This is a genomic window from Streptomyces populi (genome assembly GCF_002911015.1).
In the GTDB taxonomy this organism is placed as follows: Bacteria; Actinomycetota; Actinomycetes; order Streptomycetales; family Streptomycetaceae; genus Streptomyces; species Streptomyces populi.
On record NZ_KZ626878.1, the window covers coordinates 1 to 57671 of the forward strand.

The following is a 57671-nucleotide window of genomic DNA, read 5'->3' on the forward strand; positions in this document are numbered from 1 at the left end:
TCGCCCCCGGGGGCTCCGCCCCGGACCCCGCTCCTCAGACGCCGGAGGGGCCGAAACCTTCCCGCTGGAACCTTCCCGGAGTGTGCCCGCACCCGGGATCCGGCGTGAGGGGCCGTGCCGGTACATCGATGCCCGTCGCCACCGACGCCCACGCCTCACCCGACGGCGACGGGCTGATGCACCGGCACGGCCCCGCCCCACGACGCACCGGCACCGAACCCGCGACCGCCGTCCGCTCCTGCTCAGGACTCCAGTTCGCGCAGTTGGTCCAGGAACCACTGGGCCGGGGGCAGGGCGGTCGCCGCGGCGGCCAGGCGCTTGGTGCGTTCGGCCCGTTCGCCGGGCTGCATGCCGAGGGCCTCGTGCAGCGCCCGCGCCGTGCCGGTGACGTCGTACGGGTTCACCGTGATCGCGTCCTCGCCCAGTTCCTCGTAGGCGCCGGCCTCCCGCGACAGGACCAGCGCGCAGCCCTCGTCGGAGACGACCGGGACCTCCTTGGCGACGAGGTTCATGCCGTCCCGGATGGGGTTGACGAGGGCGACGTCGGCCAGCCGGTAGGCGGCGAGCGAGCGTGCGAAGTCGTCCTTCACGTGCAGCACCACCGGGGTCCAGCCCGGCGTCCCGTAGCGGGAGTTGATCTCGTCGGCGAGCCGCTGCACCTCGGCCGTGTAGTCCCGGTACACCGCGAGGTCCTGCCGCGACGGATAGGCGAAGGCCACGTGGACCACCCGCTCGCGCCACTCGGGGTGGTCGTCGAGCAGCTGCCGGTACGCCAGCAGTCCCCGCACGATGTTCTTGGACAGCTCGGTCCGGTCGACGCGCACGATCGTCCTGCGGTCCGCGCCGATCTCCTCGCGCAGCGCGGCCATCCGTTCCCCGACGTCCGCCCGGTGCGAGCGCTCGCGCAGGAACTCGGCGTCCGCGCCCAGGCCGTGCACCCCGATCCGGGTCTCGCGCACGGTCGTCCCGGAGCCGTCCAGGTGCCCCGCCGCCCGGGGTTCTCCCGAGGCCCAGGACCCGGTCCAGCGCCCGGGGTCGGCGGTCTCCGCGCAGCGCAGGAACGCCGTGGCCCACCGCCAGGTCAGGAACGCCACCCGGTCCGCGCCGAGCATGCCCGCCAGCAGCTCCGCGCGGATGTCGTCGGGGAGCATCCGGAAGTAGTCCTCGGGCGCCCACGGGGTGTGGGAGAAGTGACCGATGCGCAGGTCGGGGCGCAGCTCGCGGAGCATGCCCGGCACCAGGCACAGGTGGTAGTCCTGGACCAGCACGGCCGCGCCCTCGGCCGCTTCCTCGGCGAGCGCCTCGGCGAAGGCCCGGTTGTACGTCCGGTACGACTCCCACCGGCGCCTGAACCCGGCGTCGAAGACCGGCTCCAGCGGGGTCTGGTAGAGCATGTGGTGGACGAACCACAGCACCGAGTTGGCGATGCCGTTGTACGCGTCGGCGTGCACCTCGGCGTCGACGGCCAGCATCCGCACACCGTCCTCGTGGACCCCGCGCCGCACGGCCTCCCGGTCACCGTCGCCGAGGGCCGAGCAGACCCAGAGGGCGCCCGCGTCCGGCCCGATCGCCGAGAGTCCCGAGACGAGGCCGCCGCCGCCGCGTCTGGCGTCCAGCGAGCCGTCCTCCCGTACCTGGTAGGTGACCGGGCCGCGGTTGGAGGCGACCAGAATCCTGTGGGCACCATGCGTTGAAGCCATGCCTCGAAACCTAGCCCCGTGTCGAAACAATCAAACGCGCCCTTCGGCCGTATGCGATCGACGGCCGTCGGCGCCCGGCTATGCGGCTTTGCGCCGCTGGTACTCGGAGATTTCGGTCATCGGGGGCCTTTCCTCGGTGTCCACGGAGTACGTGCGCGGCCGGAAACCGTCCCGGTCGCGCTCGAACTGGGTGAGGGAGGGGCGGATCAGGTGGCCGCGCGCCAGCCGGAGCTGTGCGGTGCGGTAGATCGCGGCGGCCATGCGGCCCAGCGCCTGGCCGTCCTGGTGGCGGTGCTTGCGCACCCCGACGTCGACCTGGGCGAGGGCGTCCAGGCCCACCAGGTGCAGGGCGTCGACGAGCATGCCCAGTTCGACGCCGTAGCCGACGGGGAAGGGGAGCTGTTCGAGCAGCGAGCGGCGGGCCGCGTACTCGCCGCCGAGCGGCTGGACGAAGCCCGCGAGCTGCGGCCAGTGCATGTTCAGCAGGGGGCGGGCCATCAGCTCGGTGACCCGGCCGCCCTGCCCGCCGGTGCCGGCCAGCGGGCGGTCGTACATGGCCTTGACCAGGTCGACGCCGGGCTCGGTGAGCAGGGGGCCCACGATCCCGGAGACGAAGTCGGACGAGAACTCCTTCAGGTCGGCGTCGACGAAACAGACGATGTCCCCGCTCGTCACGAGCAGCGACCGCCACAGCACCTCGCCCTTGCCGGGCACGGCCGGGATCCGCGGGAGGATGTCGTCGCGGTGCACGACCCGCGCGCCCGCGGCGGCGGCGACCGCGGAGGTGCGGTCGGTGGAGCCCGAGTCGACGACGACGATCTCGTCGACGAGGGGCACCTGCTGCATCAGGTCGTGCCGGATGACCGAGACGATCTCGCCGACCGTCTCCTCCTCGTTGAGCGCGGGCAGCACCACGCTGACCGTCGACCCGGTGGCGCGTTTGGCCGCCATGAGCCTGTGGAGCGGGCGGTCGGTCACGGACCAGGAGCGTGTGCTCAGCCAGCTCTCGACTTCTCTCAGCACCGTCTGCGGCTCCTCACTGTCTGATCACACGCTCTCATCGGCGTGCCCGCTGCGGCCAGCGGCAGATCGATTGGCTCGTCTCGCGGTTCGGACGACTATCTCAACTGTCCTGGGCTTCGGTTACAGTCTTGAACAACGCGCATGACCATCGCATGTCCTGGATCTTCGGCGCGTATCGCGTTCAACAGTTCAACAATCAAATACCGCTCATCCAGAGGGGCAGAGGGATACGGCCCGATGAAGCCCCGGCAACCCTCCAGCCGGTCTCGTACCGATCGATGTCGATCGCGTCGCGGGGCTCCCGGCTAGGGAAGGTGCCAAATCCGTCTCACGGCGAAGTGCGCCGTGAGGAAGATGAGGAGAAAGGGCCTCGCCTCCATGGCTGCGCAGACAGTTGCAAGCACCACGAACTCCGCCGACACGGTCGACCTCGGTCCGGCCGCGGCGCTTTCCTGCCGCGAGTGCGGACACCGCGTCCCGCTCGGCCCGGTCTTCGCCTGCGAGGAGTGTTTCGGCCCGCTGGAGATCGCCTACGACTTCTCGGCCTACGACACCGAGGAGCTCCGCAAGCTGATCGAAGCGGGACCCGCGAACATCTGGCGCTACGCGCCGCTGCTGCCCGTCCCCGCGGACGTGGCGGACAAGCCGAACATCAACCCCGGCTGGACCAAGCTCGTCCAGGCCGACAACCTGGCCCGTGAGCTGGGTGTCGACGCCGGGAAGCTCTTCGTCAAGGACGACTCCGGCAACCCGACGCACTCCTTCAAGGACCGCGTCGTCGCCCAGGCCCTCGAAGCGGCCCGCGCCTTCGGGTTCACCACCCTCTCCTGCTCCTCCACCGGCAACCTCGCCGGAGCGGTGGGCGCCGCGGCGGCCCGCGCCGGCTTCCGTTCCTGCGTGTTCATCCCGCACGACCTGGAGCAGGGCAAGGTCGTCATGGCCGCGGTCTACGGCGGCGAACTCGTCGGCATCGAGGGCAACTACGACGACGTGAACCGTTTCTGCTCCGAGCTGATCGGCGATCCGGCCGGAGAGGGCTGGGGCTTCGTCAACGTCAACCTGCGGCCCTACTACGCCGAGGGCTCCAAGACGCTGGCGTACGAGATCTGCGAGCAGCTCGGCTGGAAGCTCCCCGACCAGCTCGTCGTGCCGATCGCCTCCGGCTCCCAGCTCACGAAGATCGACAAGGGGCTCCAGGAGCTGATCAAGCTCGGGCTCGTCGAGGACAGGCCGTACAAGATCTTCGGTGCCCAGGCCGAGGGCTGCTCCCCGGTCTCCGTCGCCTACAAGGCAGGCCACGACGTCGTGCGGCCGCAGAAGCCGGACACCATCGCCAAGTCGCTCGCCATCGGCAACCCCGCGGACGGACCGTACGTGCTGGACATCGCGCGGCGCACCGGCGGCGCGGTGGAGGACGTGAACGACGAGCAGATCGTCGACGCGATCAAGCTGCTCGCGCGCACCGAGGGCATCTTCGCCGAGACGGCCGGCGGTGTGACCGTCGGCGTCACCCGCAAGCTGATCGAGAACGGTCTCCTGGACCCGACCCTGACGACGGTCGTGCTGAACACCGGCGACGGCCTCAAGACCCTGGACGCGGTGGCCTCCGACACCGGGCTGACCGCGACCATCCGTCCGAACCTCGACTCCTTCCGAGAGGCTGGCCTCGCATCATGAGCGTCAACGTCCGCATCCCCACCATCCTGCGCACCTACACCGGTGGCGCCGCCGAGGTGAAGGCCGAGGGCGCGACCCTCGCCGAGGTCATCGCCGACCTGGAGAAGAACCACACGGGCATCGCCGCGCGCGTCCTGGACGACCAGGGCAAGCTGCGCCGCTTCGTGAACGTGTACGTCAACGACGACGACGTGCGCTTCGAGCAGGGCCTGGAGACGGCGACCCCGGACGGCGCGGGCGTCTCGATCATTCCGGCCGTCGCCGGAGGCTGATCGTTACCCTCGGTAATGCCGAACACGCTGAGTTCATCGAATTGCCCCCTCCGTGAGAGAAACGGAGGGGGCAATTCTGTAGGGTTGAGCGCGCTAGAGTTGGGGAAACCACTCCGCTTTCGATGTTGGTTTCATGCCGGACGCATATGAGTGACCGTTCGGCGGCCGACAAGAAGTAGCCAAAGTGGATCGCCTTTTTGGGCATTTTATGGCATTTGCGGGGCCCGAATTGCCCCGGATCTTCGCGTATCCTCCGCATATCATTGATCAGCCATGCCCAGAATTCTCGTCCGATTGACCTGTTGCAGAGGGCAGTTGGACAGATACATTCAGCCGCGGTCGACGCGTTCCGGCGCACACCCCCAACCGTTGGGGGGTGAGGTCTGACCCGGATCCGCGAAGTGTGGATCTGTGCAAGGGCCAGTAATAGGGGAGTTAGGCATGGCTCAGGGCACCGTCAAGTGGTTCAACGCGGAGAAGGGGTACGGCTTCATCGCGGTCGACGGTGGTGCGGACGTCTTCGTGCACTACAGCGCGATTCAGATGGACGGCTACCGCACCCTTGAAGAGGGTCAGCGAGTGGAGTTCGAGATCTCGCAGGGCCAGAAGGGTCCGCAGGCGGACATGGTCAAACTCGCCGTCTGATCGGGCGCGAACGACCACCGACTCACTCACGCACGAGGGGCCCGCATCCCGCAGGGGATGCGGGCCCCTCGTGCGTCCATGGCCGGCTCTCCCGCGTAGTGCGTGCGCCCGCGTGCCCGCGAGCGCCCTCGGTCAGGGCGCCGCGAGGAGGCTGCTCGGCGGCCCTGTTTTGCCGAGAGGCGCTTGCACTCGCAGGGGTCGAGTGCTAATCATTGGCGTTAGCACTCTCCGAGTGAGAGTGACAGAACTTGGATCGGGCCGGCGAGGTCCGCGGGCCTGTGGGGCAAGGAACCACAGGGCTCGGGGGCCGTCCGTCGCGGGCGTGGGCGCGATCCGGAGCAATCCACCCCGTCCGGGAGGACCACTTCACATGGCCAAGATCATCGCGTTCGACGAGGAGGCACGGCGCGGTCTCGAGCGCGGGATGAACCAGCTCGCCGACGCCGTCAAGGTCACCCTCGGCCCCAAGGGCCGCAACGTCGTCCTCGAGAAGAAGTGGGGCGCGCCCACGATCACCAACGATGGTGTGTCCATCGCCAAGGAGATCGAGCTCGAGGACCCGTACGAGAAGATCGGCGCCGAGCTGGTCAAGGAAGTCGCCAAGAAGACGGACGACGTCGCCGGTGACGGTACGACCACCGCCACCGTCCTCGCCCAGGCGCTCGTGCGCGAGGGTCTGCGCAACGTCGCCGCCGGCGCCAACCCGATGGCCCTCAAGCGCGGTATCGAGAAGGCCGTCGAGGCCGTCTCCGGTGCCCTGCTGGAGCAGGCGAAGGATGTCGAGACCAAGGAGCAGATCGCTTCCACGGCCTCCATCTCCGCCGCCGACACCCAGATCGGCGAGCTCATCGCCGAGGCGATGGACAAGGTCGGCAAGGAAGGCGTCATCACCGTCGAGGAGTCCCAGACCTTCGGTCTGGAGCTGGAGCTCACCGAGGGTATGCGCTTCGACAAGGGCTACATCTCGGCGTACTTCGCCACCGACATGGAGCGTATGGAGGCCGTCCTCGACGACCCGTACATCCTGATCGCGAACTCCAAGATCGCGAACGTGAAGGACCTGCTCCCGCTCCTGGAGAAGGTCATGCAGTCGGGCAAGCCGCTGCTGATCATCGCCGAGGACGTCGAGGGCGAGGCCCTGTCGACCCTGGTCGTGAACAAGATCCGTGGCACCTTCAAGTCCGTCGCCGTCAAGGCCCCGGGCTTCGGTGACCGCCGCAAGGCCATGCTCGGCGACATCGCCATCCTCACGGGCGGCGAGGTCATCTCCGAGGAGGTCGGCCTCAAGCTGGAGAACGCGGGTCTGGACCTGCTGGGCCGCGCCCGCAAGGTCGTCATCACCAAGGACGAGACCACGATCGTCGACGGCTCCGGCTCCGCCGACCAGGTCGCCGGCCGTGTGAACCAGATCCGTGCCGAGATCGAGAACTCGGACTCGGACTACGACCGCGAGAAGCTCCAGGAGCGTCTGGCGAAGCTGGCCGGCGGCGTGGCCGTCATCAAGGCCGGTGCCGCCACCGAGGTCGAGCTCAAGGAGCGCAAGCACCGCATCGAGGACGCCGTCCGCAACGCGAAGGCGGCCGTCGAGGAGGGCATCGTCGCCGGTGGTGGCGTGGCCCTGCTCCAGGCTTCCTCGGTCTTCGAGAAGCTCGAGCTCTCGGGCGACGAGGCGACCGGTGCCAACGCCGTGCGCCTGGCCCTGGAGGCCCCGCTCAAGCAGATCGCCGTCAACGGTGGTCTCGAGGGTGGCGTCATCGTCGAGAAGGTGCGCAACCTTCCCGTCGGCCACGGCCTGAACGCCGCGACCGGTGAGTACGTCGACATGATCGCCGAAGGCATCATCGACCCGGCGAAGGTCACGCGTTCCGCCCTGCAGAACGCCGCCTCCATCGCCGCGCTGTTCCTGACCACCGAGGCCGTCATCGCCGACAAGCCGGAGAAGGCCGCCGCGCCGGCCGGCGGCGGCATGCCGGGCGGTGACATGGACTTCTGATCCCTTCGCGGATCGGCGGTTCGTCGCAGTACGGAACCGAGGGCGGCACCCCCTTCAGAAGGGGGTGCCGCCCTCGGGCGTTCACGGCCTCCCGCCGCGGCCGGCCGAGCCGCGGCGGGAGGGACGGTCAGGAGTTGGCGAACGCGTCGCGCAGCCGCATCTCGTTGAAGCCGTTGTCGTCGTAGTCGTCCGAGTACGTCAGCGCGAGCCGGCCGTTCGGGGCGACGGTCACGGCCGGACCGCCCTGGCCGCCACCGGTCACCACGTTCATCCGGGTGGCGGGGAACCTGCCGGCCGTCGTTCCGTCGGCGTTGAAGCCGCGGGCCCACACGTCGTCCTTGCCCGCGTGCAGGGCGCCGCCGACGAACACGTCGAAGGCCTCCTTCCACGCGACGACGAAGGTGCCGTCGTCGGCGACCGTGACATCGGCGTCAGCCTGGTCGGAGATCGGCCGCTTGTCGTCGACGTAGGGGCCGGTGTCCGTGCCGTCCTCGGTGGTCCGCCGGTCCGCCGCCGCGGGGCTGCCGGCCGCCGAGAAGAAACGCTGCTGGATCCGCTGCGGGCGGACCAGCGTGCCGCTGCCCGTGGTGTACTCGTCCGTCCACGCCACGACGAACCGGCCGTCGCCCGTGGACGCCACCGCGGGCTTGGTCTGCTGCCCGTCGGTGAGGGAGTTGCCCGTCCTGCGGGTCACGGAGAAGCCGCCCGAGGTGTTCAGCTTGGCGACGCCGATGTTGATGCCGCCGTTGCCGTCCGCGTCCTCCTCCCAGGCGATCACGGTGTTCCCGGCGTCGTCGATCGCCGCGTCGGGCCGGCGGTTCGATCCGGCGGCACCGGAGTTGATCGTGCTGACCTGGACGTCCTGGTAGCGCAGCGCGCCGGTCCCGGACCAGCTGCTCGCGTACACCTGGTTGAGGGTCGAGCCGTCGGCCGTGTTCTCCCAGGCGACGGTGTAGGAGCCGTCGCCGGCCACCGCGACCGTCGGCCGCAGCTGGTCCCCGTCACCGGAGGCGTGCGGGCGCGGCAGGGTGGTGACCGTGCCGCCCGGGGTCACCTTGCGCACCGCGATGTCCGCGTACTTGTTGCCGTCGTCGTCCTTGGCCCACACGACGATGGCGTTGCCCTGGTCGTCCACGCCGACGTCGGGCTTCTGGTGCGACCAGGTCGTGCCGGTGCCGGTGTTGCCGTTGCTCAGCAGCTTCTCGTCCCACAGCGGCACCCCGTCCTTGTACAGGCGCAGGTACACGTCGGTGCCCAGCTCGCTGTCCGAGGAGTCGTGCCGGTCGCCCTGCTCGTACGCCACCGCGGTGTAGACGGGGGAGGTGCCGCCGGAGGCGACGGCGCTGTAGTGCTGGTCGCCGCTCGCGTTCACGTTGACCCGGGAGTAGTGCTGGGACGTCGAGCCGTACTTCGCGGCGTCGAGGTCGACCGCGCCCGCGCGCACCTTGTCGAAGTTGGCGACGTAGGCCTGGTAGGTGCCCGCGTCGTCGATGCGCAGGATCGTCTCGTCGTTCGTCTTGAGCGAGCCCGCGGTCCAGTTGTGGGAGCCCGTGTACACGTGCTGGACCTGGGTGCCGTCGCTCTTCTTCCACTCCGTCAGCAGGTACTTGGAGTGGGTGGTGCCGTGGTTGCAGGAGGATCCCGCCGCGGCCTTGTAGCGGCAGCCGCCGGGGCGGTTGCCGTAGGCCGCGACGTCGAGGGCGGTCAGGTCGTTGATGCCGTTGTTGCCGCCGCCGTCACTGAGGTCGCGGGCGTTCGCGTCGACGCTGCACCCCTGGGACCGTTTCGCCGCCAGGGCGTCGTAGACGGCCGGGCGGGTGGTCCGCTGGTCGAGTTCGGCGGCCGAGATCCTGATCTTCCCGCTGATCGAGCAGTCGACCTGGTCGATGAACGAGGCGAGGATGTCGGCGTTGCCGTAGTAGGAGGCGTCCGAGGCGGTGTCGCGCGGGAAGAAGTACGCCTCGACCGGGGAGGACGGGTCGCCGGTGGTGTGGTCGTACGTCGTGTGCAGGCTGTCGGCGGAGTGCCTGACCTGGTCGTTGAAGTGCGCGCGGTACCGGGACGCGAGGGTCGCGTTGCCGGACACGACGACCGCGTTGTTGATCTCGCCGTCCTGGCCGCCGGCGAGGTTCTGCGAGCTCTGCCAGACGACGTTCTTGCGTCCGTCGGTGAGCGCGTCGAACACGATGTACTTGTCGTGGTCGATCGCGTTCGTGTCGCCCGAACCGTTGCCCATGCAGCCGCGGGAGCACCAGGTGAGGGTGGAGCCGCCGGTCAGCGCGAGGCTGTCCAGGTCGCTGCTGGGCCGGTTCGCCGACTCCGAGATGATGCGCAGCGTGACGCCGCGGTCCTGGGCGGCGGTGAGCTTCGCCCGCAGGTCCGAGCTGTTGAACCAGTACATGCCCATGTACAGGGTCGAGCCGGGAGCCGCGAGGTCGACCAGGTCGCCGACCGAGGTGTTGATCGAGGAGTCGTACGTCGTGGGCTTGGGGTAGTTGAAGACCGCTGTGTAGTTCCCCGAGACCACGGTCTCCGCCCGGGCCGCGGACGGGGCGAGCAGGGTCGCGCCGAGAGCCAGGGGCGCGGCGAGTGCCGCCAGCCGTCTTGTGTGTCGGCTCATCAATTTCCTTTTGTTCGAAAGCCGTTCGAAGCGGTCACACCCTATCGACAGGCAGGGGGCGCTCTTCGTCCGGCGCTCGGCGCGCGGGGCCTCCCGCCCCGGCCGGTCGGGGCCGCGCGGGCCGGGGCGGGAAGCGTTCCGCCGGCCGGACGCCTCCTGGGGTGTGGCCTGAATCACGGTGTCGGGTGCGGGAGTGGCGGAATGCCGCGCCCGGCGGAGCGGTTGACCCGGACGGGCAGTCGATGCATGTGCACATACCGCGCGGAATCTCCTGTCCCGCAGACCGCTCGCCGTCGTACCGACCACCTCTCCGAGGAGCCCCCACGTGACCGCTGACGCCGCGTCCCGCGCCGCCGAGATCCTGTCCCGTCCCGTTTCCCTCAACGGCCTGACCGTCCCGAACCGGATCGCCATGGCCCCGATGACCCGGATGTTCTCGCCGGGCGGCGTCCCGGGGGAGGACGTGGTCGGCTACTACTCCCGCCGCGCCGCCGCGGGCGTCGGTCTGATCGTCACCGAGGGCACCTACGTCGGCCACGACTCCGCCGGACAGAGCGACGCGGTGCCGCGTTTCCACGGCGAGGACCAGCTCGCCGGCTGGGCGAAGGTCGCCGACGCCGTACACGCGGCGGGCGGCACGATCGTCCCGCAGCTGTGGCACATAGGCATGGTCCGCAAGGCGGGCGAGCCGCCCTTCGCGGACGCCCCGCCCGTCGGCCCCTCCGGCCTCTACAAGGAGGGCGCGGAGGTCACCGGCAAGGCCATGACCCAGCAGGACCTCGACGACGTCGTCGAGGCCTTCGCCAAGGCCGCGGCGGACGCCGAGCGCATCGGCTTCGACGGCGTCGAACTGCACGGTGCCCACGGCTACCTGATCGACCAGTTCCTGTGGTCCGGCACCAACCGGCGCGAGGACGCCTACGGCGGCGACCCGGTGGCCCGTACGAAGTTCGCGGCGGAGATCGTGGCCGCGGTACGCGCCGCCGTCTCGCCCGAGTTCCCCGTCATCTTCCGCTACTCGCAGTGGAAGCAGCAGGCGTACGACGCCCGGATCGCCGAGACCCCGGAGGAGCTGGAGGCGATCCTCGGCCCGCTCGCCGCGGCCGGTGTGGACGCCTTCCACGCCTCCACCCGCCGTTACTGGCTGCCCGAGTTCGACGGCTCCGACCTCAACCTCGCCGGCTGGACCAAGAAGCTCACGGGCAAGACCGCCATCACCGTCGGTTCGGTCGGCCTGGACGGCGACTTCATCAAGGCGTTCGTCGGCGAGGGCTCCCCGGTCAAGGGCATCGACGACCTCCTCGACCGCCTGGAGCGCGACGAGTTCGACCTCGTGGCCGTCGGCCGCGCGCTGCTCCAGGACCCCGAGTGGGCGGCGAAGGTCCTGGCCGGCCGTTTCGACGAGCTGGCTCCCTACGACGCGGCGGCGCTGAAGACGCTGAGCTGACCGGACGGGCTTCCCGGTGACGGGGGGAACGGGGGAGGGACGGCGCCCGCCGTGACGCGGGCGCCGTCCCTTTGCGCGCTCCGCGCCGGCCGGCCGTCACGGAGCGCCCGCCCACGGACCGGCCGGTCCGGGCCGCCCGTCTAGAGGTTCCCCATCGGCTCGATGTCGACCTTGACCGGCGTGCCCCAGATGCGGAGCACCTCGTAGTCGGTGAACTCGTGGACCAGGCGGTAGGCCATGCCGGGGCGGGGGGCCCTGCGCTCGGCGGCGAGGTAGCGCTCGGCTTCCTGGCGGTCGCGGCGGGGGGTGCCGCACAGGAGCCACGTCTGGCCGTTCCAGACCTCCGGGAGCCAGCGCTGCTGCGGCTGGGGGCGGTCTCCGCGGACTCCGTAGCGGGACATCGTGCGGTCGGGCAGCTCGTCCGGAGCGGGCGTCCGGCCGTGCCCGTAGGCGTCGTTGACCTCGGTGCGGCGGGCGGTGCGGCGGCGGGTCTCGCAGAGCAGACAGCGGTCCGGGGCGCTCTCGTCCACCGGGCCGTTCGGGTGCTCGGCGCAGCGGGTGGTCGGCGCGGCCGTCGTCACCGTCTCGTCGAGCAGGTCCAGGGCCCGCTTCAGATCCGCCTTGACCTCGTGCAGCCTGGCGTCGGGGGTGTCGGCGTTCAGTGCGTCGCCGTGCTCCCCGAGCAGCCGCAGGGCGCGGCCGAGGGCGGTCAGCTGTGCGTGGTTCATGCCCCCAGCCTCGCACGCGCCGCCGACAGCGCGGCTATGCGGCGGTCTGTTCCGCCGGACGGGCCGGTGGCGCCCCGTCGGCGGCACGGTCGAGGCCCCCGTCGGGGCCCTGTGGGGGGAGGCCGCCGAGGCCGAGGAACCAGGTGGCCGCGAACCCGACGGCGTATCCGGTCAGCAGGCCGCCCGCGTAGATCGCCGCGGTGACGGCGAGGCTCCGGTTTCCGGACAGCAGCGGGAACAGGGCCAGTCCGGAGGGGCCGATGGCCGTCGAGCCGACCCGGTCGCCCAGCATCGAGAAGAAGCCGATGAAGGCGCCGCCCGCCGCTCCGCCCGCGCAGGCCGTGACGAAGGGACGGCCGAGGGGGAGCGAGACGCCGTAGATCAGGGGTTCGCCGACGCCGAGGAGACCGGCCGGGAGCGCCGATCTGATCGTCGTGCGCAGCGAGGTGTCGTGACGCAGCCGGACGTAGACCGCGAGGGCGGCCCCGACCTGGCCGGCGCCCGCCATGGCGAGCACGGGCAGCAGGACGGTGTAGCCCTGCTGCTCGATGAGCGTGGCGTGGACGGGGATGAGGGCCTGGTGCAGTCCGAGCATCACCAGGGGGAGGAACAGGGCGCCGAGGACGAGCCCGGCGAAGGCGCCCGTGGTGGAGAGCAGCCAGGTGGCGGAGGTCCCGATGGCGGCGGAGAGCCGGCCGGCCGTGTACATCAGCGCGTACAGCGTCACCAGGCCGGTCAGCAGCACGGTGAGGGTGGGGGTGACCAGGACGTCCAGGGTGGGCGGGACCCAGCTGCGGCACCACTTCTCCACGTACGTGCCGAGCAACGCCGCCGCCAGGGCGCCCAGGACGCCGCCCTGGCCGGGGGCGAGGGTGACGCCGAGGACGGTGACCTTCGCGACCCCCGCGTACACGACGACGGCGGCCACCGCGCCGCCGAGGACCGGGGTGCCGCCGAACACCTTGGCCGTGTTGTGTCCGACGAAGACGGCGATGAGCGCCATGAACCCGGCGGCGACGGCGGTCAGGGCGGGGGTGAGGCCCGTCAGCACGCCGAGGTTGACCAGCACGCCGTTGAGGCCGGCGATCACCCCGCAGCCGATCAGGGCGGGGATCAGGGGCACGAAGACGTCCGCGATCCGCCGCAGGAACAGCTTGAGGGGGGTGGCGTTGCGGCGGGCCCGGGCCGCCTTCAGCTCGGCCCCGCGCGCGCCGAGCAGGCCCGCGGTGTCCCCGGGGCCGGCGCCGGGCGGGACGGCCGGTGAGGTGGGGGCCCCGGGGCGGGCCCCGGGAGGGAACGAACGGTCCGCGGCGGCCGCGGGTTCGACGCCGTGCCGGGCGGGCGGTGCGGTGCTGCTCGCGGGAAGGGGGCCGGACGGTTCCGCGGTGGCGGCGGGGCCGAGGCCGGGACCGGCGGCCGCCAGCAGGGACTCGAACGCGGGTGTCACGCGGGCGACCGTGCCGGGGCCCAGCACGATCTGGTACGAGCCGCCGTCCGCGACCAGGCCGAGGACGGCGGGCAGGGCCCGCAGGCCCTCCTCGTCCACCAGGCCCCGGTCCCGCAGGCCCAGCCGGAGCCGGGTCATGCAGTGGGCGACGGTGAGGACGTTCGCGGGGCCGCCCACGAGGGGGAGGATCGCCGCTGCTGTGGTGGAGTCCGGTGTGCGCACCCCCCGAGCGTGCTGGTCAGCCGGCCGAAGCCGCCAGCGCGGCGCGCAGACGGCCCTCGGACTCCTCCAGAAGGCGGGCGGCGGTGGGGCCGTCCACGCCGCCGAGGATCGTCAGGATGGCGTTCTTCACCTCGCCGTCGGTGGCGGCGAGCGCGCGCTCGATCTCCTCGTCGGAGGCGCCGGTGGCGAGCGCGACGATCCGGCGGGAGCGCGCCCGCAGCTTCTCGTTCGAGGCCCGTACGTCGACCATCAGGTTCCCGTACGTCTTGCCGAGCCGGATCATCGTGATCGTCGAGAGCATGTTGAGGACGAGCTTCTGCGCGGTGCCGGACTTCAGCCGGGTCGAGCCCGTGAGCAGTTCGGGGCCGACCACGATCTCGATGCCGTGGTCCGCGGCGGAGGCGAGCGCGCTGTGCGCATTGCAGGACAGCCCGACCGTGAGCGCGCCCTGCTTGCGGGCGTGCTCGACCGCGCCGACGGCGTACGGGGTGCGGCCCGAGGCGGAGACGCCGACCACGGTGTCGTCGGCCGTCAGGGCGAGCGCGTCCAGGTCGGCCGCCGCGAGTTCCCGGGAGTCCTCGGCGCCCTCGACCGAGGTGACCATGGCGGTCGGGCCGCCCGCGATCACGCCGACGACCCGGGACGGATCGGTGTTGAACGTGGGCGGGCACTCCGAGGCGTCCAGGACGCCGAGGCGGCCCGCGGTGCCGGCGCCCGCGTAGACCAGGCGGCCCCCGCGGGCCATGCGCTCCGCGATGTCGTCGATCGCGGCGGCGATGAGCGGGAGCTGCGCGGCGACGGCCGCCGGCACCGTCGTGTCCTCCCCGTTCATGAGCCGCGCGATCTCCAGCGTGGGCAGACGGTCGATCTCCGAGAGTTCGGGGCGGAACGCCTCGGTGGTCAGCGTCTCCAGCTCCGCTCGGAGATCGCCGTGGTCGGGCATGGAGGTCATGGAGAGGCGGCTCTTTCCGATGAGGTCGGTCGTGCGGAGCGGCTACCGGCCGCCGCGCGGGGAGTGGCGGTGCGCCAGGGCCTCGTACGAGGCGGACAGCGCGGGTGCCGCCGTCTCGTAGGTGCGCTGGGCAACCCCCACGAACAGACAGTCCACCACCAGCAGTTGGCTGGTGCGCGACGACATGGCCGCCGGGCGCAGCTCGCTCTCGCGGGCGGTGGAGGTGGTGAGGACGTGGTCGGCGTACTGCGCGACCGGTCCGTTCGGACGGCCGGTGATCGCCACCGTCGTCGCGCCGTGCTCGAAGGCGACCCGCAGCGGTTCGATGACGTCGCCGGTCGAGCCGGAGTGCGTGATGGCTATCGCCACGTCCTTGCCGCGCAGTTGGACCGCGTTGGTCACCGCGAGGTGCGGGTCGCTGTGCGCGTGGACCATGAGCCCGATCCGCATGAGTTTCTGCAGGAGGTCCTGGGCGACGAGCCCGGAGGCGCCGACGCCGTAGATGTCGACGCGGCGGGCGGCGGCTATGGCGGCCACGGCGGCGCCGAGCTGGACCGTGTCGAGCGCGGCGGCGGTGTCGGCGAGGGTCTGCTGCTCGTCGTAGGCGAGTTTGGCCACGACGTCGGCGATGGGGTCGTCGACCGCTATGTCGGCGGTGACGGAGGGGGACCGGCCCGACTGCTGCTGGGCGGCGAGCCCGGCGAGCGCGAGACGCAGGTCCCGGTATCCGGGGTAGCCGAGGAGGCGGGCCGTGCGCACGACCGTGGCCTCGCTGGTGCCGGTGAGCTCGGCGAGTCCGGTGACCGTGAGGGCCGCGCAGCCGGCCGGGTCGCCGGCGACGGCCTCGGCGACCCGCTGCATGGAGCGCGTCATCGAGGGGACGAGGGTCCGCACCTTGGCCGCGAGGGCCGCGGGGGCGGGTGGCGCCTCCCTCGCGAAACTTTCCTTCACGTCATCGGTCACACCATGAAAGATATTTTCCTTTGGGGTGCACGGTCAAGGGTGCGCACAATGGGGACATGAACCCCACCGGCAGCCCCCTCGATCCCCTGGAGCAGGCGTTGCACGCGGCGCGCGCCCGTGTGCTCGCCGACCTGGTCGCGGGCCGGGTGGCCGAGGCGGACGTCGTCTCCCTGGTCGAGGACTCGGTGGTGCAGCGCCGTTGGTGGGTCGAGCAGTGGCCGGACGGCGTCGAGTTCGTCGCCGGGCTCGTCGCCCAGGACGTACAGGACGCGCTCCTGGAGCGGCACGGACGGTGGCCGCTGTGCCCGGTGTGCTCCGCCGGCGACCCGCACGCCCTGGAGGTCGAGCCCGAACTGGGCCCCGATCCGCACTGGGTGTGCCACCAGGCGGGCGTGAAGATCTCCCCGGTGGGCTCCCTCGGCTCGGCGACCGGAACGAACCCGCCCTCGTGACCGTCTACATCGACCCTCCCACCTGGCCGGGCCACGGCCGGGTGTGGTCCCACCTGATCAGCGACGTCTCCTACGACGAACTCCACGCGTTCGCCGGGGAACTGGGCGCGCCCCCGCGGGCCTTCGAGCGCGACCACTACGACATCCCCTCGCACCGCTACGCCGACGCGGTCGCCGCGGGCGCGGTGGAGGTCAGCAGCCGTGAGGTCGTACGACTGCTGCACGGAGCGGGACTGCGCCGCCGCAAGCGGACGCGGTGACCGGGCGGTCCCGGTGACCGGGCGGTCCCGCCCCGCGCGCCCGGATCCCGCGTGCCCGGGTCCCGCGCGGACTCAGGCCTCGCGGGAGTAGAGCCTCAAGGACTCGTCCATGCCGTGCAGTTCGCGGGCGGCCTTCTCCACGTCCTCGCCCGCCCGGGTGAAACCGGCGCGGGCGACGACCCGTTGCGAGGGGGCGTTCTCCCGCTCGATGGCGGCGAACAGGAGCTTGACGTCGTCGCGGGCGAGGGAGGACTCGGCCAGCGCGCACAGGGCCTCGGTGGCGTAGCCCCGGCCGCGGGCGTTCTCCGCGAGGTCGTAGCCGACCTCGGCGCGTCCCTCCTCGTCGGGCACGCCGTGGAAACCGATCGCGCCGACCGCGAGACCGTCCTCGCGCCGCACGAGCACGAACATCCCCCATTCCGGCCGGTGCACCCCCTTCTCGTAGGAGTTCACGACCGACCCGGCGGCCTCCCGGGTGCCGTGGAACGGGCCGCCCTCGATCCACTCGAAGCCGCCCGTGCCGCCGGCGCGCAGATCGGCGGCGGCGGCCGGGGTGACCCCCTGGAGGGTGAGCCGCTCGGTGCCGATCACCAGGTTGTTGCTCCAGCGCCACTCGGTGAGCGGCTCCCGGCCGGGCAGGGCGCCGCGCCCGGTGGCCCACAGGAGCGTGCTCCAGGGGGCGTCGGGCTCGGGCCGCACGTGCGGGAAGATCCGGGCGAGGGCCCAGGCGCACAGCTCGGCCGGCGGCTCGTAGGGCAGGCCGAGCCCCTCGGCGATGTCGTGCGTGTGCAGCAGGACCTCGGTGACCCCCATCGCGGCGAAGCCCTCGCGGTTCGCGCTGCGGAACGGGTACGGATGGAAGGCGCGCACCTCGCGGGGGGTCGTCCGGACCGTGGCGGAGAGCAGCCGGCCGGCCGCCTCGATCACGTCGATGACCCCGGCGACGCCGGTGCCCTCGTCCAGCTTGATCTCGAACGGCACGTACGCCGTGGTGGCCCGCGCCGCCAGACGGCCCGCGTACGCGATGAGATCGTCGGCGATGTGCTCGGCGGTCCGCCGGCAGCTCCATTCCAGCCGTCCCGCCCGGGCGCCGTCCCAGTCGCGTCCGGCCGCCGCCCGCAGCAGCGTCGCGCAGCTCGCGACGGCTTCCTCGACCTGGTCCCCACCCGTGTCAGTCATGCGGTCGACAATAGGGCGGAGCACGCCGCCGGGCCTACGGGATTACCCGGCGTCGCCCGTCAGCGCCGCCAGTTCCGCCTCCATGTTCCGGCGGGCCGGGCCGGCCCAGACGCGTTCCCCGTACGAGGTCCTGAACAGCCTCGGGAGACCCAGCAGTTGGCGCAGCACGGCCGCCCGGCCCGCGCGGAAGGCGTCGTCGGGGACGAAGGCGTACTCCTCGCGGACGGCGGCGGCGTAGGCGGCGTACGCGGCCGGGGGCGAGGCCAGGACCGCCAGGTCCGCGTCGCACAGGACGGCGCCGTCGGTGTCGTCGTCGGCGGGGTCGTGGGAGACGGTGAGCCGGACGAGCCGGGCGACCTCGGCCGTGCGGTCCGGGGCGACGCCCAGTTCGGCCAGCGCGCGTTCGGCGAGCTTGGCGGAGCGCTCCTCGTTCTCCGAGCGGTCCGGGAGGTACACGGCGTCGTGGAACCAGGCGGCCAGCCGCACGGCGGCCGGATCACCGGCGCGCTCCCCGTGGGCCTCCAGCACGTCGATGTGACCGAGGACCGCGAGGAGGTGGTCGGTGGTGTGGTACCGGCGCCGGGGTTCGGCCCAGCGGTCCAGGAGGTTCGCCCCGTAGGGCCCCGGCGCGGGGCCGGACCCGCCGTCGCCGTCACGCGCGGCCAGGACGGTGTCCGCCCAGCGCTTCGTCAGTTCCGCGCGGGCCGGGTGGCGGGTGCTCTCTGCTGCCATGGCGCCATTGTCCCCGCCGCGCGGCGGCCGTCGGCGTCGGCTCCGGACCACCGGCCGGAGGCGCGGCCGACCGGCTCCGGCGCACCGGCTCCGAATCCTTCGAACCGCCCGGCCAGGAGGCTCCGGCCCCTAGCGTGGAGGCATGATTCCTCACGACGCACACGATGAACGGGACCCGGAACTGCCCGGTCTGCTCCTGCGCACCGAGCGCGACGCGCTGATCCCGCTGCTGCGGGCCCGCCCGGAGGACGACTTCTCCCGTCCGACGGCCGGGTGTCCGGAGTGGACGGTGCGGGACGTGCTGGCGCACTGCTCGTCCGCGCTGATGCGGGTCGTGGAACGCCGCTACGAACCCGGGGTGTTCTCGCCCGAGGCCAACGACCGTGACATCGCCGAGCGCGCCGACTGGCCGACGGAACGGGTCATCGACGAACTGGAACGCGGGATGACCGAGGCGGGACCCGTGATCGCCCGTACCCGGGGCGCCGTCGACGCGGTCGCGCTCGGCGAGTGGATCCACGCCGGGGACGTGCGCGAGGCGTTCGGCGAACCGGGCGCCTACGCGGGGCCGGGACTGCCGCACGCCCTCCGTCTCTTGGCCCGCATCAGCCGCGAGCGCGACCTGGTGCCGCTGCACGCGGACCTCGACGACCTGGACGACCCGCTGCGCCTGGGCGGCGTCCCCGGGGACCGTCCCCCGGCCCGGTACATCGGCGGCGCCGCGACCCTCGTACGGCTGTGCTCGGGCCGGCCGGTCCCGGGGACGACGGTGTACGAGCTGGTGGGGGCGCGGGAGGAGGAGCTGAACCTGTTCGGGTGAACCAGCCGAACCGGTCGGCCGGTCCGCCCGTCGGGCGGACCGGCCGACCGGTTACTTGAGGTAGACCAGCCCGTCGGTCGTGACCGCGGGCCGCCCGGCGGTGCCGACGACCACGAGCTTCACCGTGTGCCTGGCGGCGGCGGTCCACGTCGTCGTCCAGACGGCGTCGCGGTACTTGGTCGTCGTCGACCTCAGATCCACGGTGACGGTCTTCTTGCCGTCCACGTAGACGTACACCTGGCCCGAGGTCGCGGCGCGCGAGACCACCAGGGCCGCCGAGCGGCCGGTGAAGGTCCAGCTCAGCGAGGCGTTCTTCGTGGAGCTGCCGTACGACCTGCCGCCCAGGTAGCTGCTCGACGACTTCGACGTCCAGGTGCCGGTCCTGGTGGCCGAACTCTCCTGGAGGATCACGGGGGTGCCGCTCACCGAGGCCGCGGCGGTGTTGCCGGCCCGGTCGTACGCGGTCATCCTCCAGGCCGTGGCGACACCGGACTTGGCGGTGAGGCTCGCGCTCGTGACCGTCGGGCCGTACGTCTTCGCGACCGGGGCGGTGAGACGCACCTCCTTCAGCCCGACCGTGTCGGTGGCCTTCCACTTCAGGGTGAGCGGGGCGGCCGTGGTGCTCACCGTGCCGGTGCGCAGGGCGAGGTTCGGCTTGGTGGAGAAGACGGGCGGCTTGGTGTCGGCGGGAGTGGTGGCCTTCGTGGTGGGCGAGGCGGTCGCGGTGGGGGTCGTGGCCTTCGTGGTGGGCGAGGTGGCCGTGGCGGGGGGCGTGACCCCCGCGGTGGGCGAGGGGGTCGCGGCGGGGGCGGTGGTCTCCGCGGTGGGGGAGGCGGTCGCGGCGGGGGTCGTCGCCTCCGTGGTGGGCGGGGCGGTCTCGGCGAGGACGGTGACGTCCGCGCTGACCGCGGTCCTGCCGGACTGGTGGACGCCCTGCACGGCGATCCGGTGGGTGCCCGGGGCCAGCTTCACCTCGGCGGAGGCGGCGGTGCCGGCGACGGTGGCCGCGACCTCGCCGTCGACCAGGACGTCGTACTCCCTGACCAGGGCGGCCGGGGTCGAGGCCGACCACTTCACGGTGACGGCGGTGTCGGCGGGGACGGTGGTGCCGGACGCGCCGGCGCCGGTGACCGAGTCCAGCGTGAGCCCCTCGACCGCTCCGCCCGCCCAGGCGCGGATCGTGGGCAGCAGGGCGTAGTAGGCGTCGCCCGGGCACACGGTGTTGTAGCCGTCGCGGTGGCCGTGGATGACGGGGAAGGCCATCCTGGCGCCCGCCGCCCACGTCTGGCGGAAGTAGTTCGGTCCGCTCGCGCCCGCGGTGAGGGTGGCGGTGCCCGTCGGGTCGACGCCGTACTGGCCGAGCTTCCAGGCGGCGAGCCGGGCGACCGAGGTCATCGCCTCCCTCGACGGCGCCACACTGCTGTAGTCACCGATGATCGCGATGCCCGTGGTCTCGGAGTTGAAGCCGTAGGCGTGCGCGCCCATCACCGGCCGGTCGACGCCGCCCTTGCGGCCCTCGTAGATCGTGCCGCACTTGTCGACGAGGAAGTTGTAGCCGATGTCCTTCCAGGTCAGCTGCTGCACGTCGTAGGTGTAGACGGCCCTGATGACGGCCGGGGCCTCGGCGCAGCCGTAGTCGCCGGAGGTGGCGGTGTGGTGCAGCACCACCGCCTTGATCCTCCCGCCCGGCAGGTAGCCGGGCTCCTCGGGGCTGATGGACTCGTCCGCTCCCCAGCCCGCGCGCGAGGTGATCGGCGGGCGGGGCGCGGTGGACTCCGGGGCCGGGGGCACCGTCGTCGACGCGCTCGCGGTCGGCGTGGCCGGGCCCGCGCCGGAGCCGGTCGGGGAGGGGCTCGCGCTCCCGGTGGACGGCTGCGTCTCCGTCTCCGTGGGCACGGCGGTGGCCGTCGGGTCGGACGAGGGCTCGGAGGTGAGGGGCGGGGAAGGGTCGGGTGAGGCAGTGTCCGCGGGGGCGTCCGTCGCGGGCGGGTCGTCCGTCGCGGGCGGGTCGTCCGTCACGGTCGGGTCGGCCGGGCCGGTCGGGTCGGACGGGTCCATCACGAACCCGGCGGGCTCCATCGGGGAGGCCGTACGGCCGCCGGGGTCGATCATGTCCAGCCGGAGGCCCTCGGGCAGCCGCTGGGACGGCCGGCCGGACATCCGCACCTCGACCCCGTCGGACGGGCCCACCCACGCCGGTGCGGTGCCGCCGCGGGACGCGCCCGGCTCGCCCTCGCCGCTGTCGCCGTCCAGCCGCAGCCACGCCGACCACGCGTGACCCGCCGTGCTCCGGGTCCGGACCTCGATGGTGCCGGTCACCCGTGCGGACGACTCGGCCCAGGTGATCCCGAGCATGCTGAAGGGCTCGGTGCTCCGCCGCTCCAGACGGGCGGAGGTGCCGCCGTCGGCCACGGTCAGCGCCGCGGTCCTCGCGCTCGCCCGGACGGGCCCGGAACCGCCGTCACCCTCGTTGCCGCCCGTGGCCCCCCGGACGACCAGCGTCCCGGACACCGCCGCGACCGCCAGAACGGCCGCGCCCCACCCACGTCGTCGCACTGCCCCGCCCTTTCACGTGAGCTTTACATGATCTCCATATGTGAGGAGGTTATATGAGAGTTCAACTATGGCGGGAGCGGTCCGGAGTTCGGGCGTGCGGGCTCACGGGGCCGGGAGTGGTCCGGAGGGGCGCCCCCGGCGCCCCCGCTCGCCGTGATCTTCTCGCGCCCCCGCTCCCACCCGCGTACTGTTGGATTGGACTAGACCTATAGCGGCCCAGGAGAAGAGGTCCGATGAGTGAGCGGAAGAGCGCGGTCCTGGAGGTGATCGCCCTCGGCGTGGAGGACGCGGTCGCCGCTCAGGCCGGCGGTGCCGACCGGCTGGAGCTGGTCACGGACATGGCGGCCGACGGGCTGACCCCGTCGGTGGAGACCTTCACCGGGATCCGCGCTTCCGTCGACATCCCGCTGCGCGTGATGCTGCGCCTGTCGGACGGTTTCTCGGCGGGCGGCGCGAAGGGCGTCGACGCCCTCGTGCGGGCCGCGGACGAGCTGCGGGAGGCCGGCGCGGACGAGTTCGTGCTCGGTTTCCTCGACGAGCACGGCGGCCCCGACCTGGCCGCCGTGGAACGGATCGTCGCCGCGCTGGACGGCGACCGCTGGACGTTCCACCGCGCGGTCGACCGTGCCGCCGACCGTGACGCCCTGCGCAAGCAGCTCGCGGACCTGCCCGGCCTCGACACCTATCTGACCGCCGGGTCCCCGGCGGGCGTCGACGACGGGCTCCCCGTCCTCGTGGCCGAGGCCGCTCGCCGCGGCGAACCGGGGTACGAGCCGCGGATCATGGTCGGCGGCGGTCTGCGCCTCGACCACCTGCCGGAGCTGCGCGCGGCGGGTCTCGACGCCTTCCACATCGGCGGTGCGGCACGTCCGGAAGGCTGGACGGGGCCGGTCTCGGCGGAAGCGGTACGGGAGTGGCGGACCGCCCTCGACGGCTAGGACCCGCCCGGCGCGCCGGGCGCCGTCCCCCTCGGTGTCCGCGCGACCGGTCCGGTCCGGCAGGTCACGGATCCATCTCCGCCGCGTAGTTGTTGTGTTGTGAGAGTCACGGGACGATCAACGAGCCGTTTTTTGCGTGCATATTTGATCGTGCCCCGGTCGGCTGGGGCATGACAATCAAACATATGTGCGTGCCGGCGAAAGCGGTGCGGCAGCACAGCAGCCTCAGGGGGACAAGGCTTCATGCCATCCATACGCAGCCGCACGCTCGCGGCAGCCGCGGCCGTGATCGCGGCCGTCATGATCACCACCACGGCCTGTGACGGCAAGAAGGACGACGAGGGGGCCGCCTCCCGGCCCTCGTCGTCCTCCCAGGCCGACAAGGGTGTCGACACCGGCCAGGACGACGGCTCCGTCTCGATCGGCGGCTACAAGCTGCCCTCGGGCGTTCCCACCGAACTCAGCGGTGCCGCCCTGGACAAGTGGAAGAACGGCGGGTGGCAGGACTACAGCAAGTGGGCCTCCGAGGCCGAGGACTTCGCCAACCCGTACATCAAGGACTTCTGGTCGCCGGAGAAGATGGCCGCGGCCAAGGCCAGCATCCCGGTCGCCCAGGCGGGCAGCACCAGTTCGGGCTCGGGCAGCGGCGCCACCTCCTACCTGCCCGACGGCAAGGTGAAGAAGCAGACCGCCGCCAAGGTCAAGAGCACCTACCACCGCTACGCGCCGCCCGTCGGCAAGATGTTCTTCTCCTCGCCCCAGGGCAACATGGTCTGCTCGGCCGCCGTCGTCACCGACCCGGCGCACCCCGGCAAGTCCAACCTGGTGTGGACCGCGGGCCACTGCGTGCACGCGGGCAAGGGCGGCGGCTGGTACCGCAACATCGCCTTCGTCCCCTCGTACAACAACAACGCCAACCTGAGCAACCGGCAGATCACCGACCCGCGCGCCAAGGCCGTCTCCCCGTACGGCATCTGGTGGGCCGACTGGGCCACCACCTCCTCCCAGTGGATCAAGGGCGGCGCCCACACGGGCAACGCGGCCTCCGGGTACGACTACGCCGTGCTCCACGTCAAGCCCGAGAACGGCGGCAAGTCCCTCCAGGAGCGGCTCGGTTCGGCCCTGCCGGTGTGGTTCGGCGCCCCGGCCGCCAACAAGGTCAAGTCCATGCAGGTCCGCGGCTACCCGGCCGAGGCGCCCTACGACGGCTCGAAGATGTACGACTGCCACGGCGCCAGCAAGCGGTTCGTGCTCGCGAGCAACGTCCCCGCCCAGTTCATGATCGGCTGCACCATGAACGGCGGCGCGTCCGGCGGGCCTTGGTTCATGAGCCACAACGGCCGGACCTACCTGGTCTCCAACAACTCCCTGAGCGACCGCAAGACGTTCATCACCGGGCCGCGCCTCGGCGCGAACGCCAAGCAGGTCTACCTGGCGACCAGCAACAAGTTCAAGTAGCCCTTCGTACAACGCGGTTCACGGCCCCCGGCATCCGTGCCGGGGGCCGTCGGCGTCCGCGCCCGGGGCCCGTCGGGCCGAGGTCAGGCCAGTTCGGCCGGGAGCGGCGCCGCGTGCGTCACGATCAGACCCGAGACCGCACGGGTGAGCGCCACGTACAGCCGGCGCAGCCCGGTGCGCCCGTCCGGCTCGCCGTCGACGACCGCCCGGGGCTCGTCCAGCACCACGTAGTCGTACTCCAGGCCCTTGGCGAGCGAGGCCGGCACCAGGGTCAGCCGGGTCTCGGCCGTCGTCTCCTCGCCCGGACCGAGATACGTCCGCCCGGCCGCCGTCAGCGCCTCGGCCAGCACGGGGATCCGGGCGTCGGCCGCGATCAGCCCGACCGATCCCTCCCGGCCCAGCAACTCCTCCACCGTGCCCAGGACCCCGGCGTCCTCCGTGCTCGAGCGCACCTCGAAGAAGCCGGGGTTCTCCCGCACCGAGGCGACCGGCGCGAGACCGGGCGCGATGTGCGGCAGCAGCCGGGACGCGTAGGTGATGACGTCCGTGGGGACGCGGAAACCCGCGGTCAGCTCCTCGACGACCGCGTCGCCCTTGCCCAGGTGACCGAGGGCCTCCTCCCAGCTCCGGGTCGCCCACGGGGTGGTCCCCTGCGCCAGGTCGCCGAGCACGGTCGCCGACCCCGTCGTGCAGCGCCGTCCCACGGCGCGGTACTGCATCGGGGAGAGGTCCTGGGCCTCGTCGAGCACCACGTGCCCGAGGGAGTGCGTGCGCTGGACCAGGTCCGTCGCCTCGTCGATCAGCACGGCGTCGGCGGCCGACCACTTCGCGCTCTTCACGCTGCGCACCGGCTTCGCCCAGAGGATCTCCTTCTGCTCGGCCTCGTCCAGCAGCCCCTCCGCGTGCGCGGCGAGGAAGTCGGCGTCGGTGAGCAGCCGGAGCACGAGCTTGGCGGGGTCGACCTGCGGCCAGATCGCCTTGACGGCGGCCTTCACGGCGGCGTTGCGGGCGACGGCGTCCTGCACCCGGTCGTCCGGGGCTTCCCCGGAGCGCTCCATCTGGACCAGCACGGCGTGCGCGATCCGCTGCGGGAGGGCCTGGTGGGCCGCGCCGTACCGGATGTCCCGGTCGAGCAGCTCCCGCACGATCTCCTCGAGCTCGTACGCCGGGACGCGCCAGCGCCGCGAGCCCCTGACCACGACCACCGGCTCGGCCGGGATCGTCACGTGCGAGCGCACGGCCCGGCGCAGCACCTCGGCCATCCGGGCGTCGCCCTTGATCACGGCCGCGGCCGCGTCGTCGCTCCCGCGCACCTCGACATGGGCGACGAGGTCGTCGACGGTCGCCTGCTTGACCTCCAGCTCGCCGAGCGCGGGCAGGACCTGCTCGATGTAGTGCAGGAAGGACTTGTTCGGCCCGATCACCAGGGTGCCGGTGCGGGCGAGCCGTTCCCGGTGCGCGTACAGCAGGTACGCGACCCGGTGCAGGCCCACGGCGGTCTTCCCGGTGCCGGGGCCTCCCTGCACGCAGACCGAGCCGGACAGCCCGGACCGTACGATCTCGTCCTGCTCGGGCTGGATGGTCGCCACGATGTCGCGCATCGGACCGACGCGCGGGCGCTCGATCTCCTGCTGGAGCAGCTTGCTGGTGGCCGCCGTCTCGGCCGGGTCGGAGAGGTGCTCGTCCTCGTAGGCCGTGAGGTCGCCGCCGGTGTAGCCGAAGCGGCGGCGCAGCCCGATGTCCATCGGGTCCTTCTTCGAGGCCCGGTAGAACGGCTGGGACACCGGCGCGCGCCAGTCGATGACCATCGGGTCGCCGTCGGCGTCGTGGACGTGCCGTCGTCCGATGTAGAACCGCTCGCCCTCGGCGCCCTCCGCCAGGTCGGAGCCCGGTGCGTGCAGATAGTCGAGCCGCCCGAAGAACAGCGGGGTGTGGCTGAGGTCGGCGAGGGCCTTGATGCGCTCGGTGATCTGCCGGTGCAGCACCTCGGCGTTCACCCAGTTCGCGGTGACGTCGCGGATGTCGAGGTTCTCCGCGTCCTCGCGCATCGCGCGGAGCGCCGAACGGGACTCGGTGAGGTGGGAGCGCTCGCGGGCCAGGGGGTCGTCGGACGCGGACGGGGCGCCGGACGGACGGTCGGACAGGGTGGACACGGGGAATTGCCTCCGGGAAACCTGCGGTGGGGGTGCTGCGGGAGTGCCGCGGTGCTCGGGCGGTGCTGCGCGAGTGGTGCAGTTCGTGAATCGCTTCGGATTCCGTCGAGAATCCGTCGGGAATTCCTACGGAATCCGGTGTGAATCCGGGTGCCGTCCGGTTTCCGGCCGGACGGCGGCACTCCGTGAAGGGAGGCGGGCAAGACCGAAGATTCTAGGCGACCTGTGGATGCCGGGGCCAATGGTTTTTCCGGGGCCCGCGCGCCGTTTCGGGGCCGGGCGCCGGGGCCCCTAGGGGGCGGGGTCCGTCGTGAGGCGTACGGCGGACGGGCCGGAGCCGTACCTGAGAGGTGGCGAGGTTCGGTCCGGGGACCGACGCCGTTCGGGTCGGGTGCCCGCACCATGGAGATATGAGCGCAGCCACTTTCACCCCAGGTCCTGCCCATCCCGGGCCCGTCGCGCGCGGCGCGACGGCCGTCACCTCCGTCCGCCACCACTACCGTCTCGGCGACGCCCTGAAGGCCGTCAAGGTCTTCGGGCGCGCGGCCATCGGTGTCGTCCTGCTCGGCGAGTACGGCGAAGAAGCGGGCGTCCGGCGCCACTGAGGCCCCGGGCGACCCGCGCGTCCACCCCTCCTCCGACAGACGGCTCGGCCCCGTCCGCCCACTCCTGGGGCTCCGCCCCGGACCCCGCTCCTCGAACGCCGGAGGGGCTGGATCTTCCCCGGCCGGGGCTGGAATCGCCCCGCCCGTGACGGCTACTCGGTGTCCGCCAGCACCTCGTCGGCGTCCATGATCCGGTAGGCGTAGCCCTGTTCCGCCAGGAAGCGCTGGCGGTGGGCGGCGAAGTCCTGGTCGATCGTGTCGCGGGCGACCACGGAGTAGAAGTGGGCCTGGTGACCGTCGGCCTTGGGGCGCAGGACGCGGCCGAGGCGCTGGGCCTCCTCCTGGCGGGAGCCGAAGGTGCCCGAGACCTGGATGGCCACCGTGGCCTCCGGCAGGTCGATGGAGAAGTTGGCGACCTTGGACACGACGAGCACGCTGATCTCGCCCTCCCGGAAGGCGTCGAACAGCTTCTCCCGCTGGGCGTTGCTGGTCTCGCCCTTGATCACGGGCGCGTTCAGGTGCTCGCCCAGCTCGTCCAGCTGGTCGATGTACTGGCCGATCACGAGGATCTGCTGCCCGGCGAACCTGCGGACCAGCGCCTCGGTCACCTTCCGCTTGGTCGCGGTGGTGGCGCAGAAGCGGTACTTCTCCTCGTTCTCGGCGGTGGCGTACGCGAGCCGCTCGGAGTCGGTGAGGTTCACCCGCACCTCGACGCAGTCGGCCGGCGCGATGTAGCCCTGCGCCTCGATCTCCTTCCAGGGCGCGTCGAACCGCTTGGGCCCGATGAGCGAGAAGACGTCCGACTCGCGTCCGTCCTCCCGCACCAGCGTGGCGGTCAGCCCCAGCCGGCGCCGGGCCTGGAGGTCCGCGGTGAACTTGAAGACCGGGGCGGGCAGCAGGTGCACCTCGTCGTAGAGGATCAGGCCCCAGTCGCGGGAGTCGAAGAGCTCCAGGTGCGGGTAGACGCCCTTCCGCCGGGTCGTCAGCACCTGGTAGGTGGCGATGGTGACCGGGCGGATCTCCTTGCGGGTGCCGCTGTACTCGCCGATCTCGTCCTCGGTCAGCGAGGTCCGCTTCACCAGTTCGTGCTTCCACTGCCGGGCGGAGACGGTGTTGGTGACGAGGATGAGCGTGGTCGCCTTGGCCTCGGCCATGGCACCGGCCCCGACGAGCGTCTTGCCCGCGCCGCAGGGCAGCACGACCACGCCGGAGCCGCCGTGCCAGAAGTTCTCCACGGCCTGGCGCTGGTAGGGCCGCAGCGCCCAGCCGGTCTCGTCGAGCTCGATGGCGTGCGCCTCGCCGTCGACGTACCCGGCGAGGTCCTCGGCCGGCCAGCCCAGCTTCAGCAGGGTCTGCTTGATCTGACCGCGCTCGGAGGGGTGCACGGCCACGGTGTCCGGGTCGATCCGGGCGCCGACGAGCGGGGCGATCCGCTTGGAGCGCAGCACCTCCTCGAGGACGGGCCGGTCGGTGGTGGTCAGGACGAGCCCGTGGGCCGGGTGCTTGCTCAGCGTCAGCCGTCCGTAGCGGTCCATCGTCTCCGCGATGTCCACGAGCAGCGCGTGCGGGACCGGATAGCGGCTGAACTCCACCAGGGCGTCCACGACCTGCTCGGCGTCGTGCCCGGCGGCCCGCGCGTTCCACAGGCCGAGCGGGGTCACCCGGTAGGTGTGGATGTGCTCGGGAGCCCGCTCCAGCTCGGCGAAGGGGGCGATGGCCCGACGGCAGGCGTCGGCCAGATCGTGATCGACTTCCAGCAGAAGCGTTTTGTCGGACTGGACGATGAGGGGTCCGTTCACACCCGTCCCTTTCTGCGTGGCGGCACCCGGCGCGGATGCTCGGCCAAACGTCCAGTGTGCCCTACCGGCGGATGGTCAGGACTGGTCCTCCGCCAGCTCCGCGACCCCCGTGACCCGGTGCAGCGGATAGGTCCGGACCTCGTCCGCCGTGTGGTCGTACGCCGTCACGAAGCCGCCCTCGACCCGGATGGGGGCGATGACGCGCTGGCTGGCCGCGCCCTCGGCGTTGACGTAGCCGATCCACACCGCCTCGCCCGTCATCACGGCGGCCTGCATGGTCGCCAGGGTCTCGGCGGAGCTGGTGCGGGGCAGGGTGCCGTCGCCGGGGCGGCCGGCGGCCGGGTCCTCCTTGCGCGGGGCCGTGGAGGCGAGGTCCCCGGCCCGGATCGCGCGGATCGCGGCACCGAGGAGCGTGGCGTCGGGGACCGGCGGGCCGTCCGGGACGGGCTCGGGAGCCTGGCGCGGCGGGGTGCGGTGGGCGTGCGCCCGGCTGATCAGCACGTCGCCCTCCGCCGACTCGGCGGCCGGCGCGAAGCCCATCGTCCGCAGACCGGCGAGGAGGGTCGTGGGGTCGGCCTGCGCGACCAGCACCGTCGGCGCGATCCGCCGCAGCCCGAACTCCTGGGACCGCTTGTCGGCGAGGATCTCGTTGAGCACCGCCTCGTCGTCGCAGCGCACGTACGCCGACGCCGCCCCGATCCGCAGGTGGCCGTGCCGGCGCGCCATGTCGTCGATCAGATAGGCCAGCGGCTGCGGGACCGGCGTACGGGAATGGGCCGCGAGGAAGGCGTGCAGGTCGGACGCCGAACGGCCCGCGTCGAGGGATCGGCGCACCGAGGCCGGGGTGAAGCGGTAGACCGTCGCGCCGCCCTTGGACTCGACGTCCGCGAGCACCCCGAGCGTGTCGGCCAGCGGACGCTCCAGCGGGCCGGGAGCCACCGCCGTCAGGTCGGCCTGGAGCAGGACGTGGTCGAGCGGCTCGGGCAGCAGGGGCGCGAGGAGTGCGACGGCCCGGGCCGTCGCCGCGGCCTGCTCGGCGGGGGAGTGCGGCGGCGGAGCGGTCACGGGAGGGACGGCGCGCCGCTTGTGGTGGGCGGGAAGCTTGTCGCCCGGGCCGGACGGCTCCGTCGCCGTCGCGCCCGCCGGGGCGGGCAGGCCGAGGAGCGCCCGCCCCTGCGCGGACAGTGCGCCCCGGCCGGTCACCCCGAGCAGTTCCGCCTCGGACAGCGTCCAGCGGGCCAGCCGGGCCCGGAGGTCGTCCGGCGCGGGCCGGACGGCGCGCGAGGGCCGTTCCCAGTGCAGCCGGGCGAGGAGCGAGTCCGCGTCGGGGGAGGCGCCCTCGGGGAGCCCGGCGAGCAGGGTGAGGACGCGGTGGCGGACCTCGGGCGCCGACGAGCGGTCGAGGCCGGGACCGAGCGCCGAGAGCGTACGGTCCTTCGCGTCCCGTCCGCCGACCAGACCGGCCGTGCGGGTCGCCGCGAGCCACGCCGAGGCGAGCCGCGCCCAGCGCTCCGCGGCGGGCAGCTCCAGCCACGTGTCGTAGGCCGGTGTCGCCGCGTACCGTTCGTCCGCCTCGCCGTCCGACGCCACCAGGCCCGCCGCGTAGGCGAGTTCGACCCAGAAGGCGGCGACCGGTTCGGGGACGTCGAGCGCCACCGCCGTCCGCTTCAGGTCCCGCACGCTCAGGCCGCCCGCGCGCAGCACGGGCGGACCGCCCTCGTGCCAGTCCTTCAGCAGCTCCTCGACGGTCGCCAGCGTCGTGTACGCCTGACCGGCCGCGGCGGTGTCCACGGCCCCCGGGCCGTGGACCGTCGCGGCCTCGACCGCGGGGGCCACCGGCTGCGTCACCCGGTGCGCGCGGCCCGCCCGCAGGTGCAGGGCGACCTCCCGGGGCAGGACGACCGTGCCGGGCGCCGTCGGCAGCAGCAGGCCCCGCGCGATCAGCCAGCGCAGATGGGGTGCGGGTTCGGCCGTCACCTGTCCGTACGGCGGCCCCCACACCAGCCGGGACAGCACCTCCACCGCCTCGGCGGGCGCCTCGTCGAGCAGCGCCGACATCCGGCTCCGGTCGGAGAACAGGGCACTGAGCGAGGCGACCGCCGACACCGAGTCATGGGTGGTGGCCAGCCCCGCCGCGGTCACGATCTCCTGGATGCGCCCCGGCGACATGCCCGCGGTGGCCTCGCCGACCGTCGGCCCGAGCCCCGTCGGGGACGGGTGCTGCGGGGACGGCGCGAGCAGCTCACGTGCCGTGCGCACGAGCCGGAGCCGGTCGTCGGCCCCCCACAGGAGCGCCTGTTCGCGCAGGGTGGCGAGCGCGTGCGGGAAGGCCGCCGTCGCCGCCGGGTCGCCGTCGTCGCCCGCCAGCAGCCCGAGCAGTTCGTCGTACGTCGCCGGTTCCCGCGCCACGGCCAGGGCCTCCGCCGTCTGTAGCGTGAAACGGTCCAGACGCTCCAGGGCGCGCACGACCGACGCCCGGGTACCCGCCCGTGTGGCCAGCTGGGTGAGGTCCGTGGGGACGGGGGTGATCAGGTCCGGCCGGGACCGCAGGAGGGCGGACAGGGAGGCGTCGTCCCGCGCGCGGAGGGCTTCCGCCAGGGACCGCGGGGCGGTCGTCTCGGGGCTCATCCTGTCAACGGTAGCGGGTGGCACGCTCCCCGGGCCCGGCCCCCGGCCGGTGAACCGCCCGTCGGCCGCGCGATCCCGGGGCGGTGGACGTCGTACGGCTGCCCGAGGCCCGGGCGGGGCGCTCCCGCGCCCGGGAGAACCGGTACCTTCGTCCCGCACGGGGTATTCAACGCACGCGCCCCGGAGGGGACTTCGTGGGGATCGAGAGCGACCAGCTGGTCTTCGACTATCTGAGCCGGGTCGGTGACCTGGCCCAGCAGCGGCAGTTGCCGTCGGCGACCCGCATGCGCCTGGTCACGGAACTGCGCGAGGAGATCGGCCGCCGCCGGGCCGGAGCCGGTGGCGACAGCCCCGCCGCCGTCCGCCGCATCCTCGACCGCCTCGGCACCCCCGACGAGGTCGTCGCGGCGGCCGGACGGGACACCGGCGGCGCCGGGGCCGACGGCCGGACCCGGGCCGCCCTGCCGTCCCAGCGCGCCGCCGAACCGGAGGAGCGCCCCAGGAAACCGCGCCGCGTCGTCCCCCGCCCCCGCCCGGCCCCGGAGCGGCCCGCCGACGGCGCCGGGGCCGGCATGCCGTCCCCGCCCCATCTGGCGAGCGCGGCGGAACTGGGCGACAGCGCGACCCGGCCCGACTGGTGGCGTGCCACCGACAGCCCCTTCGGACTGGGCGACAGCGTGCCGGGGTTCGTCGGCGGCGTGGAGATCCCCGAACTGCTCAAGCCGCCCCCGGGCGACGGGGACGAGGACGGCGGACCCGGGGAAGGGACGGACCCGGCGAAGGGGACGGCCGCCGCACCGGGCCCCGAGGACGAGCCGGCCGCCGAGGCCGGCGTCGCGCGCCGCTCCTTCCGCCGTCTCCTCCCGCGCCCCGGCGGTTACACCAATCCGCTGCTCCTGCTCGCCGCCGCCCTCCTCGTGGCCGGCGCCGTCCTCGGCAGCTGGTTCGCGCTCGGCCTCGGCTGGCTGATCGCCTACGGCTCGCGCCGGCTGACCCGGGCGGAGTCGAAGTGGGCCGTCCTCGTCCTGCCGGGGCTGTCCGCCACGGCAGGAATCGTCTGGCTCTGGGGCCGTGCGAACGGCCGCTGGGGCGATCCCGTAGCCGAGGGTCACATGAACGAGGCGATGGCCCAGACCTGGCCCTTCGTCGTCCGCGGCGCGGCGGTCGCCTCGGCCCTGTACCTCGTCTGGCGCTCCCAGCGCGGCCGCTGACCCCGGGCCCGGGAAAAGGCCTGGACCCGGTGCCCGGCGGCCTGCGCACAATGGCCCATATGACCTCACCTGCGCTGACCGTCGGTTTCGACCTCGACATGACCCTGATCGACTCCCGCCCCGGGATCCACGCCTGCTTCGAGGCGCTGTCGGCACGGACCGGGACGTACGTCGACGCCGACCTCGTGATCACGCGGCTCGGACCGCCGTTGGAGCAGGAACTCGCCCACTGGTTCCCGGCCGAGCGGATAGACGAGACGGCCGGTCTCTACCGCGAGATGTACCCGGAGCACGCGATCACCGGCTCGCTCGCGATGCCCGGCGCGCGCGAGGCCGTCACGGCGGTGCGGGCGGCGGGCGGCCGCGCGGTCGTCGTGACCGCGAAGTGGGAGCCCAACGCCCGGCTGCACCTGGAGCACCTGAACATCGACGCGGACGACGTCGTCGGCGGCCTGTGGGCCGAGCAGAAGGCGGTGGCGCTGCGCGAGCACGGAGCGAGCGTCTACGTCGGCGACCACACCGGTGACGTACGCGGTGCGCGCACCGCCCGGGCGTACAGCGTGGCCGTGGCGACCGGGCCGTGCGACGCCGTGGAACTGCGCGCGGCGGGCGCGGACGTGGTCCTCGGCGACCTCACGGAGTTCCCGGCGTGGCTGGAGAACCACCGCTGAGGGCACGGCGGGTCCGGCACCGGCGGGTCCGGGGCCGGTCCGCCGGAACGGGTGCCGTCAGGAACGGGCGGCGCGGGCCCGGCGGCGGCCCTCCGCGGCCGACCGGAGTACACCCGCGGCGGCCAGCAGGAATCCGACGCCCATCAGCATGCTCAAGCCGAACATGTAGAACGGAAAAGGTTTCGTTCCGAGCAACAGCGGTGCCACGGTGACCAGTGTGGCCAACGCTCCGATGAAGAACACGATGGCACCGGCACGGATCAGCCTGTCACCGGCTTCGGGGGAATTCGCTTGGGTTTTGTCACGCACCGGACCAGGGTAGTTCCCTGCGCGAAGGAACAATCCAGCGACGTCTTGTCACGAGCCGACGGACCATTAGCCTTGGTACCGGCGGGTCGGCTGACCCGCTGTAGTGCTGTCCAGAGGCGTTTCCCGGGCAGTTGCCCCTGCGGCCACCCGAGCCGTTCCCGAAGAAGTTTCCGACGAGTACGAGGACGAGGACAGACGTGCCCACCGGCAAAGTCAAGTGGTTCAATACTGAGAAGGGCTTCGGCTTTCTCTCCCGTGACGACGGCGGCGACGTCTTCGTCCATTCCTCGGTTCTGCCCGCCGGAGTAGACGCACTCAAGCCCGGCCAGCGCGTCGAGTTCGGCGTCGTCGCCGGTCAGCGCGGCGATCAGGCCCTCTCGGTGACCCTGCTGGAGCCGACCCCCTCGGTCGCGGCCGCCCAGCGCCGCAAACCGGACGAACTGGCGTCCATCGTCCAGGATCTGACGACCCTCCTCGAGAACATCGCACCCACCCTGGAAAACGGCCGCTACCCCGACAAGGCTTCCGGCAAGAAGATCGCGGGTCTGCTGCGCGCGGTCGCCGACCAGCTCGACGTGTGACCGCCTCCCGGCGGCGGGCCGCCACCGGGAGCCGGAGGAGCCCGGCGGGCCCGGGGAGGGTCAGGGAAACGCCAGCGCGTCCGGTCCGAGGGGCGGCACCAGTCCCTCGGCCGCCGCACGTGTGAGCAGCCCGCGGACCGCCGCGTAGCCGGGCTCGCCCAGATCGGCCGTGAACTCGTTGACGTACAGGCCGATGTGCTGGTCCGCGACGCTCGGGTCCATTTCCTGGGCGTGCTCCAGGACGTAGGCGCGGGAGGCCTCGGGGTCGTCCCAGGCGGCCCGGACCGAGGCACGGGCGGCCGCGGCGAGCTCCTGGAGCCGCTCCGCCCCCAGTGACCGCCTGGCGATGATCGCGCCCAGCGGGATCGGCAGCCCGGTGGTGCGCTCCCAGTGCTCGCCCATGTCGGCGAGCTTGTGCAGCCCGTAGTTCTGGTACGTGAAGCGCGCCTCGTGGATGACGAGCCCCGCGTCGACCTTCCCGTCCCGCACGGCCGGCATGATCTCGTGGAACGGCATGACCACGATCTCGCCGACCCCGCCGGGAACCGTGTCCGCCGCCCACAGCCGGAACAGCAGGTACGCCGTCGACCGCTCGCTCGGCACGGCGACCGTACGCCCTGTCAGTCCCCCAAGCTCTCGGCTTCGCTCGAGCAGGGAGGTGCCCCCAGTCCCGGCCTCCTTGGTCAGCACGAGCGGACCGCAGCCGCGCCCCAGCGCGCCGCCGCACGGCAGCAGCGCGTAGTCGTCGAGGACGTACGGCAGCACGGCGTACGACACCTTCAGCACGTCGAACTCGCCGCGCTCGGCCATGCCGTTGGTGATGTCGATGTCCGCGAAGGTCACGTCCAGGGCGGGCGCGCCCGGGACCCGGCCGTGTGCCCAGGCGTCGAACACGAAGGTGTCGTTGGGGCAGGGCGAGTAGGCGATCCGCAGGGTTCCGGCGGCGTCAGTCAGTGCGCTCATGGGGGTTCCAACTCTCCAGCAGGGGTCCCAGCTTCCCGAACGCCCCGGTGAGGGCCGCGAGGGCGTCGCCGATGCGCCACGCGGAGCGGTCCCGCGGGCCGACGGGATTGGACACCGCGCGGATCTCCAGCACCGGCACGCCGTGCGCGCCGGCCGCCTCGGCGACCCCGAACCCCTCCATCGCCTCGGCGAGGGCGCCCGGGTGCCGGGCGCGCAGTTCGGCGGCGCGTGCGGCGCTGCCGGTCACGGTCGACACCGTTAGGACCGTTCCGACACGGCCGCCGGTGGCGGCGGCGACTTCTCGTACGAGTGAATCCGGAGGCCGGTGGCTGACGGTCCCGAAGCCCAGCTCGGTGACCGGCAGGAACCCCTCCGGCGCCTCGGCGCCCAGATCAGCCGCGACGATGTCGTCGGCGACCACGAGCGAGCCCACGGGTGCTCCGGGCTGGAACCCGCCGGCGATGCCCGCGCAGACGACGAGCCGGTAGGGCGCGCCCTCGAGCGCGGCGGCGGTCAGCGCGGCGGAGACGGAGGCGGCGGCGAGGGCGGGGCCGACACCGGCGGCGAGCAGATCGTGCCCGTCGGCCCGGTGGAGCGTCGCCCCCGGGAGCCGTACCTCGTGCGCCGTGCCGGACGACGCCGCGGCCACCGCTTCCCGCTCCGCGGAGACGGCGGTGGCCACGAGCACCCTCGGCCCGGCGGCGGCGGTCAGTTGTCCGAGTCCTTCTTGAACTTGAAGGACCACAGACCGGTGGCCGTCGTCTTGCCCTCCTTGATGGAGACGAGGGTCGAGCTGCCGCTGGCGCCGTACTGCTGGTTGAAGAAGACGCTGCCCGGAATGGTCAGGTAGGTCTTGTTGGTGGTCTCGGGCAGCAGCTGCTGCCCGTTCATCAGGATCGTCCAGCCTTTGTCCGCGATCTTCGGGTCGACGCCGAACCGCACGGTCTCGTCGGGGTCCACGGTGATCGACTTGATGTCCTTGGACCGCAGGCAGCTCGTCAGGTCCGCGGTCTTCAGGGCGTCGCCGTCGTTGTAGCAGTCGGCCTCGGAGCTCACCGACTTGGTGCCGACCGTGACGGTGGCCATCGGGGTCGGCTTGTCACAGGCGGACAGGGCGAGGAGTCCGGCGGAAACGGCGCCGACCGTGGCGACGGCGCGGCGACGGCGCGCAGCGCGGTGTCCATTAGCGGCTCTGCCGCGGGGCAGGGAGGTCATGACCGAAGGTTATCGGGCACGTCCACCGGTGCCCCCACGTGGGGTGCGGCGTGCCGTGCACGGCCCCCGCGCGGCTCAGGAGACGCGTCCGCGCGCCGCACCGCCGCGCCGCGCCACCAGGAGCAGTCCCCGCACGGTCGTCAGCCACCCGACGGCGACGATCCCGGCGGCCACGGAGAGGCCGAGCGGGCCGTTGAGCGGCATCGCGATCCCGATGGCCCCGCCGAGCACCCAGGCCATCTGGAGCAGCGTCTCGGAGCGGGCGAACGCCGAGTTCCGGACAAGTTCGGGGACGTCCCGCTGGATCAGGGCGTCCAGGGACAGCTTGGCGAGGGCCTGCGCGAAACCGGCGATCGCGGCGAGGCACGCCACCATCAGAGGGCCGAAGAACAGCGCCGCCGTGACCGCGGCGGCCACCACGACCGCCACCACCGTCACGATGATGATCTCCGGGGCGCGCTGCTTCAGCCAGGCGCCGACGGCCGTGCCGAGCGCGTTGCCCACGCCCGCCGAGACGACCACCAGGCCGAGCGAGACCGCCGCGCTCTTGCCGGTGATCGGGTGCTCGCGCAGCAGGAAGGCGAGGAAGAAGATCAGGAAGCCGGACAGGCAGCGCAGCGAGGCGTTGGCGCCGAGGGCGTGGGTGACGGCCGTGCCCACGGTCCGCAGATTGGGGCGCGGGGGTTTCTTCAGGTGCGGGCCGTGCAGATGGTCCGCGTCGGCGGCGAGCAGCGCCGTGTCCTCGCCCTTGGCCGAGTCGACCTTGGGCGGCAGTGAGAACGACAGGAACGTGCCCGCGATGAAGATCGTGAAGGCGCCGTAGAGCGGATAACGCGCCCCCAGCGACTGGAGCAGGGCGGCGACGGGTCCGGCCACACCGGTGGCGAGGAGTCCACCCAGGGTGACTCGGGAATTGGCCTTGACCAGGGAGAACGTGGGTGGCAGCAGCCGGGGTACGACGGCGCTGCGCACCACGCCGTAGGCCTTGGAGGCGACGAGCACGCCGAGCGCGGCGGGGTACAGCTCGAAGGTGCCGGTGACGACCGCGCTCGCCAGCATCAGCGCCAGCATCGCCCGCGCGAGCATCGAGCCCGCCATCGCGGCCCGCCGGCCGTGCGGCAGCCGGTCGAGCAGCGGGCCGATCACGGGGGCGAGGACGGCGAAGGGCGCCATGGTGATGCCCAGGTAGAGGGCGACCCGGCCGCGGGCCTCGTCGGTCGGTACGGAGAAGAACACGGTGGAGGCCAGGGCCACCGTGATCATGACGTCGCCCGCGCCGTTCACCGCGTGCAGTTCGATCAGTTTCCCGAGGCCGGACTCGCCCGCGCCGTGCGCGTGCGTCGCCTTGCGGATGCCGCGCGCGGTCCGCGTCACCGGGAAGTGCAGGGCACGCCCCACCGCGCGGACGGATCCGGTCAGCCGGCCCGATCCGCCGCTCCGGTTGCTCCCCTTGGCGCCACCGACACCGGTTGCTCCCTGGGGCGACCTCGCGGATGTCACTCCGTCATAGTGCCCCGAGTTCGGGGTGTGTAGTGCGGTTACCGTGCGTACGGGGCCGAGTGGGGTCACGTCGGGACCAGTCGGGACCATCGGACCGGGCGGGACGGGCGGGCGGATGGGAAACTTTCGGTGCGGAGCGCCGGGGCGTCGTCGCGGGGCGGCAAAGATCCCGGCGCGGAGCACCGAAGACGGCCGCCGGTGTGGGCCCAGGGGCCAGGAGAAGGTAGCGTGCGTAACGCGCCTGTGGCGGTTGTTCTCGGCCGCGCGCCTCTCGGCCATCCCGCAGAATGGATGGCGTAGGTGCGCCTGAGTGCGATCGGGCGCGGACGTCGACGCGGCCCACCGGTCCGCTCCGTCCGCACCCCCGCCGAGGAAGGGCGCACCCGTGAGACGGCGTAGGAGAGAAGCGATACCTGTGAGCGCAGCGACAACGCGAAGCCGCACCCCGGACCGTCTGTGCGCGGAGGCCGTCGACCTCGCCCGCGCGGCCGCCGAGGAAGCCGCCTATCCCGGCGTCGTCGGCGAACACCTCGGGATGGTCTCCGAGGGGGACCGCGTTGTCACGCACTACTTCGAGTGCAAGGAGCCCGGGTACCGTGGCTGGCGCTGGGCGTCGACCGTGGCCCGCGCCTCCCGCGCGAAGATCGTCACCCTCGACGAGACGGTGCTGCTGCCCGGCACGGACGCGCTGCTGGCACCGGAGTGGGTGCCGTGGAGCGAGCGGCTCCGCCCCGGCGACCTGGGACCCGGGGACCTGCTGCCCACCGAGGCCGAGGACCTCAGGCTGGAGCCCGGCTGGTCCGGCGAGGACGAGCCGGCCCCGAACTCCGCGGTCTCCGAGGACATGGCCGAGCTGGTGGAGGCGGAGGACGCGGAGGTGACCGCGGGAACGCCCGCGAACCTGCCGATGGCCCCGCGCCGGGGTTCGATCTCCGCCGTGGCCGAGGAGCTGGGGCTCCGCCGGGCCCGGGTGCTCTCCCGGTACGGACTGCACGTCGCGGCCGACCGCTGGGAGGACTCGTACGGGGCCAGGACGGCGATGGCCCAGGCCGCGCCCGCCTCGTGCGTCAGCTGTGGCTTCCTGAACCGCATCGGGGGCTCGCTCGGGCAGGCGTTCGGTGTCTGCGCGAACGAGTTCTCGCCGGCGGACGGGCGTGTGGTGTCCCTCGCGTACGGCTGCGGGGGGCACTCGGAGGCCGCGGTCATGCCGAAGCCTCCGCGGCCGCCGCTCCCGGTGATCGACGAGACCCAGGTGGACCCCTTCCCGCTGCGTCCGTCCCCCGACTCGGGCTCGGTCCCGGCGACCACCGACGAATCCCAGGCGGAACTGGGCCACTCGTAGTTTTCACCGGCCCCGGGGCCTTCACCGGCCCCGGACCAGGACTGGCATTCCCACCGCCCCGGCACGGGCGCGAGTCCCAGCCTTCTTTCGCCCCCTCCGCCCCTACCCTTCCCTTACCTGGGGCTCCGCCCCGGACCCCGCTCCTCGAACGCCGGAGGGGCTGGATCTTCACGCCCGCGAGGGACTGCACCCGAGCCACCGCTCACCCGCAGCCGGGTACGCACGCGAGGGGCCGCGCCGGTACATCGATGCCCGTCGCCACCGACGCCCACATCCCTGTCCGACGGCGACGGGCTGATGCACCGGCGCGGCCCCGCCCCACCCACCGGACCGGAGCGGCGGAGAACGCGCGGTACCTTCGTGCCGCGACCCGGTGCAGCACTCGCGGTCGCGCCAGGCGAGAGGGAGAGTGAACCCGTGAGTAAGTTCGTGCGGCCGGCTGCCGAGGGCGCGGACCCGTTCGGCACGGCGCGCCTGCGCCGCGGAGTGCTGGACGCCTGGGCGACCAGCCCGGCCAGGTTCCGCGAGGACGCCAACGCCGAGGAGGACCTCGTCCTCGGCGGGTACCGCGACCGCCTCGTCGTGGAACTCGCCCAGAACGCCGCCGACGCCGCGGCCCGCGCGGGTGTTCCGGGCCGGCTGCGCCTCACGCTCCGCGACGGCGTCCTGGTGGCGGCCAACACCGGCGCCCCCCTCGACACGGCCGGCGTCGAGTCGCTCGCCACCCTCAGGGCCTCCGCGAAGCGGGACGCCCCCGACACGGCCGTGGGCCGCTTCGGCGTCGGTTTCGCCGCGGTCCTCGCCGTCACCGACGAGCCCGCCGTCGTCGGCCGGAGCGGCGGCGTCCGCTGGGCGCTGGCCGAGGCCCGCGGCCTCGCCGTCGGCACCGCCGAGGACAGCCCCGGCCTCGGCGACGAGATCCGCCGCCGGGACGGCCACGTACCGCTGCTGCGACTTCCGTTCGCGGCCGAGGGCACGGCCCCGGCCCCGTACGACACCGCCGTGATCCTGCCGCTGCGCGACACCGCGGCCGAGGACCTCGCCGAGCGCCTGCTGCGGACCGTCGACGACGCCCTCCTGCTGGCCCTCCCGGGCCTGGAGGAAGTGGTCGTGGAGATCGGCGACGCCGAGGTCCGCACCCTGCGCCGGACGGAAGCCGAGCACGGCACCGTCATCGACGACTCCCGCGACGGCACGACCCGCTACCGCACGGTCGCCGCGCACGGCCCCCTCGACCCCGCCCTGCTCGCCGGCCGCCCGGTCGAGGAACGGCTGCGTCCGCACTGGTCCGTGACCTGGGCCGTCCCGGTGGACACCGGCGGAGCGCCGGCCCGCCCGCGGATCAGCCCGGTCGTGCACGCGCCGACGCCGAGCGACGAGGCCCTCGGCGTGCCCGCGCTGCTCATCGCCTCGTTCCCGCTCGACACCACCCGGCGCCACGCCGCCCCCGGCCCGCTGACGGACTTCCTGGTGGAGCGCGCGGCGGACGCCTACGCCGAGCTCCTCGCCTCCTGGCGGCCGGTGGACGCCGGGATCATCGACCTGGTGCCCGGCCCGCTGGGCAAGGGCGAACTGGACGGAGCGCTGCGGCAGGCGATCCTGGACCGGCTGCCGCGCACCGCGTTCCTGCCGCCCGCCGCCCCGCCGGACCGGCTGCCGACCGTCGACGCCCCCGAGGACTGGCCCGCGAGCAGCACCGCGGAGAACCCCGCCGCCCTGCGGCCGCGGGACGCCGAGGTGGTGGAGGGCGCGGGCGCCGAGACCGTCCGGGTGCTCGCCGAGGTGCTGACCGGCCTGCTGCCCGCCGGGCTCGAACGGCGGGTGGAGCTGCGCACGCTGGGCGTGGCCCGGGTGGCGCTCACCGAGGCCGTGGACCGGCTGGCCGGCCTGGAGAAGGACCCCGAGTGGTGGTACCGGCTGTACGACAGCCTCGCCGGGGTCGACCCGGACCGGCTGTCCGGACTGCCGGTGCCGCTGGCCGACGGCCGTACGACCATCGGGCCCCGCCAGATCCTGCTGCCCACCGCCGAGGGGTCCCTGGTCGCCCCCGGCACGCTCGCCAGGCTCGGCCTCAAGGTCGCGCACCCGGACGCGGCCCACCCGCTCCTGGAGAAGCTGGGAGCCCTGCCGGCCTCGCCCCGCGCGGTGCTCACCACTCCGCAGGTGCGGGCCGCGGTGGCCGCCTCGCTCGACGACGAGGGCGGGGCGTGGGACGAGGACACCCTGGACGCGGAGGAGCTCGCGGACACCGTCCTCGCGCTGGCCCGTGACGCCGCGCTCGAACCCGGCGACGAGCCCTGGCTCGGCGCGCTCGCGCTGCCGGACGAGGAGGGCGAACTGGTGCCCGCCGGTGAACTGGTGCTGCCCGGCAGCCCGTTCGCGGCGATCATGCGCGAGGACGAACTCGCCTCGGTGGATGCCGAGTTGGCCGAGCGCTGGGGCGAGCAGCCGCTCGCCGCCTGCGGTGTGCTGGCCGGCTTCGCGCTGGTGCGGGCCACCGACGTCGTGCTCGACCCCGACGAACTGGAGCCGCGCGAAGGGGACTTCGCCGAGCCCGATGACGCGGGACTGCTGGACGCGGTGGACGTGTGGTGCGAGGACGTCCTCGACCGGCTGCCCGGTTCGCCGGTGCCGCCCGTCGCCACCGAGATCGTGGCCGTACGGGATCTGGACCTCGTGGACGACGACCGGTGGCCGCAGGCCCTCGCGCTGCTGGCGCAGCCGCCGCTGCGGGACGCGATCATCCAGCAGGTGCGCATCCTGCTCCCGGACGGCACGCACGAGATCGTCCGGCCGTACACGGCGTGGTGGCTGCGCGGGCACCCGGTGCTCGACGGGCGCCGTCCGGCCGGCCTGCGGGCCGCCGGCGGCGATCCGCTGCTGCGCGGCCTGTACGACGAGGCGGACGCGACCGGCTTCGAGGACGAGCAGGTCCTGCGGGCGCTCGGCGTGCGTACGTCCGTGGCCGCCCTGCTCGACGAGCCGGGCGGAGCGGCCGAGCTGCTCGACCGGCTCGCCGACCCCGGGCGCCCGGTCACCGGGGCGCAGCTGCACGCCCTGTACGGCGCGCTGGCCGATCTCGACCCCGAGCAGGTGACGCTGCCCGACGAGCTGCGGGCGGTCGTGGACGGCGAGGTGCGGGTCGTGGACGCGGCCGACGCGGTGGTCGTGGACTCGCCGGACCTGCTGGCCTTCACCGACGGGGTGCCGCTGCTGCCGGTGCCTCCGGCGCGGGCCGCGGAGCTCGCCGAGCTGTTCCAGGTGCGGCGGCTCAGCGAGTCCGTCACCGGCGAGGTGACCTCCGAGGGCACCGAGCACGACGTGCCGGAGTCCGTACGGGTCCTGCTGGGCCCGGCGACCCCCGCCTCGTACGTCGAGCACGAGGAGCTCGTGGTCGACGGCACCGAACTCGACTGGCGCCGCACCCGGGACGGGGTGCTGCACGCCGCCACCCTGGAGGGCGTCGCCGCCGGACTCGCCTGGTCGGCGGGCCAGTGGCCGCGTCGCTTCGAGGTCGCCGCGCTGCTGGAGGACCCGTCCCGCACCGAGGAACTGGCCAGGGACCGCTGGTTCGACTGACCGAACCCCCCCGGACCACCCGGGACCGCCCGGCCCCCTCCCGCATCCCGGGGCCGGGCGGTCCCCACGCCCGCCGCCGGTATGCAAAGCGATCACAAAGACTGCGGCCGCCCCGCCCCGCCCGTACAACCAGTCGCACCTCTCATTGATCTCACCTTCCGAGTCAACAGACTCACTGATCACTTGGGTCCCGTGCCGACGACGAGCCGTTCGGAACGACCACTGCCGGGACCCCTTCTCCACCTGGGGAACCCCATGCGCATACGAGCCACTGTGGCCGCCGTCTCCGGCGCCCTGGCCCTCTCCGCTCTCGCCGTGCCGGCCGCGCAGGCCGCAGGCAACCCGGTGTCCAACGTCACCTTCTCCAACGTCGTGATCAACGGCGGCAAGAACGTCGTGGTCGGCGCCTCGGCGCAGGTCACGGTCGGCGCGACCTACACCGTGACGCACCCGTCGAACGTCAGCAAGAGCTCCTTCTCGACCGTCCCGGTGCTCTACCGCGGCGCCACGGTCGACACGTCGTCCGACATCATCGTCGGCGACGAGGACGGTGTCTGCACCGTCTCCACCTCGACCGTGCTCAAGTGCACGGCCAAGATCCAGTTCCGTCCTGCCGCCTCCGGCGGGGACATAGACCTGACCTCCGCCATGGCCGGTTCCTGGAAGGTCGGCGCGGTCGCCGTCGACATGAACAACGACGCCAACGTCAAGTTCCAGAACGGCCTGGGCACCAAGAACGTCCAGCGCTACTCCAAGCTGACGGTCAACGCCTCGCCGGAGCCGGTCAAGAAGGGCAAGACCGTCACGGTCACCGGCACGCTGACCCGCGCGAGCTGGGACACCGCCAAGTACTACGGCTACGGCACCCAGTCGGTGAAGTTGCAGTTCCGCAAGAAGGACAGCAGCACCTACACGACCCTCAAGACCATCAAGACGGACAGCGCCGGCAACCTGAAGACGACCACGACGGCCACCGCCGACGGTTACTACCGCTACAGCTTCGCGGGCACCTCGACCACCTCGGCCGTCAGCGCCACGGGTGACTACGTCGACGTGCAGTAACACCTGCTGTGATCAGCTGTGATCAGGTGTGACCAGGGATCCCCGGCCCCAGGGCCGGGGATTTTTGTCTGTTCCGGCCAAGTGTGTGCCCGTTTCACCGCTCCGCCCCGGAGGGTGTTCGTACGAGTCGCACAAAGAATTCATCTCCCGTGCAACCATTCGAGCACCTTGGTGATCTTCACTTACGAGTCGCCAGACTCCGCCATCGTCCGGGCCCCGTGACCACGAGCCGTGAAGAACGACCACATCCGGGCCCTGTCTCCATTGGGGGGATCGCATGCGTATCCGTGCCACCGTGGCCGCCGTCTCCGGCGCCCTGGCCCTCTCCGCCCTCGTCGCGCCGGGCGCCCACGCCGCCGGCTCCGACGACCACCGCGCGGACATCGCCAAGGTGCGGGAAGCCGCCCGCGCCGCTTCCGGCAAGACCCCGTTCACCGGTTCCACCGGCTCCGACGGGGAGTTCTACGAACTCCCCCTGAACTTCTCGAACGTGGTCGTCAACAAGGGCAAGCCGATCGTCGCCGGCGTCTCCAACCAGGTCACCGTTCCGGTCACCTTCGAGATCAAGTACACGGCCGACGTCGACATCACCGCCGACGACTTCTTCCTGGACGTCGAGCTCTACCGCGGTTCCTACGACGAGCCGGCCGGCACGCTGATGGGCGACGACTTCGCCTCCTGCACCGCCACCGGGACCCAGTCCGCCAAGTGCAAGGGCACCATCGACGTCTACCCGGCCGACGAGCTGGCCAACGCCGACGCCACCACGTGGAAGGTCATGGGCCTCGCGATGGCCTTCAACGGTGTCGACCCCGGCGACGACGACGCCGACCTGAGCAAGGTCGGCTACGTCGACCAGGACATGTTCAACTTCACCACCAAGCTCCAGCGCTACTCCAAGCTGACGGTCAACGCCGCGCCGGAGCCGGTGAAGAAGGGCAAGACCGTCACGGTCACCGGCAAGCTCACCCGGGCCAACTGGGAGACCCACGACTACCGGGGCTACACGGGCCAGTCGGTGAAGTTGCAGTTCCGCAAGAAGGGCAGCAGCACCTACACGACCCTCAAGACGATCAAGTCGGACGGCTCCGGCAACCTGAAGACGACCACGACGGCCACCGTCGACGGTTACTACCGCTACAGCTTCGCGGGCACCTCGACCACCCCGGCCGTCAGCGCCACGGGCGACTACGTCGACGTGCGGTAGGCGGTGACGTAGCTCCCCGCGCGGGACCCCTACGCGGGAACGCGGCGGTCGACCCACCTCCACAGGAACTCCAGGACGGCCGCCGCCACCACCGAGATCAGCACCGCGGTCCACGGCATCGTCGTGCCGACCAGCTTCAGCGCGAAGAAGTGCTGGAGCCGGGGCACCACGAGCACGAGCAGGAACGCCCCGCCCATCGAGGCGACGAGGCAGATCCGCCACCAGGTGTAGGGCCGGGCGATGATCGCGAGCACCCACATCGAGACCAGGAACAGCGTCAGCGTCGCGGCGCTCGTCTCGGCCTCCAGCGAGCCCTCGCCCGTGTAGTGGTGGCGCGCGATCAGGTACATCACGAAGGTCGCCGCTCCCGCCACGACCCCGCCCGGGATCGAGTACCGCATCACCCGCCGTACGAAGTGGGGCTGGGCGCGTTCCCTGTTCGGGGCGAGGGCGAGGAAGAACGCCGGGACGCCGATCGTCAGCGTGGACAGCAGGGTCAGGTGGCGCGGCAGGAAGGGGTACTCGACCTGCCAGCACACCACCAGCACGGCCAGCAGCACCGAGTAGACCGTCTTCACCAGGAACAGCGTCGCGACCCGGGTGATGTTCCCGATGACCCGGCGGCCCTCCCCGACCACCGAGGGCAGGGTCGAGAAGCTGTTGTTCAGCAGCACGATCTGGGCCACCGCGCGGGTCGCCTCGGACCCCGAGCCCATGCTCACCCCGATGTCGGCGTCCTTCAGGGCCAGGACGTCGTTCACGCCGTCGCCGGTCATCGCCACCGTGTGCCCGCGGGACTGGAGCGCGCCGACCATGTCCCGCTTCTGCTGCGGGGTGACCCGCCCGAAGACCGTGCCCTTCTCCAGGGACTTGGCCATCTCCTCGCGCTCGTCCGGCAGCCGGCGGGCGTCCACGGTCTCGCCGGTGAGCCCCAGCTTCCCGGCGACCGCGCCCACCGAGACCGCGTTGTCGCCGGAGATGACCTTGGCCTTGACGTCCTGCTCGGCGAAGTAGCGCAGGGTGTCGGCCGCGTCCGGGCGCAGCCGCTGCTCCAGCACGATCAGCGCGGCGGGCCGTGAGGCCTCCGCGACGCCGGGGTCGTCGAGGTCCTTGGTGGTCATCGCCAGCAGCAGCACCCGCAGCCCCGCCTCGTTGAGCCGCTCGGTGTCCTCGAGCGCCGCGTCCCCGGCGGGCAGCAGCACGTCGGGAGCGCCGAGCAGCCAGGTGCTCGACTCGCCGTCGCCCTCGCTGAAGCCGGCGCCGCTGTACTTGCGGGCGGAGGAAAAGGGCAGGGACTGGGTGCAGCGCCACTCCTCGTTGTCCGGGTAGGCGGCGATGATCGCCTGGAGGGAGGCGTTGGGCCGGGGGTCGGACTCGCCGAGCGCGCCGAGGGCCTTGCGCAGGTACGTCTCGTCGGTGCCGTTCAGCGGCCGCAGCTCGGTGACGTCCATGCCGCCCTCGGTGAGGGTGCCGGTCTTGTCGAGGCAGACGGTGTCGATGCGGGCGAGGCCCTCGATGGCGGGGAGTTCCTGGACGAGGCACTGTTTCCGGCCGAGGCGGATGACGCCGATCGCGAAGGCGACCGAGGTGAGCAGGACCAGACCCTCGGGGACCATCGGCACGATCCCGCCGACGGTCCGCGCGACGGAGTCCTTGAAGCCGTGCTGCTTGACGACGAGCTGGCTGATGATCAGGCCGATGGCGGTCGGGATCATCATCCACGTCACGTACTTGAGGATCGTGGAGATGCCGCTGCGCAGTTCGGAGTGGACCAGCGTGAACCGCGAGGCCTCCTCCGAGAGCTGGGCCGCGTACGCCTCGCGGCCCACCTTCGTCGCCGTGAAGGCGCCGCTGCCGGCGACCACGAAGCTGCCCGACATCACCGTGTCGCCCGCGTGTTTGACCACGGGGTCGGCCTCACCGGTGAGCAGCGACTCGTCGATCTCCAGCCCGTCGGCCTCCGCGCAGGTGCCGTCGACGGCGACCTTGTCGCCCGGCCCGATCTCGATGAGGTCCCCGAGCACGATCTGCGACGATCTGACCTCGGCGGCGACCCCGTCCCTGCGGACGGTCGGCCGCACCTCGCCGATCACCGCGAGCGAGTCCAGCGTCTTCTTGGCCCGCCACTCCTGGATGATGCCGATCCCGGTGTTGGCGATGATCACGTAGCCGAACAGGCTGTCCTGGAACGGCGCCACGAACAGCATGATCAGCCAGAGGACACCGATGATCGCGTTGAACCGGGTGAACACGTTCGCCCGGACGATCTCGCCCATGGAACGGCTGCTGCGGACGGGTACGTCGTTCACCTCGCCGCGCGCGACCCGCTCGGCCACCTCGGCGGCCGACAGTCCCTCGGCCCGCCGGGAGGCGGGTATGGGCACGGGGTGAACGGGATCGAGTCCGGCGCCCGCGTCGGTGTGGGTCATGCCTCCGACGGTACGTGCGGATATGCGGCTTCACCCGCCGAGTGGGCCGAAGTTCCGACTTGGGGAGGACCGGCGGCGGCGGGCAATGCTGCCCTGGGTGGAGAAGGGACCCCTACTCCGTCACGGGGTCGGTGGAGGGGCCGGCCGCCAGGGCACGCTTGATCGCCGCGTCGCGCTTGCGGACGTACCAGATGCCGATCAGTCCGAGGCCCGCGCCCGCCAGGCAGGTCCCCAGCCACCACAGGTGTCCGTGGTCGTCGAACCAGCCGTAGAACGGCAGCTGCACCAGGAAGAGGACGAACCAGAGGATCGTGCCGCCCGTGATGGTGGCGACCACGGGGCCCTCCAGGGGCTCCGGCGCCTCGTGCTTGGGGGTCCACTTCGCCATGTGCACAGCTTACGAGGGCCGGCGACCGCTTGTGTTCGCGCCCGGTCTCTCCTTGCGCCACAAGGGTCTACGCGCGGAGATAGCGATTTTAGACTCATATGTTCATACTGAAACTGTCTGAGTCTGGCCAGTTGCATTCGTATGAAACACCAACAGCGACCTGGGGGAACCTGCTGGTGAACGACCACTGACCAGGCTCGATCACGTCCCGTCCCCCTGCACGTTTGAGGACCCGCATGTCCACCTCGGCCGCCACCAAGGCCCCCGCCCCGCAGGAGCCGGAGTCCCGGCCCGCGCAGAGCGCCCTCGACCGCTACTTCAAGATCTCCGAGCGGGGCTCCAGCCTCTCGCGCGAGATCCGCGGCGGTTTCGCCACCTTCTTCGCGATGGCGTACATCATCGTGCTGAACCCGATCATCCTGGGCAGCGCGAAGGACATGTACGGGCACCACCTCGACAACGGACAGCTCGTCACCGCGACCGCGCTGACTGCGGCCTTCACCACGCTCCTCATGGGCGTCATCGGCAACGTGCCGATCGCGCTGGCGGCGGGCCTCGGCGTGAACACGGTCGTCGCCCTCCAGCTCGCCCCCCGGATGTCCTGGCCGGACGCCATGGGCATGGTGGTCCTCGCGGGCTTCGTCGTGATGCTCCTGGTGGCCACAGGTCTGCGCGAGCGCGTCATGAACGCGGTGCCGCTCGGCCTGCGCAAGGGCATCGCGATCGGCATCGGCCTGTTCATCATGCTGATCGGCCTGGTCGACTCCGGCTTCGTCACGCGCATCCCGGACATCGCCCAGACGACGGTCCCGCTCCAGCTCGGCACCGACGGCCACCTGCACGGCTGGCCCGTCCTGGTCTTCGTCCTCGGCACGCTGCTGACCCTCGCGCTGATGGTGCGCAAGGTGCCGGGCGCCATCCTCATCTCGATCGTCACCATGACGGTCGTCGCGGTGATCATCAACGCCGTCACCACCGTCCCGTCCTGGGGCCTGACCACCCCGAAGTGGCCCGGCAACCCGGTCGCGAGCCCGGACTTCGGGCTCATCGGCCAGTTCAGCCTGTTCGGCGGCTTCGGCAAGGTCGGCGTGCTGACCGGCCTCCTCTTCGTCTTCACCGTGCTGCTGTCGTGCTTCTTCGACGCGATGGGCACGATCATGGGCATCAGCGACGAGGCCAAGCTGACGGACGCCGAGGGCAACATGCCCGGCATCAACAAGGTCCTCTTCGTCGACGGCATCGCCGTCGCCGCGGGCGGCGCCTCCTCCTCCTCGGCCACCACCTGCTTCGTGGAGTCCACGGCCGGTGTCGGCGAGGGCGCCCGTACGGGCTTCGCGAACGTGGTCACCGGCGCGCTCTTCGCCGTCGCCCTCTTCCTGACCCCCGTCGCCACGATGGTCCCGTCCCAGGCGGCCACCCCCGCGCTGATCGCGGTCGGCTTCCTGATCATGTCCCACTCGGTCAAGGAGATCGACTGGGCGGACTACACGATCGCCATCCCGGCCTTCGTGACGATGATGATGATGCCGTTCACCTACTCGATCACCAACGGCATCGGGATGGGCTTCATCACCTTCGTCGTGCTGCGCCTGGCGGCGGGCCGGGGCCGTGACGTCCCGGTCGCCATGTACGTGGTGTCGGCGGTGTTCACCTTCTACTACCTCATGCCGGCCCTCGGCCTGACCTGAGCGGTATCAGGGCATGCGGGGTCTCACGTGACGCCGTAGAACTTCTCCGTCTCCTCGACGGCGGTCTGGAACCGCTCGTCGAAGTCATCGCGAATGAGCGTCCGGACCACGTAGTCCTGGACGCTCATTCCGCGTTTCGCGGCATGTTGTCGGAGCCGGTCGAGCAGCTCCCCGTCGATGCGCAGGCTGAGCACGCTGGTCCCCATGGAGTCGAGGGTCGCCGCTTCCCGACCGGTTTCGCGTCATTTCCCGGAGCAGTCTCACTCATATGAGTGATCCCCGCGTCCAATGGCGCGCATCACGGGTATCCCATTGTTCTTTAGCGAGAGTAATGAGTTACGCTAAAGAACATGCCTGACCTCACCCATGGCGACGACGAGGCCGCCGTGAACGCCTTGCGCTCCGCAGTGATGCGGTTGTCGCGTCGACTCAAGCACCAGCGGGTCGACGAGTCGCTGAGCCCCACCGAGATGTCGGTGCTCGGCACCCTCGCCCGTTGCGGCAGCGCCACGCCCGGCGAGCTCGCACGCAAGGAACACGTGCAGCCGCCGTCGATGACCCGCATCGTCGCGCTCCTGGAGGCCAAGGGGCTCGTCAGGCTGGAGCCGCACCCCGAGGACCGGCGCCAGAAGGTGGTGACGCAGACCGACAAGGCGGAAGCCATGCTCGAGGAGAGCCGCCGCAGGCGGAACGCGTTCCTGGCCGGACTGGTCGAGGCCCTCGACGAGGACGAATGGGCCAAGCTCCGCGAAGCCGCTCCCGTCCTGGAGAAGCTCGCGCACATCTGACCGACGGCGGCCCTCCTGCGCTCCCCGGTCCCGGCCCGGATCAGTGATCCGGGCCCGGATCAGTGATCTCGGTCGAGATCGCCGGTCACGACCTGGATCACCGGTCTCGGTCCGGATCGCCGATCTCGGTCCGGATCACCGGTCACGGAGCACGGAGGGTCCGCCCCACCCCGCAAGCGCCGACGCCCCCCATGACGCCGACGTCCACGACTGCCCTGGAGGCGAGCCCTTTTGAGTACGGGACCCGGAGCACACTCCGCCCCCGGACCAGCCACCCACGACTCCACAGCCACCCACGACTCCCCCCGCTCCTCCTCGATGTTCAGTTCGCTGAGGATCCGGAACTACCGCCTGTTCTTCCTGGGCCAGGTCGTCTCCAACACCGGCACCTGGATGCAGCGCATCGCCCAGGACTGGCTGGTGCTGAGCCTGACCGGTTCCTCCGCCGCGGTCGGTGTCACCACCGCGCTCCAGTTCCTGCCGATGCTGCTCTTCGGCCTGTACGGCGGTGTCCTCGTCGACCGTCTCCCCAAGCGCCCCACGCTGCTGGTGACCCAGACGGCGATGGCCCTCACCGGCCTCGCGCTCGCCTTCCTCACCCTCTCCGGCCACGTCCAGGTCTGGCACGTCTACCTCGCCGCCTTCGCCGTCGGCATGGCCACCGTCGTCGACAACCCGGCACGCCAGTCCTTCGTCTCGGAGATGGTCGGTCCCGGCCAGCTCCAGAACGCGGTCAGTCTGAACTCGGCCAACTTCCAGTCCGCACGGCTGGTCGGCCCCGCCGTCGCGGGCCTGCTGATCACCGGCGTGGGGACCGGCTGGGCCTTCCTGCTCAACGGCCTGTCGTTCGTGGCCCCGCTGGCGGGGCTGCTGCTGATGCGCTCCCGCGAGCTGCACGCCGTCGAGCGCGCGCCGCGCGCCAAGGGCCAGCTCCGCGAAGGCCTCCACTACGTCGCCGGCCGGCCCGAACTGATCTGGCCGATCGTCCTCGTCGGCTTCATCGGCACCTTCGGCTTCAACTTCCCCGTCTGGCTGTCGGCGTACGCGGACGACGTCTTCCACTCGGGCGCCGGTGCCTACAGCCTCTTCAACACGCTGATGGCGCTGGGTTCGCTGACCGGGGCGCTGCTCGCCGCCCGGCGCGGCACGGCCCGGCTGCGCGTGCTGATCGCGGCCGCGCTGGCCTTCGGGGCGCTGGAGGTGGTGGCCGCCACGGTCCCCGCGCTCTGGCTGTTCTCGCTCCTGATGATCCCGATCGGCGTCTTCGGGCTGACGGTGAACGTCACCGCGAACACCGCGGTCCAGATGGCCACCGACCCGGCCATGCGCGGCCGGGTCATGGCGCTGTTCATGATGGTCTTCGTGGGCGGCTCGCCCCTCGGCGCGCCGCTGATCGGCTGGGTCACCGACGTCTACGGTCCCCGGGTGGGCTTCGCGCTCGGCGGACTGGTCTCGATGGCGGCGGCGACGGCGATCGGTCTGGTCCTGGCCCGTGTCGGCGGCCTGCGGATCTCCCTGGGGTGGCACCACGGCCGCCCCAGGATCCGCTTCGTCCCGCGCACGCCGAGCGAGGAGCGGCTGGCCGCCGCGGTGTGACCGGGCGACCCGGAGGCGGCCGGCCCGCTCACGCGGCCGGCCGCCTCCGCCGTTTCCCGGCCCTCCACTGCCTCCGGCAGACCGCCCCCGCCGTACCTCCGCCTCTCCCGGCCTTCTCGCGGCGCGCCCCTCCGGCGGTTCCCCCCGGCGCCAGGGCCGGTCGGCCGCTCTCCCCGCATTCCTCCGGCGGTTCCCTGCGGCCGACCGCTTCCCACGTTCCCCGGCCGCCTTCCGGCCCTCCACCGCTTCCGGCAGATCGCTTCCCGCGTTCCTCCGGCCGCCTCCCGCGTTCCTCCGGCGGTTCCCCGTGGCTCCGGGGGCGGACGTCTCGTCGTGTCTCCGGTGGTCCGCGCGCCTCTCGGGCGTCTCGCGTGCGCCCGAGGCCGGTGGGGCCGGGTGGCGTCGACCCCGCGTCCCCCGGAGGCGGCCGGCATGATCCGCGGCTCCGGATACTCCCGTGTGCCGGTGGCCGTTCCCTGGAAGGCTGGCCCCATGAGACTCTTCGCCGCGGTACTGCCCCCTGCCGACGTGGTGCGTGAACTGGCCCCGGAAGTGGAGGCGTTGCAGCGAATGCCGGGTGCGGACGCGTTGCGCTGGACGGGCCGCCCCGGCTGGCACTTCACCCTCGCGTTCTACGGGGAGGTGGCCGACGGCATCGTCCCGGACCTCACGGAACGGCTGCTGCGGGCCGCCCGGCACACCGGCCCGTTCCCGCTGTCCCTGCACGGCGGCGGGCACTTCGGCGGCCGTGCCCTGTGGGTGGGGGCGACGGGGGACGTCCCGGCCATGCGGCTGCTGGCGGACCGGGCGGAGGCGGCGGGCCGCAAGGCGGGCGTCGAGATGGAGGAGCACCGGCGTTACCGGCCGCACCTGACGGTGGCCCGCAGCCGCGGCTCCGCGGACCTCAAGCCGTACGCCGCCGCCCTGGACGCGTTCGCCGGGACACCCTGGACCGTGGGTGAGCTGTGTCTCGTCCGCAGCAACCTGCCGGCCTCGGGAGTGCCCCGTGAGCAGCCCCGATACGAAACGGTGGCGAGCTGGCCGCTGGGGGCGGGCGACGGGAGCGGCCACACGGGCGGTTAACCTCGATGGCGTGGATCCCAAGACCCGAAACCGTGTCATGGCCGGTGTGCTCGTGCTGATGTTCCTCGTCGTCGCCGTGGCGGCGGCGGTCAGGTAGCGACCGCCGCCGTCGGACGGTCCGTCACCAGGCGAACGCCTCGGGGGACGGTCCCGGGCCCGGGAAGATCTCGTCGAGCCCCTCCAGGACCTCCTGGGACAGCTCCAGCTCCACCGCGCGCAGCGCCGATGCGAGCTGTTCCGCGGTGCGCGGTCCCACGATGGGGCCGGTGACGCCGGGACGGGTCAGCAGCCAGGCCAGCGCGGCCTCTCCGGGCTCCAGGCCGTGCTTCTCCAGCAGGTCCTCGTAGGCCTGGATCTGGGTGCGTACGGCCGTGTTGGCGAGGGCGTCGGCGGACCGGCCGCTCGCCCGGCGGCCGCCCTCGACCTCCTTCTTGATCACACCGCCCAGCAGGCCGCCGTGCAGCGGCGACCAGGGGATGACACCGAGCCCGTACTCCTCGGCGGCCGGGATGACCTCCATCTCGGCGCGGCGCTCGGCGAGGTTGTAGAGGCACTGCTCGCTGACCAGGCCGATGGTCCCGCCGCGGCGGGCGGCGATCTCGTTGGCCTGGGCGATCTTGTAGCCGGGGAAGTTGCTGGACCCCACGTAGAGGATCTTGCCCTGCCGCACCAGGACGTCGATCGCCTGCCAGATCTCCTCGAAGGGGGTGGACCGGTCGACGTGGTGGAACTGGTAGACGTCGATGTAGTCGGTTTGCAGCCGCTTCAGGCTCGCCTCGACCGCGCGCCGGATGTTCAGGGCGGAGAGCTTGTCCTGGTTGGGCCAGGGGTCGCCCTCGGTGCCCATGTTCCCGTACACCTTGGTCGCGAGGACCGTCCGCTCGCGGCGGTCGCCGCCCTTAGCGAACCAGTTCCCGATGATCGATTCCGTACGGCCCTTGTTCTCGCCCCACCCGTAGACATTGGCCGTGTCGAAGTAGTTGATTCCGGCGTCCAGTGCCGCGTCCATGATCGCGTGGCTGTCGGCCTCGTCCGTCTGCGGTCCGAAGTTCATCGTGCCGAGGACGAGCCGGCTGACCTTGAGCCCCGTGCGTCCGAGCTGTGTGTACTTCATGGTTCACCAGCCAACGGCGTGGAGTGCGCTCTAGGCAAGAGCAGGGTGGGTGGCGCCCGGGGAGGCCCTAGTCGCGCGGGAACCCGTCGGTCTTCAGCGTGAGGTCGAGAGCGGTCGCCGTGAGGTCGACGGCCTCGCCGAAGTCGACCCTCGTCTCCGTCGTGTAGGTGTCGCCCTTGGGGTGGGTGTAGACGTGGCAGCGGCGCTGGTAGGGATCGGCGACCAGGTAGACGGGTACCTCGGCGATCGCGTAAGCGGCCTTCTTGGGGCCGTAGTCGTTGGCCGCGGTGCCCTCGGAGATCACTTCGGCGACGAACTCCACGTCCTGGTAGCGCCAGTGGCCCCCGCCGTCCGGCTCCGCCGTGTCCTTGAGCAGGGCGATGTCCGGGCAGAACCCGTTCTCGTGGCCGGGGAAGTCGATCCGGACGTCCGAGAACACCATGACGTCCTCCCCGAACCTGTGCTCCAGGGCGCGCAGGATCCGGCGAATGATCTGCCAGTGCGTGTTCCGCTGCGGTGTCATGTGGACGTTGCCCCCGACGATCTCGACCCGGAATCCTTCGGGGACGGGCATCCGCTCAAGACGTCGGAACCACTCGTCCAAAGCCTCGGTATTGGCGTCGGCGTCGGCCATCTCGATCCTGTCCTCCAGGACGGTCATCGTGGCGCTCCTCCCCGGCTGCCCCCGGACGGGTGCGGCCGCACGGTACAACGATACGCACCGTGACCGGGCGACGACGGAATCAGGTCAGTCCGTTCCGGCCTCGTACGGCTCGCCCAGGTCCCACGCCTGGTGCATCGCCTCCGCGAAACCCTCCGCGATCTTGTGCTCGCCGCTCGCGTTCGGGTGGGTGCCGTCGTAGGTGTCGAAGGCGATGTCGTACGAAGAGGGTGGGGAGGCGAGCAGCAGCGGGGAGCGCGGTTCGTCGAGGTCGGCGACCGTCTTGGCGAGGAGCTCGTTGAACGCGGCCACCTCGGCGGCGAAGGGCGCGTCGTCCTGGGCGCGGACGTTCGGTATCACCGGGAGCAGGACCATGCGGACGCGCGGGTTGGCGGCACGGGCCTCCGACACGAAGAGGCGGACGTTGTCGGCGGTCTGGACGGCGTTCGTGTAGAAGCCGAGGTCGATGAGGCCGAGCGAGACCAGCAGGACGTCGGCGCGCTGTTCGCGGACCGTCCCGCGGATCAGCGGGGCCATGTGCAGCCAGCCCTCGCCCCAGCCGGCCAGGTGGGCGCGGGGGAACTCCGGGTCCGCGTACTCGTACGAATCGGGGGAGTCCGTCGCCTTGTCGTAGAGCGTCTCGCGCGGGCCGACGATCTTGAACGGGCCCCCGTACGTCGCGCGCAGGTGCTGCCACATCCGGTAACGCCACGTGTGTTCGCCCGCGCTACCGATCGTCATGGAGTCGCCGACGGGCATGAACCTGAGCATCCGATCATCATGGACGATCGGCCCGGGTGCCACCGTCCCGGACGGTGTGAGGCTGGACACGCGGACACCCGGTCCGGCGCGGTGCGCGGGGCGGGTGGTCGTGGGGGCGGGGCGGCCCGGGTCCCGGAGGGCGGCGGCGGCGTGAACGGGCCGACGGGATGGCAGGCTTGGGGACATGCGCCGATCGCCTTCGTCCGTGTCCGGAGCCCTTGCCGGAGCGGCCCTCGTCCTCGCCCTGGCACCGCCCGCCCTCGCCGACGGCGGGGACGGTGGGTTCACCATCAAGGATCCGCGGATCAAGGAGTCCAGCGGCCTCGCCGCCTCGCGCATCCACCCGGGCGTCTACTGGACCCACAACGACAGCGACGACGGGCCCTACCTCTACGCGGTCGACAGCAGGACCGGCCGGACCGTCGCCAGGGTCACCATGAGCGGGGTGGGCGCGCCCCGGGACGTCGAGGCGATCTCCCTCGGCCCCGACGGCGACCTCTACGTCGGTGACATCGGCGACAACCTCGGCGGCAAGTGGGACCACGTGTGGATCTACAAGCTCCCCGAGCCGAAGGTGCTGAAGGACCAGACGGTCCGCGCCACCCAGTACGTCGTGAAGTACGCGGACGGTCCCCGCAACGCGGAGGCGATGATGGTGCACCCCAAGACCGGGCGCGTCTACATCGCCGACAAGAACGAGGACGGCGGCCACCTCTACGAGGGGCCCGCCGAGCTCTCGGCCACGGCCACGAACGTCTTCAGGCCCGTCGCCGCCGTCGATCTGTGGGTGACGGACGGCGCCTTCTCGCCCGACGGCCGGCAGCTCGCCGTGCGCGGCTACTTCGGCGGCATCGCGTACACGTGGAACGGTGGCCGGATCAAGCGTCTGGAGCGCCTGAACGTGCCGCTCCAGGGCCAGGGCGAGTCGATCACCTACACCCCCGACGGATCGAAGCTCATGTACGGCAGCGAGGGCGCGGACAGCCCCGTGGAGCCGGAGGACGCCCCGGGTGCCTCGGGGGCCGGCTCCGACTCGCCCTCCAGGGGCGGCGGTTCGGCCGCCGGGGGCGGGGACGGCGGTGGCATGAGCGGTCAGGTGAAGGTCGGCGCCTTCGCGGTCGCGGCCCTCTTCGCCGTGGTCCTCGGCCTCAGGCGCCTGCGCCGCCGCTGACCCGCGGCCACGGGCCGTACGACGGCCGGGGCGCCCGGCGGGGTCTGGCGTCCGTGCCCGGTGCCGGGGGCGTCCGGCGGCCTGTACACACGCCGAGGGGCGTCCCGCACGCTCGCGTGCCGGACGCCCCTCGGTCGTGGGAACGGCTAGAGCTTCTCGATCACGTAGTCGATGCAGTGCGTCAGCGCCTCGACGTCCGCCGGGTCGATCGCCGGGAACATGGCGACGCGCAGCTGGTTGCGGCCGAGCTTGCGGTAGGGCTCGGTGTCCACGATGCCGTTGGCGCGCAGGGCCTTGGCCACGGCGGCGGCGTCGATCTCGTCGGCGAAGTCGATCGTGCCGATGACCTGCGAGCGCTTGGCCGCGTCCGTCACGAACGGGGTGGCGTACTTGCTGTCCTCGGCCCAGCGGTACAGGCGGGTCGAGGAGTCCTTCGTGCGGGCCGAGGACCAGGCGAGGCCGCCCTGGCCGTTGATCCACTCCAACTGCTCGTTGAGCAGGAAGATCGTGGCCAGCGCCGGGGTGTTGTACGTCTGGTTCTTGCGGGAGTTGTCGATCGCCGTGGGCAGCGAGAAGAACTCCGGGACGTGCCGGCCCGAGGCGTGGATCCGCTCGGCGCGCTCGATCGCGGCCGGGGAGAACACGCCGATCCACAGACCGCCGTCGGAGGCGAAGGACTTCTGCGGGGCGAAGTAGTAGACGTCGGTCTCGGCGATGTCGACGGGCAGGCCGCCGGCGCCGGAGGTGGCGTCCACCAGGACGAGGGAGCCCTCGTCGGCGCCCGCGACCCGCTTGATCGGGGCGGCGACACCGGTCGAGGTCTCGTTGTGGGTGAAGGCGTAGACGTCGACGCCGGCCTCGGCGACCGGCTCGGGGTGCGTGCCCGGGTCGGAGGAGACCACGCTCGGGTCGGCGAGCCACGGGGCGAGCTTCGCCGCCTTCGCGAACTTGGAGGAGAACTCGCCGAACGTGAGGTGCTGCGACTTGTTCTCGATCAGGCCGTGCGTCGCGACGTCCCAGAACGCGGTGGAGCCGCCGTTGCCGAGGACGACCTCGTACCCGTCGGGCAGGGAGAACAGTTC

At 72.1% G+C, this 57671-nt stretch carries 48 protein-coding genes and 1 riboswitch (1 of these 49 running past the window's edge); of the genes, 23 read left to right on the forward strand and 25 right to left on the reverse strand.

Going from position 1 to position 57671, the window contains the following annotated elements; all coding sequences use genetic code 11:
- Positions 1 to 242 precede the first annotated feature (242 nt).
- Entirely contained in the window at positions 243 to 1700 is a 1458-nt protein-coding gene (locus CW362_RS20695; protein WP_103550989.1) for an alpha,alpha-trehalose-phosphate synthase (UDP-forming), read from the reverse strand.
- Positions 1701 to 1778: 78 nt separating this feature from the next.
- Positions 1779 to 2723 carry a glucosyl-3-phosphoglycerate synthase gene (locus tag CW362_RS20700; RefSeq protein WP_103550990.1) on the reverse strand — a complete coding sequence of 315 codons (945 nt, stop codon included), beginning with the start codon at positions 2721 to 2723 and terminating at the stop codon, positions 1779 to 1781.
- A 204-nt stretch (positions 2724 to 2927) separates the two neighbouring features.
- A riboswitch (SAM riboswitch) is annotated at positions 2928 to 3084 on the forward strand.
- A gap of 17 nt (positions 3085 to 3101) precedes the next feature.
- On the opposite strand from CW362_RS20700, the gene thrC reads away from it, so the two are divergent.
- From thrC to groL, 4 genes are all read left to right on the forward strand, one after another.
- The gene (thrC, locus tag CW362_RS20705) at positions 3102 to 4400 is read left to right on the forward strand and encodes a threonine synthase (protein ID WP_103550991.1); all 1299 of its coding nucleotides are present in this window, start codon (positions 3102 to 3104) and stop codon (positions 4398 to 4400) included.
- Positions 4397 to 4672 carry a MoaD/ThiS family protein gene (locus CW362_RS20710; protein WP_103550992.1) on the forward strand — a complete coding sequence of 92 codons (276 nt, stop codon included), beginning with the start codon at positions 4397 to 4399 and terminating at the stop codon, positions 4670 to 4672. The genes thrC and CW362_RS20710 overlap by 4 nt, the downstream gene beginning before the upstream one ends.
- A 441-nt stretch (positions 4673 to 5113) precedes the next feature.
- Positions 5114 to 5317, forward strand: coding sequence for a cold-shock protein (locus CW362_RS20715; RefSeq protein WP_005315736.1), 204 nt, complete (start codon positions 5114 to 5116; stop codon positions 5315 to 5317).
- Between the two features lie 370 nt (positions 5318 to 5687).
- Complete coding sequence (gene groL, locus CW362_RS20720; protein ID WP_103550993.1) at positions 5688 to 7310, forward strand: chaperonin GroEL; 1623 nt, start codon at positions 5688 to 5690, stop codon at positions 7308 to 7310.
- A 127-nt stretch (positions 7311 to 7437) separates the two neighbouring features.
- Here the strand turns inward: groL and CW362_RS20725 are convergent, their stop codons facing one another.
- Positions 7438 to 9930: a phospholipase D-like domain-containing protein gene (locus CW362_RS20725; protein ID WP_103550994.1), complete on the reverse strand. Its 2493-nt coding sequence runs from the start codon at positions 9928 to 9930 to the stop codon at positions 7438 to 7440.
- Between the two features lie 325 nt (positions 9931 to 10255).
- On the opposite strand from CW362_RS20725, the gene CW362_RS20730 reads away from it, so the two are divergent.
- A complete protein-coding gene (locus CW362_RS20730) occupies positions 10256 to 11377 on the forward strand; it encodes an NADH:flavin oxidoreductase (RefSeq protein ID WP_103550995.1) in 1122 nt (373 codons plus the stop codon).
- A gap of 140 nt (positions 11378 to 11517) precedes the next feature.
- Here the strand turns inward: CW362_RS20730 and CW362_RS20735 are convergent, their stop codons facing one another.
- Genes CW362_RS20735 through CW362_RS20750 form a run of 4 tightly spaced genes read right to left on the reverse strand, consistent with a single transcriptional unit; the run spans position 11518 to position 15689 of the window.
- On the reverse strand, positions 11518 to 12105 hold the full coding sequence (locus tag CW362_RS20735; RefSeq protein WP_103550996.1) for a hypothetical protein: 588 nt from the start codon (positions 12103 to 12105) through the stop codon (positions 11518 to 11520).
- Between the two features lie 34 nt (positions 12106 to 12139).
- Positions 12140 to 13774, reverse strand: a complete 1635-nt coding sequence (locus CW362_RS20740) for a PTS transporter subunit EIIC (RefSeq protein WP_103550997.1) — start codon at positions 13772 to 13774, stop codon at positions 12140 to 12142.
- 16 nt (positions 13775 to 13790) lie between these two features.
- The gene (murQ, locus tag CW362_RS20745; RefSeq protein WP_103550998.1) at positions 13791 to 14726 is read right to left on the reverse strand and encodes an N-acetylmuramic acid 6-phosphate etherase; all 936 of its coding nucleotides are present in this window, start codon (positions 14724 to 14726) and stop codon (positions 13791 to 13793) included.
- 42 nt (positions 14727 to 14768) lie between these two features.
- Positions 14769 to 15689: a MurR/RpiR family transcriptional regulator gene (locus CW362_RS20750; RefSeq protein WP_103550999.1), complete on the reverse strand. Its 921-nt coding sequence runs from the start codon at positions 15687 to 15689 to the stop codon at positions 14769 to 14771.
- A 56-nt stretch (positions 15690 to 15745) separates the two neighbouring features.
- On the opposite strand from CW362_RS20750, the gene CW362_RS20755 reads away from it, so the two are divergent.
- Together CW362_RS20755 and CW362_RS20760 are read left to right on the forward strand one after the other, a co-directional pair.
- A complete protein-coding gene (locus tag CW362_RS20755) occupies positions 15746 to 16141 on the forward strand; it encodes a hypothetical protein (protein ID WP_103551000.1) in 396 nt (131 codons plus the stop codon).
- Positions 16138 to 16401: a DUF4031 domain-containing protein gene (locus tag CW362_RS20760; RefSeq protein ID WP_103551001.1), complete on the forward strand. Its 264-nt coding sequence runs from the start codon at positions 16138 to 16140 to the stop codon at positions 16399 to 16401. Before CW362_RS20755 ends, CW362_RS20760 begins: the two co-directional genes overlap by 4 nt.
- 72 nt (positions 16402 to 16473) lie before the next feature.
- Here CW362_RS20760 and CW362_RS20765 read toward each other — a convergent pair whose 3' ends face one another.
- Together CW362_RS20765 and CW362_RS20770 are read right to left on the reverse strand one after the other, a co-directional pair.
- Positions 16474 to 17580, reverse strand: coding sequence for a GNAT family N-acetyltransferase (locus CW362_RS20765; protein ID WP_103551002.1), 1107 nt, complete (start codon positions 17578 to 17580; stop codon positions 16474 to 16476).
- A gap of 42 nt (positions 17581 to 17622) precedes the next feature.
- Positions 17623 to 18312, reverse strand: a complete 690-nt coding sequence (locus tag CW362_RS20770; RefSeq protein ID WP_103551003.1) for an HD domain-containing protein — start codon at positions 18310 to 18312, stop codon at positions 17623 to 17625.
- Positions 18313 to 18454: 142 nt separating this feature from the next.
- Here CW362_RS20770 and CW362_RS20775 point away from each other — a divergent pair, with 142 nt between their 5' ends.
- Entirely contained in the window at positions 18455 to 19132 is a 678-nt protein-coding gene (locus tag CW362_RS20775; protein ID WP_103551004.1) for a maleylpyruvate isomerase family mycothiol-dependent enzyme, read from the forward strand.
- Positions 19133 to 19183: 51 nt separating this feature from the next.
- On the opposite strand, the gene CW362_RS20780 is transcribed toward CW362_RS20775, so the two are convergent.
- A complete protein-coding gene (locus CW362_RS20780) occupies positions 19184 to 21688 on the reverse strand; it encodes a peptidoglycan recognition protein family protein (RefSeq protein WP_240657939.1) in 2505 nt (834 codons plus the stop codon).
- Positions 21689 to 21921: 233 nt separating this feature from the next.
- On the opposite strand from CW362_RS20780, the gene CW362_RS20785 reads away from it, so the two are divergent.
- Positions 21922 to 22626 carry a copper homeostasis protein CutC gene (locus tag CW362_RS20785; protein WP_103551006.1) on the forward strand — a complete coding sequence of 235 codons (705 nt, stop codon included), beginning with the start codon at positions 21922 to 21924 and terminating at the stop codon, positions 22624 to 22626.
- 243 nt (positions 22627 to 22869) lie between these two features.
- Entirely contained in the window at positions 22870 to 24084 is a 1215-nt protein-coding gene (locus CW362_RS20790; protein WP_103551007.1) for a trypsin-like serine peptidase, read from the forward strand.
- An 83-nt stretch (positions 24085 to 24167) separates the two neighbouring features.
- Here the strand turns inward: CW362_RS20790 and CW362_RS20795 are convergent, their stop codons facing one another.
- Positions 24168 to 26237, reverse strand: coding sequence for a HelD family protein (locus CW362_RS20795; protein ID WP_206301007.1), 2070 nt, complete (start codon positions 26235 to 26237; stop codon positions 24168 to 24170).
- Between the two features lie 410 nt (positions 26238 to 26647).
- On the opposite strand from CW362_RS20795, the gene CW362_RS20800 reads away from it, so the two are divergent.
- A complete protein-coding gene (locus tag CW362_RS20800) occupies positions 26648 to 26842 on the forward strand; it encodes a hypothetical protein (RefSeq protein WP_103551008.1) in 195 nt (64 codons plus the stop codon).
- A 152-nt stretch (positions 26843 to 26994) separates the two neighbouring features.
- Here CW362_RS20800 and CW362_RS20805 read toward each other — a convergent pair whose 3' ends face one another.
- Both CW362_RS20805 and CW362_RS20810 read right to left on the reverse strand, forming a co-directional pair.
- Positions 26995 to 28641, reverse strand: coding sequence for a DNA repair helicase XPB (locus CW362_RS20805; protein WP_103551009.1), 1647 nt, complete (start codon positions 28639 to 28641; stop codon positions 26995 to 26997).
- Positions 28642 to 28716: 75 nt separating this feature from the next.
- Positions 28717 to 31269 carry a helicase C-terminal domain-containing protein gene (locus tag CW362_RS20810; protein WP_103551010.1) on the reverse strand — a complete coding sequence of 851 codons (2553 nt, stop codon included), beginning with the start codon at positions 31267 to 31269 and terminating at the stop codon, positions 28717 to 28719.
- A gap of 194 nt (positions 31270 to 31463) precedes the next feature.
- Here CW362_RS20810 and CW362_RS20815 point away from each other — a divergent pair, with 194 nt between their 5' ends.
- Both CW362_RS20815 and CW362_RS20820 read left to right on the forward strand, forming a co-directional pair.
- The gene (locus CW362_RS20815) at positions 31464 to 32480 is read left to right on the forward strand and encodes a hypothetical protein (protein WP_103551011.1); all 1017 of its coding nucleotides are present in this window, start codon (positions 31464 to 31466) and stop codon (positions 32478 to 32480) included.
- Between the two features lie 50 nt (positions 32481 to 32530).
- Complete coding sequence (locus tag CW362_RS20820; protein ID WP_103551012.1) at positions 32531 to 33151, forward strand: HAD family hydrolase; 621 nt, start codon at positions 32531 to 32533, stop codon at positions 33149 to 33151.
- Positions 33152 to 33208: 57 nt separating this feature from the next.
- Here CW362_RS20820 and CW362_RS20825 read toward each other — a convergent pair whose 3' ends face one another.
- Positions 33209 to 33460, reverse strand: a complete 252-nt coding sequence (locus tag CW362_RS20825) for a hypothetical protein (RefSeq protein ID WP_103551013.1) — start codon at positions 33458 to 33460, stop codon at positions 33209 to 33211.
- A gap of 197 nt (positions 33461 to 33657) precedes the next feature.
- Between CW362_RS20825 and CW362_RS45310 the strand changes: the two genes are divergently transcribed.
- Complete coding sequence (locus CW362_RS45310) at positions 33658 to 34041, forward strand: cold-shock protein (protein ID WP_103551014.1); 384 nt, start codon at positions 33658 to 33660, stop codon at positions 34039 to 34041.
- A 60-nt stretch (positions 34042 to 34101) separates the two neighbouring features.
- Here the strand turns inward: CW362_RS45310 and CW362_RS20835 are convergent, their stop codons facing one another.
- From CW362_RS20835 to CW362_RS20850, 4 genes are all read right to left on the reverse strand, one after another.
- On the reverse strand, positions 34102 to 35004 hold the full coding sequence (locus CW362_RS20835; protein ID WP_103551015.1) for a 1,4-dihydroxy-6-naphtoate synthase: 903 nt from the start codon (positions 35002 to 35004) through the stop codon (positions 34102 to 34104).
- The gene (locus CW362_RS20840; RefSeq protein ID WP_240657941.1) at positions 34988 to 35686 is read right to left on the reverse strand and encodes a futalosine hydrolase; all 699 of its coding nucleotides are present in this window, start codon (positions 35684 to 35686) and stop codon (positions 34988 to 34990) included. The genes CW362_RS20835 and CW362_RS20840 overlap by 17 nt, the downstream gene beginning before the upstream one ends.
- Positions 35687 to 35712: 26 nt before the next feature.
- Positions 35713 to 36219, reverse strand: a complete 507-nt coding sequence (locus tag CW362_RS20845; RefSeq protein WP_103551017.1) for a DUF2771 domain-containing protein — start codon at positions 36217 to 36219, stop codon at positions 35713 to 35715.
- Between the two features lie 75 nt (positions 36220 to 36294).
- Positions 36295 to 37719: an MFS transporter gene (locus CW362_RS20850; protein ID WP_103551018.1), complete on the reverse strand. Its 1425-nt coding sequence runs from the start codon at positions 37717 to 37719 to the stop codon at positions 36295 to 36297.
- Positions 37720 to 38134: 415 nt separating this feature from the next.
- Between CW362_RS20850 and CW362_RS20860 the strand changes: the two genes are divergently transcribed.
- The 4 genes from CW362_RS20860 to CW362_RS20875 all read left to right on the forward strand — a co-directional run bounded on the left by CW362_RS20860 (position 38135) and on the right by CW362_RS20875 (position 44909).
- Positions 38135 to 39061, forward strand: coding sequence for a DUF3027 domain-containing protein (locus CW362_RS20860; RefSeq protein WP_103551019.1), 927 nt, complete (start codon positions 38135 to 38137; stop codon positions 39059 to 39061).
- Between the two features lie 417 nt (positions 39062 to 39478).
- The gene (locus CW362_RS20865; RefSeq protein WP_103551020.1) at positions 39479 to 42640 is read left to right on the forward strand and encodes a sacsin N-terminal ATP-binding-like domain-containing protein; all 3162 of its coding nucleotides are present in this window, start codon (positions 39479 to 39481) and stop codon (positions 42638 to 42640) included.
- A gap of 255 nt (positions 42641 to 42895) precedes the next feature.
- Positions 42896 to 43702, forward strand: coding sequence for a hypothetical protein (locus tag CW362_RS20870; RefSeq protein WP_103551021.1), 807 nt, complete (start codon positions 42896 to 42898; stop codon positions 43700 to 43702).
- Positions 43703 to 43979: 277 nt separating this feature from the next.
- On the forward strand, positions 43980 to 44909 hold the full coding sequence (locus CW362_RS20875) for a hypothetical protein (protein ID WP_103551022.1): 930 nt from the start codon (positions 43980 to 43982) through the stop codon (positions 44907 to 44909).
- A gap of 29 nt (positions 44910 to 44938) precedes the next feature.
- Here the strand turns inward: CW362_RS20875 and CW362_RS20880 are convergent, their stop codons facing one another.
- Entirely contained in the window at positions 44939 to 47338 is a 2400-nt protein-coding gene (locus CW362_RS20880; protein WP_103551023.1) for a cation-translocating P-type ATPase, read from the reverse strand.
- Positions 47339 to 47450: 112 nt separating this feature from the next.
- Positions 47451 to 47726, reverse strand: a complete 276-nt coding sequence (locus tag CW362_RS20885) for a DUF2530 domain-containing protein (RefSeq protein WP_103551024.1) — start codon at positions 47724 to 47726, stop codon at positions 47451 to 47453.
- Between the two features lie 236 nt (positions 47727 to 47962).
- Between CW362_RS20885 and CW362_RS20890 the strand changes: the two genes are divergently transcribed.
- Positions 47963 to 49414 (forward strand): NCS2 family permease, encoded by a 1452-nt coding sequence (locus CW362_RS20890; protein WP_103551025.1) that lies wholly within the window; start codon positions 47963 to 47965, stop codon positions 49412 to 49414.
- 23 nt (positions 49415 to 49437) lie between these two features.
- Here CW362_RS20890 and CW362_RS20895 read toward each other — a convergent pair whose 3' ends face one another.
- The gene (locus CW362_RS20895; protein WP_103551026.1) at positions 49438 to 49620 is read right to left on the reverse strand and encodes a ribbon-helix-helix protein, CopG family; all 183 of its coding nucleotides are present in this window, start codon (positions 49618 to 49620) and stop codon (positions 49438 to 49440) included.
- A gap of 144 nt (positions 49621 to 49764) precedes the next feature.
- On the opposite strand from CW362_RS20895, the gene CW362_RS20900 reads away from it, so the two are divergent.
- The 3 genes from CW362_RS20900 (at position 49765) to thpR (ending at position 52881) form a co-directional block, all read left to right on the forward strand.
- On the forward strand, positions 49765 to 50202 hold the full coding sequence (locus tag CW362_RS20900; protein WP_103551027.1) for a MarR family winged helix-turn-helix transcriptional regulator: 438 nt from the start codon (positions 49765 to 49767) through the stop codon (positions 50200 to 50202).
- Positions 50203 to 50433: 231 nt separating this feature from the next.
- Positions 50434 to 51798 carry an MFS transporter gene (locus CW362_RS20905; protein ID WP_376452440.1) on the forward strand — a complete coding sequence of 455 codons (1365 nt, stop codon included), beginning with the start codon at positions 50434 to 50436 and terminating at the stop codon, positions 51796 to 51798.
- Between the two features lie 492 nt (positions 51799 to 52290).
- On the forward strand, positions 52291 to 52881 hold the full coding sequence (gene thpR / locus CW362_RS20910) for an RNA 2',3'-cyclic phosphodiesterase (RefSeq protein WP_103551046.1): 591 nt from the start codon (positions 52291 to 52293) through the stop codon (positions 52879 to 52881).
- A 121-nt stretch (positions 52882 to 53002) separates the two neighbouring features.
- Here the strand turns inward: thpR and CW362_RS20915 are convergent, their stop codons facing one another.
- The 3 genes from CW362_RS20915 to CW362_RS20925 all read right to left on the reverse strand — a co-directional run bounded on the left by CW362_RS20915 (position 53003) and on the right by CW362_RS20925 (position 55427).
- Entirely contained in the window at positions 53003 to 53995 is a 993-nt protein-coding gene (locus CW362_RS20915) for an aldo/keto reductase (RefSeq protein ID WP_103551029.1), read from the reverse strand.
- A gap of 67 nt (positions 53996 to 54062) precedes the next feature.
- Complete coding sequence (locus CW362_RS20920; RefSeq protein ID WP_103551030.1) at positions 54063 to 54656, reverse strand: Uma2 family endonuclease; 594 nt, start codon at positions 54654 to 54656, stop codon at positions 54063 to 54065.
- 87 nt (positions 54657 to 54743) lie between these two features.
- Positions 54744 to 55427: an SGNH/GDSL hydrolase family protein gene (locus CW362_RS20925; protein ID WP_103551031.1), complete on the reverse strand. Its 684-nt coding sequence runs from the start codon at positions 55425 to 55427 to the stop codon at positions 54744 to 54746.
- Positions 55428 to 55602: 175 nt separating this feature from the next.
- Between CW362_RS20925 and CW362_RS20930 the strand changes: the two genes are divergently transcribed.
- Positions 55603 to 56589, forward strand: a complete 987-nt coding sequence (locus CW362_RS20930) for a hypothetical protein (protein WP_103551032.1) — start codon at positions 55603 to 55605, stop codon at positions 56587 to 56589.
- A 146-nt stretch (positions 56590 to 56735) separates the two neighbouring features.
- On the opposite strand, the gene serC is transcribed toward CW362_RS20930, so the two are convergent.
- On the reverse strand, positions 56736 to 57671 hold the 3' portion of the coding sequence (serC, locus tag CW362_RS20935) for a phosphoserine transaminase (RefSeq protein ID WP_103551033.1). 183 nt of this gene lie beyond the right edge of the window; only the last 936 of its 1119 coding nucleotides appear in the window; the start codon falls outside the window, past its right edge — the gene reads right to left on this strand; the stop codon is at positions 56736 to 56738.

Coding starts and splice junctions, on each gene's coding strand:
- CW362_RS20695 (WP_103550989.1), bottom strand. CDS start 1,700: ATGGCTTCAACGCATGGTGCCCACAGGATTCTGGTCGCCTCCAACCGC.
- thrC (WP_103550991.1), top strand. CDS start 3,102: ATGGCTGCGCAGACAGTTGCAAGCACCACGAACTCCGCCGACACGGTC.
- CW362_RS20710 (WP_103550992.1), top strand. CDS start 4,397: ATGAGCGTCAACGTCCGCATCCCCACCATCCTGCGCACCTACACCGGT.
- CW362_RS20715 (WP_005315736.1), top strand. CDS start 5,114: ATGGCTCAGGGCACCGTCAAGTGGTTCAACGCGGAGAAGGGGTACGGC.
- groL (WP_103550993.1), top strand. CDS start 5,688: ATGGCCAAGATCATCGCGTTCGACGAGGAGGCACGGCGCGGTCTCGAG.
- CW362_RS20725 (WP_103550994.1), bottom strand. CDS start 9,930: ATGAGCCGACACACAAGACGGCTGGCGGCACTCGCCGCGCCCCTGGCT.
- CW362_RS20735 (WP_103550996.1), bottom strand. CDS start 12,105: ATGAACCACGCACAGCTGACCGCCCTCGGCCGCGCCCTGCGGCTGCTC.
- murQ (WP_103550998.1), bottom strand. CDS start 14,726: ATGACCTCCATGCCCGACCACGGCGATCTCCGAGCGGAGCTGGAGACG.
- CW362_RS20755 (WP_103551000.1), top strand. CDS start 15,746: ATGAACCCCACCGGCAGCCCCCTCGATCCCCTGGAGCAGGCGTTGCAC.
- CW362_RS20765 (WP_103551002.1), bottom strand. CDS start 17,580: ATGACTGACACGGGTGGGGACCAGGTCGAGGAAGCCGTCGCGAGCTGC.
- CW362_RS20770 (WP_103551003.1), bottom strand. CDS start 18,312: ATGGCAGCAGAGAGCACCCGCCACCCGGCCCGCGCGGAACTGACGAAG.
- CW362_RS20775 (WP_103551004.1), top strand. CDS start 18,455: ATGATTCCTCACGACGCACACGATGAACGGGACCCGGAACTGCCCGGT.
- CW362_RS20785 (WP_103551006.1), top strand. CDS start 21,922: ATGAGTGAGCGGAAGAGCGCGGTCCTGGAGGTGATCGCCCTCGGCGTG.
- CW362_RS20790 (WP_103551007.1), top strand. CDS start 22,870: ATGCCATCCATACGCAGCCGCACGCTCGCGGCAGCCGCGGCCGTGATC.
- CW362_RS20800 (WP_103551008.1), top strand. CDS start 26,648: ATGAGCGCAGCCACTTTCACCCCAGGTCCTGCCCATCCCGGGCCCGTC.
- CW362_RS20810 (WP_103551010.1), bottom strand. CDS start 31,269: ATGAGCCCCGAGACGACCGCCCCGCGGTCCCTGGCGGAAGCCCTCCGC.
- CW362_RS20820 (WP_103551012.1), top strand. CDS start 32,531: ATGGCCCATATGACCTCACCTGCGCTGACCGTCGGTTTCGACCTCGAC.
- CW362_RS20835 (WP_103551015.1), bottom strand. CDS start 35,004: ATGAGCGCACTGACTGACGCCGCCGGAACCCTGCGGATCGCCTACTCG.
- CW362_RS20845 (WP_103551017.1), bottom strand. CDS start 36,219: ATGACCTCCCTGCCCCGCGGCAGAGCCGCTAATGGACACCGCGCTGCG.
- CW362_RS20870 (WP_103551021.1), top strand. CDS start 42,896: ATGCGCATACGAGCCACTGTGGCCGCCGTCTCCGGCGCCCTGGCCCTC.
- CW362_RS20875 (WP_103551022.1), top strand. CDS start 43,980: ATGCGTATCCGTGCCACCGTGGCCGCCGTCTCCGGCGCCCTGGCCCTC.
- CW362_RS20880 (WP_103551023.1), bottom strand. CDS start 47,338: ATGACCCACACCGACGCGGGCGCCGGACTCGATCCCGTTCACCCCGTG.
- CW362_RS20885 (WP_103551024.1), bottom strand. CDS start 47,726: ATGGCGAAGTGGACCCCCAAGCACGAGGCGCCGGAGCCCCTGGAGGGC.
- CW362_RS20890 (WP_103551025.1), top strand. CDS start 47,963: ATGTCCACCTCGGCCGCCACCAAGGCCCCCGCCCCGCAGGAGCCGGAG.
- CW362_RS20895 (WP_103551026.1), bottom strand. CDS start 49,620: ATGGGGACCAGCGTGCTCAGCCTGCGCATCGACGGGGAGCTGCTCGAC.
- CW362_RS20900 (WP_103551027.1), top strand. CDS start 49,765: ATGCCTGACCTCACCCATGGCGACGACGAGGCCGCCGTGAACGCCTTG.
- thpR (WP_103551046.1), top strand. CDS start 52,291: ATGAGACTCTTCGCCGCGGTACTGCCCCCTGCCGACGTGGTGCGTGAA.
- CW362_RS20915 (WP_103551029.1), bottom strand. CDS start 53,995: ATGAAGTACACACAGCTCGGACGCACGGGGCTCAAGGTCAGCCGGCTC.
- CW362_RS20920 (WP_103551030.1), bottom strand. CDS start 54,656: ATGACCGTCCTGGAGGACAGGATCGAGATGGCCGACGCCGACGCCAAT.
- CW362_RS20925 (WP_103551031.1), bottom strand. CDS start 55,427: ATGCTCAGGTTCATGCCCGTCGGCGACTCCATGACGATCGGTAGCGCG.
- CW362_RS20930 (WP_103551032.1), top strand. CDS start 55,603: ATGCGCCGATCGCCTTCGTCCGTGTCCGGAGCCCTTGCCGGAGCGGCC.